This window comes from Streptomyces sp. NPDC127100, assembly GCF_042724095.1.
In the GTDB taxonomy this organism is placed as follows: Bacteria; Actinomycetota; Actinomycetes; order Streptomycetales; family Streptomycetaceae; genus Streptomyces.
Map to the genome: position 1 here is coordinate 1 of NZ_JBHXFL010000048.1, position 54,372 is coordinate 54,372.

At 73.6% G+C, this 54,372-nt stretch carries 53 protein-coding genes and 1 pseudogene; 17 read left to right on the forward strand and 37 right to left on the reverse strand.

Annotation, left to right across the window (positions count from 1 at the left end; all coding sequences use genetic code 11):
* From ACFWJB_RS30265 to ACFWJB_RS30295, 7 genes and pseudogenes are all read right to left on the reverse strand, one after another.
* Positions 1–1,748: pseudogene (locus ACFWJB_RS30265) on the reverse strand (5,6-dimethylbenzimidazole synthase); the annotation flags it as partial.
* Positions 1,749–2,093: 345 nt separating this feature from the next.
* Positions 2,094–3,314 (reverse strand): precorrin-6y C5,15-methyltransferase (decarboxylating) subunit CbiE, encoded by a 1,221-nt coding sequence (gene cbiE, locus ACFWJB_RS30270; protein WP_386926207.1) that lies wholly within the window; start codon positions 3,312–3,314, stop codon positions 2,094–2,096.
* Positions 3,315–3,433: 119 nt separating this feature from the next.
* Entirely contained in the window at positions 3,434–4,072 is a 639-nt protein-coding gene (locus ACFWJB_RS30275) for a GNAT family N-acetyltransferase (protein WP_385468042.1), read from the reverse strand.
* A 133-nt stretch (positions 4,073–4,205) separates the two neighbouring features.
* Positions 4,206–5,030 carry a MetQ/NlpA family ABC transporter substrate-binding protein gene (locus ACFWJB_RS30280; RefSeq protein ID WP_385468046.1) on the reverse strand — a complete coding sequence of 275 codons (825 nt, stop codon included), beginning with the start codon at positions 5,028–5,030 and terminating at the stop codon, positions 4,206–4,208.
* A 67-nt stretch (positions 5,031–5,097) separates the two neighbouring features.
* Positions 5,098–5,835 (reverse strand): methionine ABC transporter permease, encoded by a 738-nt coding sequence (locus ACFWJB_RS30285; RefSeq protein WP_386926210.1) that lies wholly within the window; start codon positions 5,833–5,835, stop codon positions 5,098–5,100.
* On the reverse strand, positions 5,832–6,878 hold the full coding sequence (locus ACFWJB_RS30290) for a methionine ABC transporter ATP-binding protein (protein WP_386926212.1): 1,047 nt from the start codon (positions 6,876–6,878) through the stop codon (positions 5,832–5,834). The genes ACFWJB_RS30285 and ACFWJB_RS30290 overlap by 4 nt, the downstream gene beginning before the upstream one ends.
* A gap of 419 nt (positions 6,879–7,297) precedes the next feature.
* Positions 7,298–7,948 (reverse strand): HAD family hydrolase, encoded by a 651-nt coding sequence (locus ACFWJB_RS30295; RefSeq protein WP_385468055.1) that lies wholly within the window; start codon positions 7,946–7,948, stop codon positions 7,298–7,300.
* 123 nt (positions 7,949–8,071) lie between these two features.
* Between ACFWJB_RS30295 and ACFWJB_RS30300 the strand changes: the two genes are divergently transcribed.
* A complete protein-coding gene (locus ACFWJB_RS30300; RefSeq protein WP_385468058.1) occupies positions 8,072–8,431 on the forward strand; it encodes a hypothetical protein in 360 nt (119 codons plus the stop codon).
* Position 8,432: 1 nt separating this feature from the next.
* Positions 8,433–8,861 (forward strand): hypothetical protein, encoded by a 429-nt coding sequence (locus tag ACFWJB_RS30305; protein WP_385468061.1) that lies wholly within the window; start codon positions 8,433–8,435, stop codon positions 8,859–8,861.
* A 30-nt stretch (positions 8,862–8,891) separates the two neighbouring features.
* Here the strand turns inward: ACFWJB_RS30305 and ACFWJB_RS30310 are convergent, their stop codons facing one another.
* From ACFWJB_RS30310 to ACFWJB_RS30320, 3 genes are all read right to left on the reverse strand, one after another.
* On the reverse strand, positions 8,892–9,389 hold the full coding sequence (locus ACFWJB_RS30310) for a GNAT family N-acetyltransferase (RefSeq protein ID WP_385468063.1): 498 nt from the start codon (positions 9,387–9,389) through the stop codon (positions 8,892–8,894).
* A gap of 57 nt (positions 9,390–9,446) precedes the next feature.
* On the reverse strand, positions 9,447–9,941 hold the full coding sequence (locus tag ACFWJB_RS30315) for a sigma-70 family RNA polymerase sigma factor (RefSeq protein ID WP_385468065.1): 495 nt from the start codon (positions 9,939–9,941) through the stop codon (positions 9,447–9,449).
* 74 nt (positions 9,942–10,015) lie between these two features.
* The gene (locus tag ACFWJB_RS30320) at positions 10,016–11,197 is read right to left on the reverse strand and encodes a glycerophosphodiester phosphodiesterase (RefSeq protein ID WP_385468068.1); all 1,182 of its coding nucleotides are present in this window, start codon (positions 11,195–11,197) and stop codon (positions 10,016–10,018) included.
* A gap of 607 nt (positions 11,198–11,804) precedes the next feature.
* On the opposite strand from ACFWJB_RS30320, the gene ACFWJB_RS30325 reads away from it, so the two are divergent.
* Positions 11,805–12,425: a lysophospholipid acyltransferase family protein gene (locus ACFWJB_RS30325; RefSeq protein WP_385468071.1), complete on the forward strand. Its 621-nt coding sequence runs from the start codon at positions 11,805–11,807 to the stop codon at positions 12,423–12,425.
* A 69-nt stretch (positions 12,426–12,494) separates the two neighbouring features.
* Here the strand turns inward: ACFWJB_RS30325 and ACFWJB_RS30330 are convergent, their stop codons facing one another.
* From ACFWJB_RS30330 to argH, 4 genes are all read right to left on the reverse strand, one after another.
* Positions 12,495–14,027: an MFS transporter gene (locus tag ACFWJB_RS30330; RefSeq protein ID WP_385458360.1), complete on the reverse strand. Its 1,533-nt coding sequence runs from the start codon at positions 14,025–14,027 to the stop codon at positions 12,495–12,497.
* Between the two features lie 3 nt (positions 14,028–14,030).
* Positions 14,031–14,576: a TetR/AcrR family transcriptional regulator gene (locus ACFWJB_RS30335; RefSeq protein ID WP_385458361.1), complete on the reverse strand. Its 546-nt coding sequence runs from the start codon at positions 14,574–14,576 to the stop codon at positions 14,031–14,033.
* Positions 14,577–14,689: 113 nt separating this feature from the next.
* The gene (locus ACFWJB_RS30340) at positions 14,690–15,661 is read right to left on the reverse strand and encodes an aldo/keto reductase (protein WP_386926217.1); all 972 of its coding nucleotides are present in this window, start codon (positions 15,659–15,661) and stop codon (positions 14,690–14,692) included.
* A 168-nt stretch (positions 15,662–15,829) separates the two neighbouring features.
* A complete protein-coding gene (gene argH, locus ACFWJB_RS30345) occupies positions 15,830–17,263 on the reverse strand; it encodes an argininosuccinate lyase (RefSeq protein ID WP_386926219.1) in 1,434 nt (477 codons plus the stop codon).
* Positions 17,264–17,381: 118 nt separating this feature from the next.
* On the opposite strand from argH, the gene ACFWJB_RS30350 reads away from it, so the two are divergent.
* The 5 genes from ACFWJB_RS30350 to ACFWJB_RS30370 all read left to right on the forward strand — a co-directional run bounded on the left by ACFWJB_RS30350 (position 17,382) and on the right by ACFWJB_RS30370 (position 21,395).
* Positions 17,382–17,969 (forward strand): pyridoxamine 5'-phosphate oxidase family protein, encoded by a 588-nt coding sequence (locus ACFWJB_RS30350; protein WP_385458364.1) that lies wholly within the window; start codon positions 17,382–17,384, stop codon positions 17,967–17,969.
* A gap of 3 nt (positions 17,970–17,972) precedes the next feature.
* Positions 17,973–18,668, forward strand: coding sequence for a L,D-transpeptidase (locus ACFWJB_RS30355; protein WP_386926221.1), 696 nt, complete (start codon positions 17,973–17,975; stop codon positions 18,666–18,668).
* A 77-nt stretch (positions 18,669–18,745) separates the two neighbouring features.
* Positions 18,746–20,128, forward strand: coding sequence for a ferric reductase-like transmembrane domain-containing protein (locus ACFWJB_RS30360; RefSeq protein ID WP_386926223.1), 1,383 nt, complete (start codon positions 18,746–18,748; stop codon positions 20,126–20,128).
* A 27-nt stretch (positions 20,129–20,155) separates the two neighbouring features.
* Positions 20,156–20,602 carry an FMN-binding protein gene (locus ACFWJB_RS30365; RefSeq protein WP_386926225.1) on the forward strand — a complete coding sequence of 149 codons (447 nt, stop codon included), beginning with the start codon at positions 20,156–20,158 and terminating at the stop codon, positions 20,600–20,602.
* A 55-nt stretch (positions 20,603–20,657) separates the two neighbouring features.
* On the forward strand, positions 20,658–21,395 hold the full coding sequence (locus ACFWJB_RS30370) for an FAD:protein FMN transferase (protein ID WP_385458420.1): 738 nt from the start codon (positions 20,658–20,660) through the stop codon (positions 21,393–21,395).
* Between the two features lie 294 nt (positions 21,396–21,689).
* Here the strand turns inward: ACFWJB_RS30370 and ACFWJB_RS30375 are convergent, their stop codons facing one another.
* Genes ACFWJB_RS30375 through argC form a run of 5 tightly spaced genes read right to left on the reverse strand, consistent with a single transcriptional unit; the run spans position 21,690 to position 26,514 of the window.
* Complete coding sequence (locus ACFWJB_RS30375) at positions 21,690–22,229, reverse strand: arginine repressor (RefSeq protein ID WP_385458368.1); 540 nt, start codon at positions 22,227–22,229, stop codon at positions 21,690–21,692.
* Positions 22,230–22,236: 7 nt separating this feature from the next.
* Positions 22,237–23,442, reverse strand: coding sequence for an acetylornithine transaminase (locus ACFWJB_RS30380; protein ID WP_385458369.1), 1,206 nt, complete (start codon positions 23,440–23,442; stop codon positions 22,237–22,239).
* The gene (gene argB, locus ACFWJB_RS30385) at positions 23,439–24,341 is read right to left on the reverse strand and encodes an acetylglutamate kinase (RefSeq protein ID WP_385458370.1); all 903 of its coding nucleotides are present in this window, start codon (positions 24,339–24,341) and stop codon (positions 23,439–23,441) included. Before argB ends, ACFWJB_RS30380 begins: the two co-directional genes overlap by 4 nt.
* Positions 24,338–25,489 carry a bifunctional glutamate N-acetyltransferase/amino-acid acetyltransferase ArgJ gene (gene argJ / locus ACFWJB_RS30390; protein ID WP_385458371.1) on the reverse strand — a complete coding sequence of 384 codons (1,152 nt, stop codon included), beginning with the start codon at positions 25,487–25,489 and terminating at the stop codon, positions 24,338–24,340. The genes argB and argJ overlap by 4 nt, the downstream gene beginning before the upstream one ends.
* A complete protein-coding gene (gene argC / locus ACFWJB_RS30395) occupies positions 25,486–26,514 on the reverse strand; it encodes an N-acetyl-gamma-glutamyl-phosphate reductase (protein WP_385458372.1) in 1,029 nt (342 codons plus the stop codon). Before argC ends, argJ begins: the two co-directional genes overlap by 4 nt.
* Before the next feature lie 150 nt (positions 26,515–26,664).
* On the opposite strand from argC, the gene ACFWJB_RS30400 reads away from it, so the two are divergent.
* The gene (locus ACFWJB_RS30400) at positions 26,665–27,285 is read left to right on the forward strand and encodes a hypothetical protein (RefSeq protein ID WP_386926229.1); all 621 of its coding nucleotides are present in this window, start codon (positions 26,665–26,667) and stop codon (positions 27,283–27,285) included.
* A gap of 63 nt (positions 27,286–27,348) precedes the next feature.
* Here ACFWJB_RS30400 and ACFWJB_RS30405 read toward each other — a convergent pair whose 3' ends face one another.
* Entirely contained in the window at positions 27,349–29,823 is a 2,475-nt protein-coding gene (locus ACFWJB_RS30405; protein WP_386926231.1) for an alpha-L-arabinofuranosidase C-terminal domain-containing protein, read from the reverse strand.
* A 134-nt stretch (positions 29,824–29,957) separates the two neighbouring features.
* Here ACFWJB_RS30405 and ACFWJB_RS30410 point away from each other — a divergent pair, with 134 nt between their 5' ends.
* Entirely contained in the window at positions 29,958–30,401 is a 444-nt protein-coding gene (locus ACFWJB_RS30410) for a DUF6314 family protein (RefSeq protein ID WP_385458421.1), read from the forward strand.
* A gap of 36 nt (positions 30,402–30,437) precedes the next feature.
* Here the strand turns inward: ACFWJB_RS30410 and ACFWJB_RS30415 are convergent, their stop codons facing one another.
* The 3 genes from ACFWJB_RS30415 to ACFWJB_RS30425 all read right to left on the reverse strand — a co-directional run bounded on the left by ACFWJB_RS30415 (position 30,438) and on the right by ACFWJB_RS30425 (position 33,030).
* Positions 30,438–31,022 carry a histidine phosphatase family protein gene (locus ACFWJB_RS30415; RefSeq protein ID WP_385458375.1) on the reverse strand — a complete coding sequence of 195 codons (585 nt, stop codon included), beginning with the start codon at positions 31,020–31,022 and terminating at the stop codon, positions 30,438–30,440.
* A gap of 73 nt (positions 31,023–31,095) precedes the next feature.
* Positions 31,096–31,536 (reverse strand): GNAT family N-acetyltransferase, encoded by a 441-nt coding sequence (locus ACFWJB_RS30420; RefSeq protein WP_385458376.1) that lies wholly within the window; start codon positions 31,534–31,536, stop codon positions 31,096–31,098.
* Positions 31,537–31,575: 39 nt separating this feature from the next.
* Positions 31,576–33,030, reverse strand: a complete 1,455-nt coding sequence (locus ACFWJB_RS30425) for a PLP-dependent aminotransferase family protein (protein WP_386926234.1) — start codon at positions 33,028–33,030, stop codon at positions 31,576–31,578.
* Between ACFWJB_RS30425 and ACFWJB_RS30430 the strand changes: the two genes are divergently transcribed.
* Positions 33,029–33,991, forward strand: coding sequence for a DMT family transporter (locus ACFWJB_RS30430; RefSeq protein WP_385458378.1), 963 nt, complete (start codon positions 33,029–33,031; stop codon positions 33,989–33,991). The genes ACFWJB_RS30425 and ACFWJB_RS30430 overlap by 2 nt on opposite strands.
* Before the next feature lie 44 nt (positions 33,992–34,035).
* Positions 34,036–34,230: a DUF1918 domain-containing protein gene (locus ACFWJB_RS30435; RefSeq protein WP_385458379.1), complete on the forward strand. Its 195-nt coding sequence runs from the start codon at positions 34,036–34,038 to the stop codon at positions 34,228–34,230.
* A 1-nt stretch (position 34,231) separates the two neighbouring features.
* Here ACFWJB_RS30435 and ACFWJB_RS30440 read toward each other — a convergent pair whose 3' ends face one another.
* A complete protein-coding gene (locus ACFWJB_RS30440; protein ID WP_385458380.1) occupies positions 34,232–35,491 on the reverse strand; it encodes a glycoside hydrolase family 10 protein in 1,260 nt (419 codons plus the stop codon).
* Between the two features lie 176 nt (positions 35,492–35,667).
* Between ACFWJB_RS30440 and ACFWJB_RS30445 the strand changes: the two genes are divergently transcribed.
* Both ACFWJB_RS30445 and ACFWJB_RS30450 read left to right on the forward strand, forming a co-directional pair.
* Entirely contained in the window at positions 35,668–36,540 is an 873-nt protein-coding gene (locus tag ACFWJB_RS30445; RefSeq protein WP_385458381.1) for a 3-hydroxybutyryl-CoA dehydrogenase, read from the forward strand.
* Positions 36,541–36,734: 194 nt separating this feature from the next.
* Entirely contained in the window at positions 36,735–36,992 is a 258-nt protein-coding gene (locus ACFWJB_RS30450; protein WP_385458382.1) for a hypothetical protein, read from the forward strand.
* 30 nt (positions 36,993–37,022) lie between these two features.
* Here the strand turns inward: ACFWJB_RS30450 and ACFWJB_RS30455 are convergent, their stop codons facing one another.
* The 9 genes from ACFWJB_RS30455 to infC form a co-directional block, all read right to left on the reverse strand.
* Positions 37,023–37,568, reverse strand: coding sequence for an NUDIX hydrolase (locus ACFWJB_RS30455; protein WP_385458383.1), 546 nt, complete (start codon positions 37,566–37,568; stop codon positions 37,023–37,025).
* Positions 37,569–37,686: 118 nt separating this feature from the next.
* A complete protein-coding gene (locus ACFWJB_RS30460) occupies positions 37,687–39,027 on the reverse strand; it encodes a transcriptional regulator (RefSeq protein WP_385458384.1) in 1,341 nt (446 codons plus the stop codon).
* Between the two features lie 490 nt (positions 39,028–39,517).
* Positions 39,518–42,040: a phenylalanine--tRNA ligase subunit beta gene (gene pheT / locus ACFWJB_RS30465; RefSeq protein WP_385458385.1), complete on the reverse strand. Its 2,523-nt coding sequence runs from the start codon at positions 42,038–42,040 to the stop codon at positions 39,518–39,520.
* Positions 42,040–43,161 carry a phenylalanine--tRNA ligase subunit alpha gene (pheS, locus tag ACFWJB_RS30470; RefSeq protein ID WP_385458386.1) on the reverse strand — a complete coding sequence of 374 codons (1,122 nt, stop codon included), beginning with the start codon at positions 43,159–43,161 and terminating at the stop codon, positions 42,040–42,042. The genes pheT and pheS overlap by 1 nt, the downstream gene beginning before the upstream one ends.
* A gap of 162 nt (positions 43,162–43,323) precedes the next feature.
* Positions 43,324–44,463: an ATP-binding protein gene (locus ACFWJB_RS30475; protein ID WP_386926239.1), complete on the reverse strand. Its 1,140-nt coding sequence runs from the start codon at positions 44,461–44,463 to the stop codon at positions 43,324–43,326.
* Between the two features lie 51 nt (positions 44,464–44,514).
* A complete protein-coding gene (locus tag ACFWJB_RS30480; RefSeq protein WP_385458388.1) occupies positions 44,515–45,363 on the reverse strand; it encodes a TrmH family RNA methyltransferase in 849 nt (282 codons plus the stop codon).
* A gap of 181 nt (positions 45,364–45,544) precedes the next feature.
* Positions 45,545–45,928 carry a 50S ribosomal protein L20 gene (gene rplT / locus ACFWJB_RS30485; protein ID WP_004002577.1) on the reverse strand — a complete coding sequence of 128 codons (384 nt, stop codon included), beginning with the start codon at positions 45,926–45,928 and terminating at the stop codon, positions 45,545–45,547.
* Between the two features lie 97 nt (positions 45,929–46,025).
* Positions 46,026–46,220, reverse strand: coding sequence for a 50S ribosomal protein L35 (gene rpmI / locus ACFWJB_RS30490; RefSeq protein WP_003977225.1), 195 nt, complete (start codon positions 46,218–46,220; stop codon positions 46,026–46,028).
* Between the two features lie 111 nt (positions 46,221–46,331).
* Complete coding sequence (infC, locus tag ACFWJB_RS30495; protein ID WP_086026072.1) at positions 46,332–46,985, reverse strand: translation initiation factor IF-3; 654 nt, start codon at positions 46,983–46,985, stop codon at positions 46,332–46,334.
* A gap of 385 nt (positions 46,986–47,370) precedes the next feature.
* Here infC and ACFWJB_RS30500 point away from each other — a divergent pair, with 385 nt between their 5' ends.
* The gene (locus ACFWJB_RS30500) at positions 47,371–47,727 is read left to right on the forward strand and encodes a DUF1844 domain-containing protein (RefSeq protein ID WP_385458389.1); all 357 of its coding nucleotides are present in this window, start codon (positions 47,371–47,373) and stop codon (positions 47,725–47,727) included.
* A gap of 4 nt (positions 47,728–47,731) precedes the next feature.
* Here the strand turns inward: ACFWJB_RS30500 and ACFWJB_RS30505 are convergent, their stop codons facing one another.
* Positions 47,732–48,460, reverse strand: coding sequence for an SseB family protein (locus ACFWJB_RS30505; protein ID WP_385458390.1), 729 nt, complete (start codon positions 48,458–48,460; stop codon positions 47,732–47,734).
* A gap of 117 nt (positions 48,461–48,577) precedes the next feature.
* Between ACFWJB_RS30505 and ACFWJB_RS30510 the strand changes: the two genes are divergently transcribed.
* Complete coding sequence (locus ACFWJB_RS30510) at positions 48,578–49,576, forward strand: hypothetical protein (RefSeq protein ID WP_386926242.1); 999 nt, start codon at positions 48,578–48,580, stop codon at positions 49,574–49,576.
* Here the strand turns inward: ACFWJB_RS30510 and mycP are convergent.
* Positions 49,561–50,742, reverse strand: a complete 1,182-nt coding sequence (gene mycP, locus ACFWJB_RS30515; protein ID WP_385458392.1) for a type VII secretion-associated serine protease mycosin — start codon at positions 50,740–50,742, stop codon at positions 49,561–49,563. The genes ACFWJB_RS30510 and mycP overlap by 16 nt on opposite strands.
* Entirely contained in the window at positions 50,739–51,551 is an 813-nt protein-coding gene (locus ACFWJB_RS30520; RefSeq protein ID WP_385458393.1) for a hypothetical protein, read from the reverse strand. The genes mycP and ACFWJB_RS30520 overlap by 4 nt, the downstream gene beginning before the upstream one ends.
* Positions 51,552–52,457: 906 nt before the next feature.
* On the opposite strand from ACFWJB_RS30520, the gene ACFWJB_RS30525 reads away from it, so the two are divergent.
* Positions 52,458–53,660: an amino acid deaminase/aldolase gene (locus ACFWJB_RS30525; RefSeq protein ID WP_385458394.1), complete on the forward strand. Its 1,203-nt coding sequence runs from the start codon at positions 52,458–52,460 to the stop codon at positions 53,658–53,660.
* Position 53,661: 1 nt separating this feature from the next.
* Here ACFWJB_RS30525 and ACFWJB_RS30530 read toward each other — a convergent pair.
* Positions 53,662–54,372: hypothetical protein (locus ACFWJB_RS30530; protein ID WP_386926244.1), on the reverse strand; the 711-nt coding region annotated here is incomplete at its 5' end.

Consider the following 54,372-nt stretch of genomic DNA (forward strand, 5'->3'; position numbering starts at 1 on the left):
GGGGCGGTGGGCTCGGCCGTCGCGGCCGGCTCCGGGGCGGTGGGCTCGGCCGTCGCGGCCGGCTCCGGGGCGGTGGGCTCGGCCGTCGCGGCCGGCTCCGGGGCGGTGGGCTCGGCCGTCGCGGCCGGGGCGGCCGGCTCGGTCACCGCGATCGGCTCCGGGGCGGCGGGCTCCGCGGTGGGGGCCGGCTCGGCCGGCGGGGTCTGCACCGCGGCCGGGGACGGCTGGGGCGCGGGGCCGCCCACCGGCTCGGCGAGCGGCTCGGCCTCTTCCGCCACGGGCGGCTCGGGGACTTCGGCGTCGGGCTCGGACACGGGCGCCGCGGCGGCCGGTACGTCCTCGGCCGGCGGCAGTATGCCGGTCGTGGGCTCGGGGTCACCGGGCTGCTCGGCACCGGCCTCCGGCGCGGGCACCACGTCGGCGGCCTGGTCGGCCTGCGCCTCGGGCACGGTCACGGCAGCGTCCCCGGGCACCCCGGCGACCGTCGCTGACTCGGGCGCGACCGCCTCGGCGACCGGAGCGGGAGCGGCGACCGCCTCGGGAACCGGTGCCGTCACCGGCGCGGGCGTCTCGGCAGCCGGCGCGGGCGCATCGACGACGGGCGCCGGCTCGGGCACGGCTGCCTCGGCGACCGGCGCGGGCCCGGACACGGGCGCCTCGGCCACCGGTGCTTCCTCACCCGGCCGCGGTACGGGGGCAGGTTCCGGCGCACCGGACTGCCCGGCTTCGGCCTCCGGCGCGGGCACCACGTCGGCAGCCTGGTCGGCCTGCGCCTCCGGCACGCTCACGGCGCCGTCCCCGGGCATCCCGGCGACCGGCACGGACTCGGGCACGACCGCCTCGGTAGCCGGCACGCCGGCCGGTCCGGGCTCGGCACCGGGCATCCGCGCGGGCGGCTGCTGGGCCGCGTCCGCCGCCGGCACGTCACCGGCCACGGGCGCGCCGTCGGTCCCGGGCGCACCCTCCTCCGGAGGCTCGACTCCGCCGTCGGCGGTGACCGCAGCTTCCGTCGCGTGGGCCGCGTCGCCCGGCACGGTGTCGTCGCCGGCCGCGGCCTGTTCGTGCGCCTCGGCCGCGGGCTCTCCGGCCTCCTCGGGCTCCGGAGCGCCGCCGGTCGCCGCCACGGCCTCCGTCGCCACGCGGGTGACGAGCGCCTCGGCCGCGCCCACCGGCTCGGGACGCTGCTCCGCCGCCGGAACAACCGTTTCCCCGGGCGCCGCCCCGGCGCCGGACGGGGCCGGCTGCGCGCCCCAGGGCGCCGCCCCCTGCGGCGGCATCGCGGCGGCCTGGGGGACGTCGAGGTACTCGGGGCCGGCGGTCGGCGGTCCGGCGTGCCGCATCGGCACGCTGGCAGGGCCCCGGTCGGCGAGGGAACGGACGGGGCTCGCGGAGGTGTCGGGGATCGGCGGACCGAGGTGCAGGGGCCGGCGCGGCGGGGACGGCGGGGACGCGGGCTCCGCGACCGGTTCCGGCAGGCGGACGCCACCGAGGTCGACCGAGCCGCTGTCGCGGCCGGACATCTCGTGCGGGCCCGGCTGGTGCACGGTCTCGACGACCGGCTCCGGCGCGGGCGGCGCGACCTCGTTGCCCCAGGCGCTCTGGGCACCCGGCAGCAGCAGGAGGTCCTCGTCCTCGGCGGTGGTCTCGGAGAGGTAGGTGTACGCGCCGGGTGCGGGGACGCCCGGCTGCTCCACCATGCCTGCGTTCTCCGGCAGCCCCTCGCCCGGGATCTGGCCGGTGTCGGTCATGCGTAACCCCTCGCCCATCGGTTAGTGCTTCTACGACCAGCTCACCCGGGACGGCGCACCGACCGCCCGTAGTGAAGAACGAGCGTGCGTGCCCAGCGGCACGAACGACCCGCCGGAAAAGACGACAAAGCCATTGAGTGGCATTGTCGCGGTCGTTCCCCCGTCACGACAGCTTGATCCGCGACGGCCCGCTGTGGACTGCGCCACGTTGCGCGTCCTCGGGTCCTGCCGTACCACACACCCCTCAGAACTGGCGGGTTTTCAGGACATTGGACGACGAAGCGTCCGGTGTCCCAGTGCGGTACAACAATCCGCCAGCCTACCCCGGGCGGTACGACGATCCGATCACGGGGCGCGGTCCGGCAGAACCCCGCTGAGCAGGAACGCGACGCTCCGCTCCGTCTCCGTCCAGGCGCGGGTGTCGAGCCCGACGGACTGCAGCAGGGCGCACTCGACGCGGTAACCGTGCTCCGACAGGTCCCTGCCCACGAGTTCGGCCGCGTCGCGGGTGGCCGCATGGGCGACGATGCGCTGCGGCCGGCGGTCGGCGACCGCGGAGACGACGGCCGCTCCCCCGCCGCCGACGCGGACGACGTCCGGTTCGGGAAGGTTCTCCAGGACGTGCGGGGCGGTTCCGTGCACGGTCTGGAGCTGGACGCCGAAGTGCCGTGCGGTGGCCTCGGTACGGGCGCAGGCGTCCTGGTCGCGGTCGACGGCGATGACGGCGGCGCCGCCGCGCGCGGCCTCGGTGGCGAAGGCCCCGCTGCCGCACCCGATGTCCCACACGAGGTCGCCCGGGCGCGGGCCCAGCCGGGCCAGTTGGGCCGTGCGCAGCATCTCGGCCTCGCCCTCGCCGAGTTCGCCGCCGTACGCACCCGCGGGCAGCGACCAGCCGCGCGGTCCGGTGGCGGGGTCCCGGCCGGCGATCCAGCCGGCCCCGTCGGCCGGGGTGCCCGGGACGGTGACGCCGCCGACGACGATGACCACGTTCGGGTCGCGCCAGGTGTGGTCGGCGGCCTTGTCGGAGGTGACGACGGTGACCTGCTCGCGGGCGGTGCCGAGTTCCTCGCAGATGACGAAGGTGCGGTGGACGCCCTCCATCAGCAGACCGAGTTCGGCGGGACCGGCGCCCGGCGAGGTGAGGACCGCGACCTTGGTGTGAGCCCGGCACACGTTCACCGCGCGTCGCAGCGTACGGGGGTGGGCGACGACCACCTGGGCGTCGTCCCAGGGCATGCCGGCGCGGGCGAAGGCGGCGGCCACGGAGGAGACGGCCGGGTCGACCTCGACCTCCAGGCCGAACTCGGGCGCCCGCAGGGTGCGCACGACGCCGAAGAAGCCGGGGTCGCCGTCGGCGAGCACGACCGCCGTGCCCCGGTGGGCGGCGATGCGGCGGGCGGCGAGGGCGACGCTGCCGAGCCGGATGCGCTCGGCGGCGGGCGGCACCTCGGGAAGCGCGAGGTGGTGGGCGGCGCCGGCCACCAGCGTGGCGGCGCCCAGGGCTGCGCGTGCCGCGGCGGTCAGCGGCGAACCGTCCCAGCCGATCACCGTGACCCGGTCGGCCATCGTCGTCAGTCTCCAGGGGTCTTCGCAGGTCGTGGTCGCGGAATACCGCTCGTGGCGGGCTCCGTGAGGGTACCTGGTGCGGCCTCGGGGCGCGGTGGTGACGTCGCCCGTCCCCCAGGTCAGTTCCAGTCGGTGAAGGAGGTGAAACCGTCGCTGTCGGCCAATTGCTCCGCCGCGCCCTCGATGTCCTCGGGCAGCAGGCTCCACACGATGAAGTCGGTGCGCACGTCGGTCCAGGTGCCGTCCTCGGTGCGCATGCGCGCTATGCAGGCGTTGCGCAGGACGCCCTCGCTGATGCAGCCGATCCTCTGGGCGACCTGCTGGGAGGCGGTGTTGCCGGCCGCGGTGCGCAGCTCGACGCGCTCGAACTTCTGGTCGCCGAAGAGCCACTGGGCGGTGGCGAGCGCCGCCTCGGAGGCGTAGCCCTCGCCGCGGGCCCAGGGGGCGACGATGTACGACAGCTCGGTGGAGCGCACGTGCCAGTTGGTCTTGCTCAGCTGGACGATGCCGACCAGCCGCTGGGTGAGGAACTCGGTGACGGCGAGGTCGAGTCCGCGGCCGGCGGTGCGTTCCGCGGGGGCGTACCCGGTGATCCAGGTGCGGGCGCCCTCTTCGGTGAAGGGCTGCGGGACGTGCGTCCAGGCGGCGACCTGCTCGTCGTTCATCATCGCCGCGAGGGCGGGGACGTCGTCCTCGTCGAGGGGGCGCAGCACCAACCGCTCCGTGCTGATGGAGATGTTGGGGAAGGTGCTCGTCATGCGCCGCTCCGTAACCTGTGTGACCGTCAGGGCCTGCTGAACTGCCCAGCATGCAGCATGAAAGCACTCGGCCGCACCACGGGGTCCGCTCCTCCGCGGAGCGGGCCCCGGGCGCGGCCGGGGGCCCGGGCGGTCAGAAGGAGGGGAGCACGGCGCCGGCGTACTTGTCCTCGATGAACTTCTTCACCTCGGGCGAGGTGAGGAGCTTCGCGAGCTTCTTGACGCGCGGGTCGTTCTCCTGGCCCTCCTTGACGGCGAGCAGGTTGTTGTTGGGGTTGTTCTCGGCGGTCTCCAGGACGAGGGCGTCCTTCGCGGGCTTCAGGTCGGCACCGATGGCGTAGTTGCCGTTGACCACGGCCGCGTCCACGTCGTCCAGGGCGCGCGGGGTCTGGGCCGCCTCGAGCTCCTTGAACTTGAGGTTCTTCGGGTTCCCGGTGATGTCCGAGGGGGTCGCCGAGGTGCCGACGCCGTCCTTCAGGGTGATGATCCCGTTGGCCGCGAGGAGCTGGAGCGCACGGCCCTCGTTGACGGTGTCGTTGGGGACGGCGACGGTCGCACCGCTCTTCAGGTCGTCGGCCTTCTTGACCTTGTGGGAGTAGAGGCCGAGGGGCTCCAGGTGCACGTCGACGACGGGCACGATGTGGGTGCCGCGCTTCTGGTTGAAGTCGTCGAGGTACGGCTTGGTCTGGAAGAAGTTGGCGCCGACCGAGCCGTCCTCCGTCGAGGTGTTCGGCGTGACGTAGTCGGAGACCTCCTTGACCTCGAGGTCGAGGCCCGCCTTCTTCGCCAGGTTGTCCTTGACGAAGTTGAGGATCTCGGCGTGCGGGGTCGGGCTGGCGGCGACGACGAGCGGGCCGGAGGTGTCGGAGGCGGCGTCCTTGTCCGAGCCGCAGGCGGCGAGCCCGAGGGTGAGGGCTCCGGCGAGGACGGCCGTGGTGATCTTGGCGGTGTTACGCACGAAAAGTGCCTTTCCTGAAGGGTGGTACGGCCCCGTCCTGGTGGGACGGGGAGTCTTGGTGCGGGTGTCAGGCGACCTTGCTCACGTCGGCGGCCGCGGGCTCCTTGGCCTTGAGCAGCCGCAGCCTGGGGGCGGCACCCGCGCGTCCGCCGCGGCGGTGCAGGGTGCGGGCCGCGTAGTCGCCGGCGAACTGGATGAGCGAGATGACCACGGCGAGGATCGCGACGGTGATCCACATCATCCCGGTCTCGAACCGCTGGTAGCCGTAGCGGACGGCGAGGTCGCCGAGACCGCCGCCGCCGACGGTGCCGGCCATGGCCGAGTAGCCGATGAGGGCGATGATCGTGGTCGTGGTGCCGGCGATCAGCGAGGGGAGCGCCTCGGGGACCAGGACCTTGCGGACGATGGTCCAGGTGTTGCCGCCCATCGACTGCACGGCCTCGACCAGCCCTCCGTCGACCTCGCGGACGGCCGTTTCGACGAGCCGCGCGAAGAAGGGGATGCCGCCGATGGCGAGCGGCACGATGGCGGCCTCGCTGCCGATGGTCGTGCCGGTGATCCAGCGGGTGAAGCTCATCAGCGCGACCATGAGGATGATGAACGGCATCGAGCGGCCGACGTTGACGATCTGGCCGGTGACCTTGTTGACCACGACGTTCTGGAGCAGGCCGCCCTTGTCGGTGAGGACGAGGAGGATGCCGAGCGGGAGGCCGACGGCCACCGCGATCACGGTGGACCAGCCGACCATGATCAGGGTTTCCCAGGAGGCCTGCTCCAGCAGGGGCTGCATCTCGGACCAGGTCACTTGGCACCTTCCTTCACCAGCAGGGACGGCTCCGCCGGTTCCCGGTCCACCACGTCGATCTGCAGCCCCTGCTCGCGCAGGAAGCCGACGGGCACGACGTTGTCCTCGTAGCGGCCGGGGAGCTCGATGCGCATCCGGCCGATCTGGAGGCCGCCGACGGTGTCGATGGCCGCACCGAGGATCGATATGTCGATGTTGTAGGTGCGGGACAGCTGGGAGATGACGGGCTGGGTGGCGGCCTCGCCGTGGAAGGTGACGTCGAGGACGGTGCGGTCGTCCCCCGAGGCCTCACCGCCGACCGGGAAGAGGGCGGAGGCCAGCTCGGACCCCGGCGTGGCCAGCAGCTCGCCGACGGTGCCGGACTCGACGATGCGGCCCCGGTCCATGAGGGCGGCCGAGTCGCAGACGCTCTTGACGACGTCCATCTCGTGGGTGATGAGGAGAACGGTCAGGCCGAGCTCGCGGTTGAGGTCGCGCAGCAGCTGGAGGATGGAGCGGGTGGTCTCCGGGTCGAGCGCGCTGGTGGCCTCGTCGGACAGCAGCACCTTGGGGTCGCCGGCCAGGGCGCGGGCGATGCCGACGCGCTGCTTCTGGCCGCCGGAGAGCTGCGCGGGATAGGACTTGGCCTTGTCGGCGAGGCCGACCAGGTCGAGCAGCTCCAGCGCCTTGCGGGAACGTTCCTTCCCGGACCTGCCGAGGATCTCCAGTGGCAGCTCGACGTTGTCCTGCACGGTCCGCGTGGACAGCAGGTTGAAGTGCTGGAACACCATGCCGATACGGCTGCGCGCCTGCCGCAGTTCCCGGCCGGCGCGGGGGCCGCGGCCGGCCAGCGCGGTGAGGTCCTGGCCGGCGACGGTGACCGTGCCGGAGGTGGGGCGCTCCAGGAGGTTGACGCAGCGGATGAGCGAGGACTTGCCGGCGCCGGACTGGCCGATGACGCCGAACACCTCTCCCTCGCGGACGTGCAGGTCGACGCCGTCCAGGGCGGTGACCTCGCGGCCGCGTGAGCGGTAGACCTTGGTCAGGCCCGATGTGGTGATCACGTGGGTTTCCGTCACTGTCGAGTGCACGGCGCATGTGTGGGCGCCGGGCACGGGGGCGTTGTTCTCCGGGGGTCTCGCCGGACCTTCGGAACGCGGCACGTTTCTCGCGGTGGCGATGCGCGGTGGAACCGGGGAGAACGTGTGCGCGGGGCGTGGCTCGGCCGCGTGCGCGGGGCGCCGCGGCGGAGACGAGCCGGCACTCGCTTCGGGGCGCGAGGCTCAGGTGGTGCGGGGGCCCTCTAGAAGGCGCACATTCGGCACATACAACGAGCACCGGGCGTCGTCGTCGCCTCGGTCGCAGGGGTGCGGTCGCTCGTGGTGCTCATGCGGATCAGTAAAGCAGACCGGCCGCTGTGAGCGGACACCGCTGTCCGCATGGTGGACAGCGGTGGACGGTGGCCGGACCCGGGCGGCGGGGATCAGTCCCGTACGGCGATCTCGATCCCGCCTTCGGTGACCAGTACGGACAGCGCCGCGAGGTCGTCGACCACCAGGTCGGCGTCGAGTTCGCCGGCCCGGTGGGTTGTGGCCAACGCCACGGTGGTCATGCCGGCGGCCCGGCCGGCCTGGAGTCCGGCGGGGGCGTCCTCGAAGACGACGCAGGCCGCCGGGTCGACACCCAGGGCGCGGGCACCGAGCAGATAGGGCTCGGGGTCGGGCTTGCCGCGCGTGATGTCGTCGGCGGCGACGAGGGTCTTGGGGAGGATGCCGACGGCGTCGAGCCGGGCCTCGGCGAGCCGCCTGGTGGCGGAGGTGACGACGGCCCACCGGTCGGCGGGCAGCGCGTCGAGGAGGTCCCGGGTGCCGGGCAGCAGGTGCACACCGCCGTTCGGCACGTCCTCGACCTCCAGTCGCTCGATCCGTGCGACGGCCTCCGGGACCACATCGGCGGGCAGCAGGTCGGCGGCTATCTCCGCGGCCGGCCGCCCGTGCAGCTCGACCCGCGCGAACTGCTCGGCCGTGATCCCGTGCTCGCCGGCCCACCGCGTCCAGCAGCGGCGCACGGACTCGAGAGAGGAGACGAGGGTTCCGTCGTTGTCGAACAGCAGGGCCTGAGCATGGATCTTCATGCCTTCGACCCTACGGTGCCGCCGCGGCGTCCCCGGCCGGGCGCCGGCCAGGGACGCACGGCCGGGGACGCACGGGCGGGGCCGCGCGCGGCGGGCCTTTTGGGGCGTAATAGGGTCGCTGCCATGCTTGACGTCCTGACGCTGGTGACCGGAGTCGCCGCGCTGCTGCTCGCCGCCTGGTGCGGCTGGGCGGCCTACCGTGACCAGCCGACGAAGGACTGGCACTTCATCGGCATGGCCGCGGTCTCGGCGCTGGCGCTGCTCCAGCTGGTGATCGGGGTCGTGCAGCTGGCCCGGGGCGAGAAGCCGGACCAGGGCACGGTGATCTTCGTGGCGTATCTGCTGGGCGCCTTCGCGTGCGTCCCGGCGGCGGGGTTCATGTCGCTGGCCGAGCGCACCCGCTGGGGTTCGGTGACGGTCGCGGCCGGCGGCGTGGTCCTCGCCGTCCTCGAGGTGCGGCTGTACGACATCTGGGGAGGCTGAGATGGCGGCGACCGAGGAGAAGCCGACCCGCACGCGGCTGATCGGCGGGCCCGGGATCCTGCTGGTGTGGCTGTACGGGGTGATGGTCGTCGGTGCCGTGTCGCGGTCCGCGTACCAGATCGCCACCGATTTCGACCGGGCGCCGCTGGCCTACACGCTGTCGGCCGTCGCCGGTGTCGTCTACGGCTTCATCACGTACACCCTGGTGCGGGGCGGGGAGACGGCCCGCAGGGCGGCGCAGGTGTGCTGCGCCGCCGAGCTGGTGGGTGTGCTGGCGGTGGGTACGTGGACCATGGCCGAGCCGTCGGTGTTCCCGGACGCGACCGTGTGGTCCGACTTCGGCATGGGCTACGTCTTCATCCCGGTACTGCTGCCGCTGTCCGCGCTGTACTGGCTGCGCAGGGGCACGCATCGGGCGCAGGCGGCCTGAGCCCGCCGGGCGGCCGCGGCAACCCGCGGCTCACGCCGTCGTCGCGTACGTCCCCGCCTGCTTCTCCAGGACGATCATCAGGACGCCGTCCGTGCCCTCGGCCGTCCCCACCGTCTCGTAGCCGACCCGCCGGTACAGGCGCAGGTTGCTCTCGCTGCGGTGTCCGGTGTGCAGGCGGAAGCGCGTGGCGCCGTGCTCCCCGGCGAGGGCGGACTCGGCGGCCCGCAGCAGCCGGGCGCCGATGCCGTGGCCCTGGAGGCGGGGATGGACGCACAGCTTGCCGATGGACGCGGCACCGTCCTCGGTCACCCGGCCCCGGACCGAGCCCACGACCTCGTCGCCGAGCCGCGCCACGAAGACGCAGTCGCGGACGACCTCCTCGCGCACGGAGTCGAGGCCCTGGACGAGCGGGTCGATGCGGTAGTTGCCGTACAGCGCCGCCTCGCTCTGGAAGCAGAGGTACTGCAGCCGGAAGATCTGCTCGGCATCCTGCTCGGTCGCCGCCGAGATGGTCACGCTCATGCCCATGTGCGCATGCCTCCCGCTCACCTGATCAGCTGTGGTCCCCCACACCTATCCCCGTCCTCAGTGGGCCGCAACCTCCGGTGTCAGCAATCGCCGAAGACATCCCAGACATCTGGAGCGTTCCGGTCCAAGACTGCCCTGTGAGATACCCAACTCCCGTGCGATCTCCCGGTAGGTGAGGTCCCTCGGGGACAGCAGGGCCTCCATCAGACGGGGGCAGCGGCCGGGCAGCCGGCGCACGGCCTCGCGCAGGGCGTGGTGGCGGGCCGCGGTGAGGGCGAGCTGCTCGGGCCGGCGTTCGGCGGCGTCGGCCGGTTCACCCTCGTACGGGCGCTCGGTGCGGGCCGTGCGGCGGGTGCGGCGGGCCTCGGTGCGGACGGCGCTGCGCAGCCAGCGGTGCGGGTCGGGGGGCGGGCCGTCCGCCTCCAGGCGTTCGAGGAGGCGCAGCCACACCGCCTGTTCCAGGTCCCCGGGCTCGGCACCGGTGGCATGCGCCTCGGCCGAGGCCTCCGCGGTGAGGAGCGGGCGCAGGGAGGTGACCAGGTCGTGCGTCATGTGCAGTGCGACGCGGCCGCCCGGGCGGTGGTTGCCCCGGGCGGCCGGACGCCACTCCAACGGGTTGGTCCCGCTCAGCGGTTGACGAAGTCCTCCCGGGCCAGCACGCCGGTGTCCGGGTTGTCGGTGAAGATCCCGTCGATGCCGGTGGCGAAGTACGTCCGGAAGGCCGCGAAGGCGTCGCCGTAGGCGTCCGGGTCCGAGCCCTTGCGGAAGTCCGCGGGGAGGAAGGGGTTTTCGTTGCGCATGGTGTACGGGTGCAGGATCAGTCCCGCCCGGTGGGCGTCGCGCACCAGGGTGGTGGGCTCCGTGAGGCGGCCGGCCGAGTCCCTCGGGATGATCAGGTCCAGGGTGGGGCCGATGCCCTGGGCGTAGGAGGCGATCTCCTTCAGGCCCGCGGGCGTGACGAGGTCGGCGGTCGTGCGCGGGTCGCCGGTCTCGACGAAGTCCCAGGGCCTGCTCGCCGGGCCGGACAGCAGGACGGCGAGGGGGTTCCCGACGAGCTTGTTCATCCGCTGGATGCTGGTCGGCTCGAAGGACTGGATGACGACGGGCGCGTTCTTCCCGTCCTTGCCGTGCCTGCGCAGCAGCCGGGCGAGGCGCTCCTCGGTGCCGAGGCCCAGCTTGCGGAAGTAGGTGGGGTGCTTGAGCTCGGGGTAGATCCAGACCTGCTTGCCGCGCCTGCGGGACTGCTCGTCCTGCCAGCGGAGGACCTCCTCGAAGGTGGGGATCTCCCAGCGTCCGTCGTAGAGGGTGTTGTGCGGGCGGTTGGCCGGGATGCGCTCGGTGGCACGGAGCGTCTTGAGCTCGGCGAGGGTGAAGTCCTCGGTGAACCAGCCGGTGGTGGAGACGCCGTCGAGCTGCTTGGTGCGCCTGCGGCCGGCGAACTCGGGGTGGTCGGCGACGTCCGTGGTGCCGCCGATCTCCGGTTCGTGGCGGCAGACGAGGTGACCGTCCTTGGTGGGGACCAGGTCACCGGCCTCGACGATGTCGGCGCCCATGTCGAGGGCCAGCTCGTAGGAGCCCAGGGTGTGTTCGGGGCGGTAGCCGCTGGCGCCGCGGTGGCCGATGACCGTCGGGACGGGCAGGCCCTTCAGCCCGCCCTTCCCGCCGTGTCCCGCGCCGGGCCGGGCGTCGGCGGCTCTCGCCGTGCCGGACAGGCCCAGTACGGCTCCGCCCGCCCCCAGCACCGCCGCGCCGAGAAGCGCCCGCCGTCCGGTGCCGCCAGCCCGCTCGTCCGACTCCTGCGTTCCCATGGGACCTCCTGCCGTTGACCGTCAGTGCGGGCCGATCGTAGGGGCGCGTACATGACGAACGGGAGACCGCCTCCGGAACACACGGGTGCCCCGGGATGTCGGGAGCGCGTGGAGGGGCAGGTGGGGCGGGATGTCTGACGTTCCGTCGGCGTGGCAGGGCCGGGCCGGGGTACGCGGTCGGTGGCCGCGCTCGCCGGGGCGGTGCCCGACGGGGCCGGCGGCCACCGAGCAGGGGCCGGCGGTACGGCTGCGACGGCGCGCCTCACGCGGTCCGCACGTCGCACGTGTTTCGATCCGGGCGGTGTCCGCGGCGGCCGTCACGGGCGCGGAGCACGGCGGGAGCGGCGCGCGTGCGCGGGTGGATTCCTCCCCGCGGACGCGAGTTGCCTCACACCTCGCGGTCCGCGCCACGGCCGTCCGACACCGCTGCTCCGCAGGTGAACACGCGTCAACACCGGACACGGCCCGGTGAACCCGACGTGCGCGACCCCCGGGGCCGCGAGTAATGTCCTCACCTGCACATACTCATATCGCATCCCCGACACCGGAGGACCCGTTGTCCCGCTTCGCGCTCATCAAGGCAGTGCTCGGCCCGATCATGCGCCTGATGTTCCGCCCACAGGTGGAGGGTGCGGAGAACATTCCGGGCGAAGGTCCGGTGATCGTGGCCGGGAACCACCTCACCTTCATCGACTCGATGATCCTTCCGCTGGTCTGCGACCGGCAGGTCGTCTTCATCGGCAAGGACTCCTACGTCACCGGCAAGGGGCTCAAGGGCCGGCTGATGGCCTGGTTCTTCACCGGCGTCGGCATGATCCCGGTGGACCGGGACGGCGGCCGGGGCGGTGTCGCGGCGCTGATGACCGGGCGCCGGGTGCTGGAGGAGGGCAGGGTCTTCGGCATCTACCCGGAGGGCACCCGCTCCCCCGACGGCCGCCTCTACCGCGGCCGCACCGGCATCGCCCGCCTCACCCTGATGACCGGCGCCCCCGTCGTCCCGTTCGCCGTGATCGGCACCGACAAGCTCCAGCCGGGCGGCGCGGGCCTGCCCCGGCCCGGCAAGGTCACGGTCCGCTTCGGCGAGCCGATGGAGTTCTCCCGCTACGAGGGCATGGACCGCGACCGCTACGTCCTGCGGGCGGTGACCGACTCCGTGATGACCGAGGTCATGCGGCTGTCCGGTCAGGAGTACGTGGACATGTACGCCAGCAAGGCCAAGGCGGCGTAGCGCCGCGCGGACGCACGCACCGAGGGCGGGCCACCGTGACGGTGGCCCGCCCTCGTCGTGTCGCCACGGCTACGGGTGCTCGGTGCCGTCCTCCAGCCGCTGGCCGCGCAGCAGGAACCAGGCCGCGCCGGCGGCTGCCAGGAGCACCACGGCGCCGGCGCCCGAGGCGAGCGTCAGTCCGTCGACGAAGGACTGGCGGGCGGCGTCCAGCAGTCCCTCGGCCGTGTGCGCGGGCAGCCCGGAGGCGGCCTGCACCGCACCGCCGAGCGACTCGTGGGCGGCGGCCGGGGTGCCCTGCGGGCCGGTGAAGTCCCGGTAGACGCCGGTCACGATCGAGCCGAGCAGGGCGATGCCGAGGGCGGCGCCGAGTTCGTACGCCGTCTCTGAGACGGCCGAGGCGGCGCCCGCCTGCTCGCCCGGCACGCTGGAGAGGATCACGTCGGCGGTGACCGTGAACGAGAACCCGGCACCGACGCCGACCACCAGCAGGGCCGTGCCGAGCAGCGGATAGCCGGTGTGCTGGCCGATCACGGTCAGCGCGGCGAGCGCGAGGCCGACGGCGGCGAGACCGCCGGAGACCACCGCACGCACCGAGAAGCGCCGGGCCGCGCGGCCCGCCATCAGGCCGGCCACCACCGCGCCGATCGCGGCGGGCAGTTCGGCCAGTCCGGCCTCGAACGGGCTCCTGCCCTGTACGAGTTGCAGGTACTGCGACAGGAAGAACACCAGCCCGGACAGGCCGAGGACGGTCAGCAGGTCGGCCAGCACGGCGCCGCTGAAGCCACGGCTGCGGAACAGCCGCACGTCGAGCAGCGGGACCGGCATGGACAGCTGGCGGCGGACGAAGCCGTACAGTGCGGCTGCGCCCAGCAGGCCCGAGGCGAGCGTGGTCCACGCGAAACCGTGCGCGGCGGCCTCCTTGACGGCGTACACGACGCCGACCATGCCGACCAGGGAGAGGACGACGCCGGCCAGGTCCCACGGGCCCGGGTTCGGGTTGCGGGACTCGGGCAGCAGCTTGATGCCGACGAGGACCAGGACGACCATCACGGGCAGGTTGATCAGGAAGACCGAGCCCCACCAGAAGTGCTCCAGCAGGAACCCGCCCACGATGGGCCCGACCGCCGTGCCGGCGGAGGCGGTGGCGCCCCAGATGCCGACGGCGAGGCTGCGTTCGCGGGGGTCGTGGAAGAGGTTGCGGATCAGGGCGAGGGTGGCGGGCATCAGGGTGGCGCCCGCGACGCCGAGCAGGGCCCGGGCGACGATCATGAGCTCGGGGGTGGTGGCGTAGGCGTTGAGGACGGATATCAGGCCGAACGCCGTGGCGCCGGCGAGCAGGATCCGCTTGCGGCCGACGCGGTCGCCGAGGCTGCCCATGGTGACCAGCAGACCGGCGATGACGAATGAGTAGACGTCGCCGATCCACAGCAGCTGGGTGCCGGAGGGCGCGAGGTCCTCACTGATGTAGGGGGTCGCGAGACCGAGGACGGTCGCGTCGACGGCCACCAGCAGTACGGCCAGCACGAGGACGGACAGCGCCAGCCAGCGGCCGGGGCGCTTCACCGCCTCGGCCGACGGTGCCGTCTGCAGGGTGCGGGTCATTTCTCACTCTCTCCGAAGCGCGCCGCCGAGCAGCAGCTCGACGGTCATGCGGGTGAAGTCGTTGCGGGCCACGCGGCCCTCGGTCACCGCCCAGGCGCCGGAGGCCAGCAGGCCGTAGAGCGCCTCGGTGAGCCAGACCGGGGTGAGGTCGATGCGGAACTCGCCGCTCTCCTGGCCCCGGCGGAACAGCTCGGTGAGCCGGGCGTCGATGCGGGCCCAGCCCTCGTTCTGCTGCTCGCCCTCGAACAGCTGGTTCTCGGTGTAGAGGAAGGCGAGCAGGCCGGCGGCGGACTCCAGTTCGCGCACGAGCCGGCGCACCGCCTCGGCCGCGGGACCGTCGTCCGGGCGGGCCCGGTCGAGGGCCGCCTCGCACTCGGCGATACCGAGCGCCTCCAGGGCGCGGACGAGGGCGTCGCGCCCGGCGAAGTGGCGGTGCAGCGTGGCCCGGCTGATCCCGGCCGCCTTCGCGACCTCGTCCATGGTCGCGGTGGCTCTGCGGGTCAGCAGGGCGGCGGCGCTGCGCAGTACCTGTTCTCGATCGACGGCCATGAGACAACCATAGACCACATGCGACATTGATGTCTCAAGGTGGGCATGTGTGACTCACCACCGGGTCGACGGGAAGGCGAGTCGGCGTGGCGGTCACACGGGCGGGGGCCCGGTCAGTGCCAGGGAAGCCGTGCGCGCCGCTCCCAGTAGGCGCGCGGATCCTCGGCGAGGGAGGCGAGGCGTGCCACCTGGTCGTCGTCGAGGTCGACGACGGCGGCGTGCAGGTTCGAGCCGAGCTGTGCCACGGTCGCGGCGCCGGAGAGGACCACGTCGACCCAGGGCTGCCGCAGGATCAGCGCGAGGGCGACCGCGTCGCAGCCCAGGGCCGTCTCCGCGGCCACGGCCCGCAGGGCGTCCGGCGCCTGCGGCCCGGCGAGGCGCCCGTTGGCCATGCCCTCCTTGACGATCACCGTGAGCCCGGCGTCGTGGGCCTCGGCCAGTGCGGGCCCGGCGGAGGTGTCCAGCGCGTTGTACGTGGACTGGACGGTGCGGAAGAGCGGCTCGCCGTCGACGGTCACGGCGAGCGCGGCGCGGATCGTGTCGGCCTGGGCGGGGCCACTGGTGGAGAAGCCGACGGTGACGCCCCGCGCGGCGGCCTCGGCGAGCCCGGCGTGGAGCTTGGCGTCGGTGAGGGCCGGGCTGTCCGGGGTGAGGGAGTGGATCTGGTAGAGGTCGAGCCGGTCGCCGAGGAGCGCGTCGGTCTCGGCGCGCTGGCGCTCGTACGTGGCGACGCCGTGGTCCTTGACCTCGTGCTGCTCGGCGTCGGCGGACCAGTCGGCGGTGTAGGTGTAGCCCCACTTGCTGCCGACGACGACGTCGTCGGCGTCGGGACGCCCCCGCAGCCAGGCGGCGAGGAACTCCTCCGACCGCCCGTAGGAGCGGGCCGCGTCGAAGTAGCGCACGCCCTGCGCGTAGGCGGCGTCGAGGAGGTCGTGGGTCCGTTCGCGCAGCGCCTCGACGCTGCGGTCGTCGCCGAGGTCGCGCGCTCTGCCGAGGTTGATGTAGCCGGGGCGGCCGACGGCGGCGAGACCCAGGCCGATGTGGCAGGTCGGGGTCGTCGCGGCGGCGAGGCGGGCGAAGGGCATCGCGGGCTCCGTTCGGTCGGCTCCGGTACGGCTTCGACCAACGTACCCCCGATGGCCTCCGCCCCCGTGTCCGGACCGGCCGGTGCGTCGGCGGGCGCGGGGCCGCCGGGGCGTGCCGCGCCCGGGCGGCGGAGCCGGCCGTGTCCCGGCTCCGCGCGCCTGCCGGGGTCAGGCCTGCTTCTTCGCCCCGGCCCACGCGTGCTGGGCCGCCACGTCCGCCTTGACCTCGGCGAGCTGCACGGCGACCGCGCTGGGCGCGGTGCCGCCGCGGCCGTCGCGGGAGGCGAGGGCGCCGGGGACGTCGAGCACCGAGCGGACCTCGGGGGTCAGGTGGGTGGAGATCTTCGCGAACTGCTCGTCCGTCAGCTCGTCCAGTTCCTTGCCCTCGGCCTCGGCTGCCTTCACGCACTCGCCGGCCACCTCGTGCGCGACCCGGAACGGCACGCCCTGCCTGACCAGCCACTCGGCGATGTCGGTGGCGAGGGAGAACCCGGCCGGGGCCAGTTCCTCCATCCGCTCGCGGTGCACGGTGAGGGTGGCCATCATGCCGGTGAAGGCCGGCAGCAGGACCTCCAGCTGGTCGATGGAGTCGAAGACCGGCTCCTTGTCCTCCTGGAGGTCGCGGTTGTACGCGAGCGGGAGGGCCTTGAGGGTGGCCATCAGGCCGGTGAGGTTGCCGATGAGACGGCCGGACTTGCCGCGGGCCAGCTCGGCGATGTCCGGGTTCTTCTTCTGCGGCATGATCGACGAGCCGGTGGAGAAGGCGTCGTGCAGGGTCACGAAGGAGAACTCCTTCGTGTTCCAGATGATGATCTCCTCGGCGATGCGGGAGACGTTCACCCCGATCATCGCGGTGATGAAGGCGAACTCGGCGACGAAGTCCCGGGAGGCCGTGCCGTCGATGGAGTTGCCGGCGCTGCCGCGCTCGAAGCCGAGGTCGCGGGCGACCGCCTCCGGGTCGAGGCCGAGGCTGCTGCCCGCGAGCGCGCCCGAGCCGTACGGCGAGACGGCCGTCCGCTCGTCCCACTGGCGCAGCCGCTCCGCGTCCCGGGACAGCGCCTGGACGTGGGCGAGGACGTGGTGGGCGAAGAGCACGGGCTGGGCGTGCTGGAGGTGGGTGCGGCCGGGCATCGCCACGTCCGGGTGAGCCTCGGCGAGGCCGATCAGGGCGTCCTGGAGGTCGGCGATCAGGCCGGCGACGACGCGGGCGTGGTCGCGCAGGTACATCCGGAAGAGGGTGGCGACCTGGTCGTTGCGGGACCGTCCGGCGCGGAGCTTGCCGCCGAGGTCGGGGCCGAGGCGCTCCAGCAGGCCGCGCTCCAGGGCCGTGTGGACGTCCTCGTCGGCGATCGTGCCCGTGAAGGAGCCGTCGGCGACGTCCGCCTCGAGCCGGTCGAGCCCGGCGGTCATCCGGGTCAGCTCGTCCTCGGTGAGGAGACCCGCCCGGTGCAGCACGCGCGCGTGGGCACGCGAACCGGCGATGTCGTAGGGGGCGAGCCGCCAGTCGAAGTGGACGGACGCGGACAGCTTCGCCAGGGCCTCGGCGGGGCCGTCGGCGAAACGGCCGCCCCAGAGCCGTACGTCACCGTTGTTGCTGCTCACTTGTGTCGCTCCTCACCGTGCAATCACTGGCTTGCATGAGTATGCAGAACCCTGCATGATTCGTCAATCTCGCTGGTCCGCGGGACGCGCTCCGCCCCGCGGACCATAATCGTTAGACATGGGAAAGACTTATGAGCGCATAGACGGCCGGCTCCGCACCTTCATCGAGGCGCAGCCCCTCTTCTTCACCGCCACCGCTCCCCTGACCGCCGACGGGACGGTCAACCTCTCGCCCAAGGGACTCACGGGATCCTTCGCCGTGCTCGACGAACTCACCGTGGCCTACCTCGACTTCGCCGGCTCCAACGCCGAGACCATCGCCCACCTCCGGGAGAACGGGCGGATCACCCTCATGTGGTGCGCCTTCCAGGGCCCGCCGAACATCGTCCGGGTGCACGGCCGCGGGGAGCCGGTCTTCCGCGACGACCCGCGCTTCCCGGAGCTGCTGACCCACTTCCCCGACATCGACACCGGCGCGCACGGACTGCGCGCGATCATCGTCGTGACCGCCGAACTCGTCCGCGACACCTGCGGGTACGGCGTCCCCTTCATGGCGTACGAGAACGACCGGGATCTGCACGGCAAGCGGTTCGCGCGGGAGGACGACGCCTCGCTCAGCGCGTACTTCACCAGGAAGGAGCACATCGCGACGAGCCTGGACGGGCTTCCCGGGCTGCCGCTGCCGCTGCCGCCGTCTACGGTCTGAGCCATGCGCCCCGGTGCCCTCGCCGCCCTCCTCGCCCTGTCCGCCCCGGCCCTGGGCGCCGCGCCCGTGCCCCGGCCGCTGCCGGCCCGAATGGCGGACACCGGCGGCGGCACCCAGCTCATCGTCGCGGTCGCCCCTGACACCGCCTCGACCACGGGCACCGTCACCTGGTGGGACCGCCGGGGCGGCCGGTGGGTGAGGACCGGTTCGGCGCCGGCCCGCTTCGGGGCGAAGGGTCTGACGGACGGGGCGACGCGCGTCCAGGGCACGGACACCACCCCGACCGGCCTGTACGACCTGCCGTACGCCTTCGGTGTCCAGGCGGCGCCGGACGGGACGGCGTACCCCTACCGTCCGGTGCGCGAGGACTCGTGGTGGTGCCAGGACAACGCCTCCCTCGCCTACAACCGCTGGACCGAGCCCCGCCCCGCCGACTGCCGCGCCACCGAGGCCGAGCACCTGATCACGTACGGCACGCAGTACGCGCACGCCGTGGTCGTCGGCTTCAACTACGAGCGTCCGGTGCGCGGGCTCGGTGCGGGCATCTTCCTGCACGTGAACGGGCGGGGGGCGACGGCCGGCTGCGTGTCGGTGCCGAACGACGCCATGCGGCGCATCCTCACCTGGGCCGATCCGGCGGCCCGGCCGCACATCGCCATCGGCACGCGGGGCGGTGCCACCGCGGTGACCCGCTACTGAGTGAGCGGCCCGGACTGAACATCCGGGCGGTGCGGCGCGTATCTGTGGGCCAGCGGTCGAGTCCCCACGGAGGAACCGTGACCACCACGCTCGCCGGCGGCCGTGCCGCCCGCCGTCAGACGATGCGGCGCATCCGCCCGCGCCGTTCCCCGGCCGTCCCCCTGCTGCTCGCCGTGTGGGCGGGCGCGGCGGGCGTGTTGTGGCTGTGGTGGCGCAACACGCCCGCCATCACCGACGACACCGGGAGGATCCTCAACGCGGGCCGGATCACCGGGCTGCTCGCCGGGTACCTCATGGCGCTGGTGGTGCTCCAGATGGCCCGGGTGCCCGCGCTGGAGCGGCGGGTGGGCTCCGACCGGGTGGCCCGGTGGCACGCCATGACCGGCCGCTACACGCTCTGCCTGGTCCTCGCGCACGTCGTCCTGGTCATGTGGGGCTACGCGGTGCAGGCCGGCCTGGGCCCCGGCGGCATCGTCCGGCAGACGGTCGACTCCGTGACCAACCTGCCGGACATGGGCAAGGCGGCCGTCGGCACCGCGCTGTTCCTGCTCATCGGGCTGCTGTCCGCCGGCCCCGTACGCCGCCGGATCCCGTACGACGTCTGGTACCACGTGCACCTGCTCACCTACGCGGCGGTGTTCCTGACCTTCTGGCACCAGCTGGCCACCGGCAACGACTTCGCCGTCGAGCCGGTCGCCGGGACCGTCTGGTACGCGCTGTACGGGACGGTGACGGCGCTCGTGCTCTGGTACCGCGTCCTGACCCCCCTGCGCCTCAACCTGCGGCACCGGCTGCGCGTCGAGGCGGTGATCGAGGAGACGCCCGGGATCGTGTCGGTGCTGATCGGCGGGCGCCGGCTGCACCGGATGGGCGCGGAGGCCGGCCAGTTCTTCCGCTGGCGGTTCCTGGCGCCCGGCATGCGGTTCAGCTCCCACCCGTACTCGCTGTCGGCGGCGCCGCGCCCGGACATGCTGCGGATCACCGTGAAGGCGATCGGCGACCACAGCGCCCGGCTGCGCGAGCTGGCCCCCGGCACCCGGGTGTGGGCGGAGGGCCCGTACGGCGCGCTGACCGCCCAGCGCCGCAGCCGCGGCAAGGTCCTGCTGGTCGCCGGCGGGGTCGGGATCACGCCGATGCGGGCCCTGTTCGAGACGCTGCCCGGCGCGTCCGGCGACATCACCCTGCTGTACCGGGCCAACAGCACCCAGGAGCTCGCCCTGTGGGACGAGCTCTCCCGGATCGCCGACGAGCGGGGGGCCCGGCTGATGTACGCGGTCAACAGCCCGGACGGGGAACGGCCGGACATCTCCGCGGAGAGCCTGAGCCGCAAGATCCCGGACGTGGACCGCCACGACGTCTTCCTGTGCGGGCCGCCCGGTTTCGCCCAGTCGGTCTACGAGGCACTGCGCGGCGCGGGTGTCCCCGCCCGCCGTATCCACCACGAGTCGTTCGCGATGTGAGCGACGGACGTCAGGAGCTCAGCGGAGATGAGGAAGAGCCACCCCGTGCGGCGTGCCGTGCTCGCCGGCGCCGCGACCGTGTCCGGGATCGTGCTGCTGCTGTCCCTGAAGCCGGCCTCCGACCCGGGAGCCGCCGCGGCGGCGGGCGGTACCGTGCCGCCGGCCACCGCGCCGTCGCCGCAGGGCGGGCGGGGCGCCGACGCCGGTACGGTCACCGGCGACGTGGCCGACACCCAGTACGGGCCCGTGCAGGTGCGGGTCACCGTCAGCGGCGGCAGGATCATCGCGGCCGAGGCCGTCCGGGCGCCCGGCGGCGGGCGCAGCGGCCAGGTCACCGCCGACGCCGTGCCCCGGCTCAACCGGGCGGCGGTCCTGGCCGGCGACGCCGACATCGACGCCGTCTCCGGAGCGACCTACACCAGCGCCGGATACCGGCGGTCCCTGCAGTCGGCGCTGGACCGGGCCGGTGGCTGACGCGGTGCCGGGACCCGCACAGGCTCCCGCCGCGGTACGCCGGGTGGTGGAGACGATGGGGACCGTCTTCTCCTTCGACGTCCGCGGCGGGGCACCCGCTGCCGTACGCGCCGCGCTGGACGAGGCGGCCGCCGGGCTGCGCCGGGTGGACGAGGTGTTCAGCACCTACCGGGAGGACAGCCAGGTCTCCCGGCTGGCGCGCGGCGAGCTGGCCGTCGGACAGTGTGCGCCCGAGGTCGCCGAGGTGCTGGGGCTGGCGGCGGAGGCGGAGCGGGTGAGCGACGGCTGGTTCAGTCCGTCGTACGGGGGGCGGCTCGACCCGTCCGGGATCGTCAAGGGGTGGGCGGTGGAGCGTGCGGCCCGGCTGGTCGCGGGGGCGGGCGCGAGCGGTGTCAGCGTCAACGGGGGCGGTGACGTGCAGATGCTAGGGGCGCCGGGGGCGCGCAGGCCGTGGCGGGTGGGGGTGGCGGATCCGCTGCGGCCGGGCGGGCTGGCGGCCGTCGTCTCCGCCGCGGGTGCGACGGAGCTGGCCGTCGCGACGTCCGGGACCGCGGAGCGGGGGGCGCACATCGTCGATCCGCGCACCGGGCGCCCCGCGGTGACGGACCTGGTGGCGGTGACGGTGGTGGCGCCCCGGCTGACGTGGGCGGACTGCTGGGCGACGGCGGCGTTCGCGATGGGGTCGCGGGAGGGGGTGCGGTGGCTGGAGTCGCTCGACGGGGTCGAGGCGCTGCTGCTGACCGCGGGCGACGAGGTGCGGTGCACCGGGGGGCTGGCGGGCCGGCTGGGGTGAGCGGAGCCGGCGGGTGCCCGGCGTCCCGGCTCGGGTACCGGCGCTTCACCGGCCCGCGGTCGCGGGGTGCCTCCCTCACTCTCGGCTTCGGGCGAGGCCCTGGGGGAGGCACGACTGCCCGCGGCGGCAGCAGTGCGGGTGGGCGGGCGGAGCGAGTGATCGTGGCCGGGGCGGGCGCGCCCCTCGAGGGGCGCGGGGAACTGCGCGACCAGCCACCGGCCACCCGCACCCTGCGTCCGGCAGCCACCCCCGCGGCGCCGAGACCGGCGTGCCGCGGAGTGAGCCGCGCGGCGCTCAGTGGCCGTTCTGGGCCAGGCGCAGGAGGTGGTCCGCCAGGGCCTTGCCGCCCGTCGGCTCCCTGCTGATCAGCAGCAGCGTGTCGTCGCCCGCGATCGTCCCCAGGATGTCGTGCAGCTCCGCCTGGTCGATCGCCGAGGCGAGGAACTGCGCCGCCCCCGGAGGGGTGCGCAGGACCACGAGGTTCGCGGACGCCTCCGCGGAGATCAGCAGCTCCGCGGAGAGCCGCCGCATCCGCTCCTCCTTCGCCGACTCCCCGAGCGGGGCCCGCGGGGTGCGGAAGCCGCCCTCGCTGGGCACCGCGTAGATGAGGTCGCCGTCGGTGTTGCGGATCTTCACCGCGTTCAGCTCGTCCAGGTCCCGGGAGAGCGTCGCCTGCGTGACGGTCAGCCCGTCGTCGGCGAGCAGCTTCGCGAGCTGGCTCTGCGAGCGCACCGCCTGCCGGTTGAGGATGTCCACGATCCGGCGGTGACGTGCGGTGCGGGTCTGCGGTACGGCAGGCCCGTTGGTCTGCTCGTGCTCCTGCGCCTGGCTCATCGTCGTCTCATTCTCCGGATCGTCCGTCCCCGTCGGCCTCGTGGGCCTGGTCAAGGATGCCGGGCAGCGCCCCGAGGAACGCGTCCACCACGTCGTCGCCGAGGTTCAGCGCCGGCATCAGCCGTACGACATCGGGTGCGGGCGCGTTCACGAGGATCCCGGCGTCCTGAGCCGCCCGCTGCACGGTGGGCGCGAGCGGCTCGGTGAGCACGATACCCAGGAGCAGTCCGGCGCCCCGGACGTGGGCGACCAGCGGGTGGCCGAGGGCCTCGATCCCGTCGCGGAGCTTCTCGCTCTGCCGCTTGACGTTGTCCAGCAGTCCCTCGCCCGCGACGGTGTCGAGGACGGCGAGCCCGGCGGCGCAGGAGACGGGGTTGCCGCCGAAGGTCGTGCCGTGCTGGCCGGGCTTCAGCAGCTCGGAGGCCCGGCCGAAGGCGACGGTGGCGCCCAGCGGCAGCCCCCCGCCGAGTCCCTTGGCGAGCGTGACGATGTCCGGCAGGACGCCCTCGTGGGCCTGGTACTCGAACCAGTGCCCGGTCCGGCCGATGCCGGTCTGCACCTCGTCCAGCACCAGCAGGGCACCGGTGGCCGCGGTGATGGCCCGCGCCGCCTTCAGATAGCCGGGCGGCGGGACGACGACGCCGTTCTCGCCCTGGATCGGCTCGATGATCACGAGGGCGGTGTCCTGGGTGACCGCGGCGGCCAGCGCCTGGGCGTCGCCGTAGGGGACGTGGGTCACGTCACCGGGCAGCGGCCGGAACGGCTCCTGCTTGCCGGGCTGCCCGGTCAGCGCCAGGGCACCCATCGTGCGGCCGTGGAAGCCGCCGTCGGTGGCGACCATGTGCGGCCGCCCGGTGAGCCGGCCGATCTTGAAGGCGCCCTCGTTGGCCTCGGCGCCGGAGTTGCAGAAGTAGACCTTGCCGTCGCGGCCGAAGTGCTGGAGCAGCCGTTCGGCGAGCGCGACGGGCGGCTCGGCGACGAAGAGGTTGGAGACGTGGCCGAGGGAGGCGATCTGCCGGCTCACGGCGTCGACGACCGCCGGGTGGGCGTGGCCGAGGGCGTTGACCGCGATGCCGCCGACGAAGTCGAGGTACTCCGTGCCGTCGGCGTCCCAGAGCCGGGAACCCTCGCCGCGCACCAGGGGCAGGCGGGGCGTGCCGTAGTTGTTCATCAGCGCGCCCTGCCACCGCGCGGTCAGTTCCTCGTTGCTCACGACTCCCCCTGTTCGTCCGGCACGACCATCGTGCCGATGCCCTCGTCGGTGAAGATCTCCAGCAGGATCGAGTGCTGGACCCGGCCGTCGATGACGCGGGCGGTGGTGACGCCGCCCCGCACGGCGTGCAGGCAGCCCTCCATCTTCGGCACCATGCCGGAGGACAGCTCCGGCAGCAGTTTCTCGAGCTGGGACGCGGTGAGGCGGCTGATCACCTCGTCGCTGTTCGGCCAGTCCTCGTAGAGTCCCTCGACGTCCGTGAGGACCATGAGAGTCTCGGCGCCGAGCGCCGCAGCGAGTGCCGCAGCCGCCGTATCAGCATTGACGTTGTAGACATGGTGGTCGTCCTGGCTGCGGGCGATGGAGGAGACGACCGGGATGCGGCCGTCGGCGAGCAGTGCCTCGATCGCGCCCGTGTCGATGTCGGTGATCTCGCCCACCCGCCCGATGTCGACGAACTCGCCGTCTATCTCGGGCTGGTGCTTGGTGGCGGTCAGGGTGTGCGCGTCCTCGCCGGTGATGCCGACGGCGAGCGGTCCGTGCTGGTTGAGCAGCCCGACCAGCTCGCGCTGGACCTGCCCGGCCAGCACCATCCGCACGACGTCCATGGCGTCCTCGGTGGTGACGCGCAGGCCGGCCTTGAACTCGCTGACGATGCCGTGCTTGTCCAGGGCGGCGCTGATCTGGGGGCCGCCGCCGTGCACGACGACGGGCTTGAGGCCGGCGTGGTGCAGGAAGACGACGTCCTGGGCGAACGCGGCCTTCAGGTCCTCGTCGATCATGGCGTTGCCGCCGAACTTGATGACGACCGTCTTGCCGTTGTGCCGGACGAGCCACGGCAGCGCCTCGATGAGGATCTGCGCCTTCGGGAGGGCGGTGTGTTTCCGAGTCGTGCTCATGAGGAGTACGCGCTGTTCTCGTGGACGTAGTCGGCGGTGAGGTCGTTGGTCCAGATGGTCGCGGTGGCGTCGCCGGCGGCCAGGTCGGCGACGACGTGGACCTCCCGGTAGCGCATGTCGACCAGCTCGCGGTCCTCGCCGACGCCGCCGTTCTTGCAGACCCAGACGCCGTTGATGGCGACGTTGAGCCGGTCGGGCTCGAAGGCGGCGGACGTGGTGCCGATGGCGGACAGGACGCGGCCCCAGTTGGGGTCCTCGCCGTGGATGGCGCACTTGAGGAGGTTGTTGCGGGCGATGGTGCGGCCCACCTGGACGGCGTCCTCCTCGGTCGCGGCGTTCACGACCTCGACCCTGATGTCCTTGCTGGCGCCCTCGGCGTCCCGGATGAGCTGCTGGCCGAGGTCGTCGCAGACGGTCCGTACGGCCTCGGCGAACGCGGCGTACCCGGGGGCGACGCCGGAGGCTCCGGAGGCGAGCAGCAGCACGGTGTCGTTGGTGGACATGCAGCCGTCGGAGTCGACCCGGTCGAAGGTGACGCGGGTGGCGTCGCGCAGCGCCCGGTCGAGCACCTCGGCGTCGAGGTCGGCGTCGGTGGTGAGGACGACGAGCATGGTGGCGAGGCCCGGGGCGAGCATTCCGGCGCCCTTGGCCATGCCGCCGACGGTCCAGCCGTCCCGGGTGACGACGGACGTCTTGTGCACGGTGTCGGTGGTCTTGATGGCGATGGCGGCCTTCTCGCCGCCGTGCTCGGAGAGCAGGCCGGCGGCGGTCTCGACGCCGGGGAGCAGCTTGTCCATGGGCAGCAGGACGCCGATGAGGCCGGTGGAGCAGACGGCGACCTCGCCCGCGCCGATGCCCAGCACCTCGGCGGCCTTCTCGGCGGTGGCGTGGGTGTCCTGGAAGCCCTTCGGGCCGGTGCAGGCGTTGGCGCCGCCGGAGTTGAGGACGACGGCGGTCAGCTCACCGCTCCTGAGGACCTGCTCGGACCAGAGGACGGGCGCGGCCTTGACGCGGTTGGAGGTGAAGACGCCCGCGGCGGAGCGCCGGGGGCCGGTGTTGACCACGAGGGCCAGGTCGGGGTTGCCGTTCTCCTTGATCCCGGCGGCGATGCCCGCCGCCGTGAATCCCTTTGCTGCCGTCACACTCACGGCGCAACTCCGATCGTCGTCAGTCCGGTGGTCTCGTCGAGACCCAGGGCGATGTTCATGCTCTGGACGGCACCGCCCGCGGTGCCCTTGGCCAGGTTGTCGATGGCGCCGATGGCGATGACGCGGCCCGCGGCGGCGTCGTACGCGACCTGCACGTGGACGGCGTTCGAGCCGTAGACGGAGGCGGTCGCGGGCCACTGTCCCTCGGGCAGCAGGTGCACGAACGGCTCGTCGGCGAAGGCCTTCTCGTAGGCCGCGCGGACGGATTCGGCGCTCACGCCGTCCTTCGCCCGCGCGCTGCACGTGGCGAGGATGCCGCGGGGCATCGGCGCGAGGGTCGGGGTGAAGGAGACGGAGACCGGCTCACCGGCGACCGCACCGAGGTTCTGGATCATCTCGGGGGTGTGCCGGTGGACGCCGCCGACGCCGTAGGGCGACATGGAGCCCATGACCTCGCTGCCCAGCAGGTGGGGCTTGGCCGCCTTGCCCGCGCCGGAGGTGCCGGAGGCGGCGACGACGACGGCCTCGGGCTCGGCGAGGCCGGCGGCGTAGGCCGGGAAGAGGGCCAGCGACACGGCGGTCGGGTAGCAACCGGGCACCGCGATGCGCTTGGACCCCTCCAGCGCGGCGCGGCAACCCGGCAGTTCGGGGAGGCCGTAGGGCCAGGTGCCGGCGTGCGGGGAGCCATAGAACCGCTCCCAGTCACCGGCGTCCTTCAGCCGGAAGTCGGCGCCCATGTCCACGACCAGCACGTCCGGCCCGAGCTGCTCGGCGACGGCGGCGGACTGCCCGTGCGGCAGCGCGAGGAACACGACGTCGTGCCCGGCGAGCACCTCGGGCGTGGTCGCCTCCAGGACGCGGCCGGCCAGCGGCAGCAGGTGCGGCTGCAGCGCGCCGAGCCGCTGTCCGGCGTTGGAGTTGCCGGTCAGGGCGCCGATCTCGATCTCGGGGTGCGCGAGGAGCAGACGCAGCAGCTCTCCGCCCGCGTACCCACTCGCTCCGGCCACCGCCGCACGTACCGCCATGGAAAACCCTCCTCTGTATGGCATGACTATACGTTTCGTTGCACGTTTATGCAACGCGGTCGGCGGGCCGTGGGAGCGGGGCCGGAGTGGCTGCACGAGCGCCCGCCCCGCACGCCGTGGGCTGCGTGGCCATCCGGAAGGATGAGCGCCATGACTCCGATCACCGGCATGGATCTGACGGGCTTCACCGAGCGCGAGGCGGGAGTGTGGACCGACGGGTGGGGGACGGTGCTGTCGGTGCACTTCTTCCCGCTCGTGCCGGACCTCCCGGCCCCGCTGGACGCGCCCGGCGCACTGCGCGCCGGTCTCGCGCACGGCGTCGCGGGCGCGGGCGGTGGGCTGATAGAGGCGCTGGACGGCGAGGTGGACGGGGTGCCCGCCGTGCGGCAGCTGATCAAGGTGCCGCGGCCGAACGGGCACGGGCAGGTGTTCCTCGGTTCGTGGACGGTGCCGCGGGCCGCGTGCAGCACGGTCCTGAAGGTGCAGGCGGCGGAGGGGCCGACGACCGGGGTGCGGGAGGCGACGGTGATGGCGCGGGTGGGACCGGCCGACTACTTCCGGCCCCACCCCTACGCGCCCGGGGTGACCGGCGGGCTGCCGTACCACGTGGCCGACGACGCGTCGTGGGACGCGCACTTCCCCGGCCACCCGCTCACCCTGGTCCGGGCCGCGCTGGACCGGATCACCCCGACGGTCACGCTGGACGAGCGCTTCAAGGCCCTGCCGCCGTTCGCCGGGCCGGCGGCGCCCGGAGGCGGCGGGCCGCGGTGACCGCGCGGCCCCCGTGGGGAGACCGCGCGGCCCGGTGCCGCGCCCCCACCGCCGCGTGATCCGCTACCGCTGCTTGATCCGCAGGAACGTCACCGAGTTGGCCGGGAACGTGTACGTGAACTTCCCCGCCACTCCGGAGAAGGTCGACGTCACGGGGGTGACCGGTGCGTCCGTCTCGGTGTTCACCGCGTCCTGGTCGGCCGCCAGCGTGGTGCCGCGGGCCCGGGACGCGACCTTGGCGCCGCCGAGGTCGACGGCCGTGCGGGCCGCCGTGTCCTGGGCGTTGACGACCTTGAGGATCAGTTCCCCGGTCCGCGCGTCCTTCGTGACGATCTGGCGGAACGGCTCGGCCGGCTTGTCGTCGGTGAAACCGCCCCACTCCCGGCCGTCCAGGTAGAGGGTGACCTGGCGGCCCCGGACCTTGATGTCGATGTCGTAGGCGCGGCCCGTCTCGATCGACCCGGCCTTCGACACGAGCGTCGACTTGCCGCCGTCCGAGGCCTGTTCGACGGCGGACTGGGTGTTGTTCCAGCCGCCCAGGTTCCACCAGTAGTAGTTGCCGGTGTCCTTGACGCCGAAGGCGACGAGGAAGCCCTCCTTGCCGGACTTCTTGGTGGCCTTCACGTGCAGGTCGTAGTTCTGCCAGCCCGGGTCGCCCGCCGTGACGAGGGTGTTCTCGGCGGCGGCGTCGGTCTGGACGTACTGACCGTCCTGGACGGTCCAGTTCCCGGCGCCGCTGTGCGTCCACCGCGAGGCGTCACCGGAGAAGTCGTCGGACAGCAGGGTCCGCCCGTCGGCCGAGGTCACCTTCACGTCGTCGTAGGCCGCGCTGGTCGCCCAGGTGGACAGGCCGACGGCGCCCGTGACGGGGCCGCTGACGGCCGGCGTGCCGGTGGCCGTGGAGGGGACGACGCGGTCGCCGGTGTTGTTCATGAACAGCTTCTGGACCTCGTAGTTGACCGAGTTCCAGGAGGCGCGGTTGTTGAACCAGACAAGGTCCGGGCGCCACTGCACGTAGTCCTCGTTGGCGAGCAGCGGGGCGTAGGAGGCGAGCTTGACGACGTCGGCGTTGCGTTCCAGGCCGGTCATGAACGCGGCTTCGGCGAGGGCGTTCTTCCAGGCGTTGCCCTGGGAGGCGTACTCGCCGAGGAAGACCTTCGGGCCGCCGCGGTCGTAGGAGTCGTAGCGGTCGTTGTTCTGCAGGAACCACTGCGGGCTGTTGTAGTAGTGCTCGTCGACCATGTCGACGCCGGCGTCCCGGTTGAGCTTCCAGGCGGTGTCGAAGGTGGTGCCGGAGTCGTCGGGCCCGGAGTTGGAGATCACCGTGACCTCCGGGTGCTTCGCCTCGACGGCGGCGCGGAACTTCTGGAAGCGGGCGAAGAACTCGGCCGGGAGGTTCTCCTCGTTGCCGACCTCGAGGTGGGTGAGGTGGAACGGCTTCGGGTGGCCCATCTCGGCGCGCTTCCTGCCCCAGGTGGAGGTCACGGGCCCGTTGGCGAACTCGATGAGGTCCAGGGTGTCCTGGACGTGCCGCTTCAGCAGCGCCTCGTCGTCGACGGCCCTGTTCTGGCCGCAGCCGGTGACCAGGGCGGGGACGACGGGCAGCGGCATGGCGCCGATGTCCTCGGCGAAGCGGAAGTACTCGTAGTAGCCGAGGCCGTAGCTCTGGTTGTAGCCCCAGAAGTTGGCGTTGGTGGCGCGCTCCTCGACCGGTCCGACGGTGTCCTTCCACTGGTAGGAGCGCTTGCGCTGCCAGCCGGAGGCGGCGCTGTAGTCCTCCATGGAGCCGGTGTTGACCAGGCAGCCGCCGGGGAAGCGCAGGAAGCCCGGGTGCAGGGCCTCGATCTTCTCCGCGAGGTCCTTGCGCAGGCCGTTGGGCTGTCCCTTGTACGTGTCCCGGGGGAAGAGGGACACCATGTCGAGGGCGGCGGGCGATGTGGTGGCGACGGCGAGCCGGCCGCGGTTGCTGGTGCGGTCCGCGGTGAAGGTGGCGGTGTACTTGCGCCACGCCCCCCGGGCGGTCACCTGCCGCACCTTGGCGAGCGTGCCCGCGCTGTCCCGCAGGGAGACGGTGAGGGTGGTGCCGCTCCCGGCGCGGGCCCACACCGAGAAGTCGTACTTCCTGCCCGCCTCGACGCGGATGCCGGTGTTGTAGCCGGCGTTCGTGACCGACGCACCGGCGGCCAGGGAGAGGTAGTTGCGGTTGCGCTCGTTCAGCCGGCCGGCGTCGTCCACCACCTCGGCCGCGCCGTCGGCCGTCCATGCGGTGAGCGGTGTGTACGAGCCGTTGTCGGCGGTGGAGTACTCGAAGGAGCGGTTCTGGACCAGCTCGGCGTAGAGACCTCCGTCGGCGGCGCGGTTGATGTCCTCGAAGAAGACGCCGTACATCGTGTCGTCGATCGCGGGGCCGGTGGCTGCCGGGTCGACGGTGATCGTGTAGTCGGCGGCGGCCTCCGCGCGGGCGGGGGACGGCAGCAGGGCCGTGGCGATCAGGAGGGCGGTGGCGCCGAGACCGAGTCTCAGGCGGGTGCGTGACATGGATACTCCGCGACTCTCACTAGGTTTGTTCGAGATATCGGACATTGGTCAGCACTTCGAACGGCAACATAGGGAGGGGGCGCATGCGCGTCAATGGGTCGCGCAGCAATGCGTGGGACGGAGAGCGGCACGTGATGGGCGAGTTCTGGCCAGTACCGGACGTACTGGCGTACCTGGCGGGGCGGTGGCGCACGGAGCGGTCGGTGCGGGACCACGCGAGCGGCGAGTCCGGCCGCTTCGAGGGGACGACCGTGTTCGAGCCGCGCGAGGGCGGCGGTCTGCGCGGTCACGAGTCCGGTGCCTTCACGTGGCGCGGCGTGACCCGCCCCGCCGAGCGGACGCTGCGTTACGAGCCGGGCGGCGCCCCGGGCACGGCGGACGTGCGCTTCGCGGACGGCCGGCCCTTCCACGACCTGGACCTGACGTCGGGTCGCCATACGGCCGGCCATCCCTGCGCGGCCGACCACTACCGCGGCGAGTTCACCGTCCGGGACCCGGACCACTGGCGCACGGTGTGGCGCGTGGGCGGCCCGGCCAAGGACCTGCTGCTGGTCACGGACTACACGCGCGAGGGGTAGGGCCCGCCGCCCCGGGGGCCCCGGCGCCCGGGCGCGTCAGGGACGGGCCGGTGTCCCGTCGAAGCGGAGGTTCCAGTGGCCCGCGCGGCCGGTGAGCGTGGTCGTCGACAGCGGGCGCACGTCCAGGTTCCAGTACGTCATGGGCGGCGCCTTCAGCGCGTACACCAGGGCCGCCCGGATCACGGAGGACTCGGCCACCGCGACGATCCGGTCGCCGTCCTCCCCGGGCCGGGTGTCGAGCCATCCGCCGACGCGGGTGATGAGGGCGAACAGCGACTCACCGCCGTGCGGGGCGGAGCGCGGGTCGGCGAGCCAGGCGTCCACGGCGGCCGGCTCCCGGGCCATCGCCTCACCGAGCGTCAGCCCGCTCCAGCGGCCCATGTCGCATTCCCGCAGGGCGAGTTGGGCCAGCGGGGCGTAGCCGAGGGCGTCGCCGGTGGCGCGGCTGCGGGGCGTGGGCGAGCAGTAGCGCAGCTCGGCGGCCGCGAGCGGCAGCAGTTCCGGCGCGGCACGCAGCGCCTCGTCCCAGCCGGCCCGGTCCAGCGGCCGGTCGTCCCCGAAGCGATCCGCGAACAGGGGTGCGCTGCGCGCAGCCGCGACGAACGTGACCCGAAGCGCCATGCGGTGATGGTGGGCCGCGGAAGGGGGCCGGTCAAGAGGGGTTACCCGCGGGACACCCGGTACGCGCCACGGCTCACCGGCCGAAGGCGAACGCCATCCACTGGTCGGGCCGGTCCAGGGCGGTGAAACCGAGCTTCTCGTAGACCCCGTGCGCGTCGTGGGTGGCGAGCAGGATGCGGCGCAGCCCGTACGGCCTCAGGTGCTCGCGCACGGCGCCGACGAGGGCGGTGCCGAGGGCCTTGCCGCGCACCGCGGGGTCGACGTACACGTCGCACAGCCAGGCGAAGGTCGCGAGGTCGGTGATGACGCGGGCGTACGCCACCTGCTCCCCGGAGAGCGCCTCGTACACGCCGAAGTTGAGCGAGCCGGAGATGGCCCGGTCCTGCTTGTCGCGGGCCCGCCCGAGCGCCCAGTACGCGTCGGTGGACAGCCACCGGTGGACGCGTTCCGCGTCGATCCGGTCCGGGTCGGTGGAGATCTCGTAGCCCTCGGGCAGGCGTGGCGTTTCGGTCATGCCGGGATGGTCGCAGCGCGGGCGGGTGGCGTCGACCGGTTATCCGCGCGTCCCGGCCTGCTCGCGGACCTCGGCCCAGGCCGTGCTCAGCCGCCGCACCCCCTCCGCGATCTCGCCGGTTCCGGCCACCGCGGCGAAGCTCAGCCGCAGGTGGGGCGCCGGGGGTTCGGCGCTGAAGTACGGGCGGCCCGGCGTGACCGCGACGCCCGCGCGCAGGGCGGCCGCGGTCAGGGCCGCCTCCCCCGTGCCGTCGGGCAGGCGCGGCCACAGGTGGTAGCCGCCGGACGGCACGTGGGCCAGGGAGAACTCGGGCAGGTTCAGGCGCAGCGCGGACGTCATCGCGTCGCGGCGGACCCTCAACTCGGCGGAGACCGCGCGCAGATGGCGCGGCCAGGCGGGCGAGCCGACGAGTTCGAGCGCCGCCTCCTGAAGGGGGCGGGGCACGAAGAAGGTGTCGACGACCTGGATGGCCCGCAGCCGCTCCAGCACGGGGCCGCGCGCGGCCAGGGCACTCACCCGGAAGCTCGGCGAGGTGGCCTTGGTGAGCGAGCAGACGTGCACGACGACGCCGTCCGGGTCGTCGGCGGCCAGGGGACGCGGCAGGGGCCCCGCGTCCTCGTGCACGAGCCGCCGCACGAAGTCGTCCTCGACGACGAAGGCGCCGGCCTCGCGGGCGATGCGCAGCACCTCACCGCGCCGTTCGGGGGCGAGTACGGCACCGGTCGGGTTCTGGAAGAGGGGCTGGCAGACGAGGACGCGGGCCCCGGTCGCCCGGAAGGCGTCGGCGAGCAGGGCCGGCTTCACGCCGTCCGCGTCGACGGGCACCGGCACCGGGCGCAGGCCGGCGGCCCGCGCGATGGCCAGCATGCCGGGGTACGTCGGCGACTCCACGAGGACGGGCGCGCCGGGCGGCGCGAGGGCGCGCAGGGCGGTGGTCAGGGCCGACTGCCCGCCGGCGGTGACGAGCACCTCGGCGGCCGTGACCGCGCCGCCGATGCTGCGGGCGAACCACTCCCGCAGTTCCGGCAGTCCCTCCATCGGCGGCCGGCCCCAGGCGCCGGGCCGGCGGCCGGCCCGGGACAGTGCCGCCGCCATGGCCCGTTCCGGCTGGAGCGAGGGGTGCAGGTAGCCGCCGTTGAACTCGACGACGCCGGGCGGCGGAGCGGCCAGCGAGACCAGGACGCCGGAGGCGTCCACCGAGCGCGGCACGAGGTCGGCGGCGCCGTCGGCGCTGAGCGCGACCTCCTGCCAGGAGGTGTCGCCGGCCGGAGCGGTGCCGGGCCGCGACGGCGCCCGGAAGGCCCCGGCGCCGGGCCGGGTCACCACCAGGCCCTCGGCGGCCAGTTGCGCCAGGGCGCGGGAGACGGTCACCGGGCTGACCCGGAAACGGTCGACGAGGGCACGGCTGGACGGGAGCTTTCCACCGGGTGAGTAGCGGTCGAGCTCCCGTCGCAGCTGGTTCGCCAGTTCAACGACGCTGCTACGCTCTTGCATGAGAGTACAGAGTAGCGCTACTGGTCCGACGGGGATAGCGGTCGACGATCCGGCCACCGGCTCCGGCGCACATTCCTCCGGCACCCTGCTGGCCGCGCTCGGCGTCGTCGCCTTCTCGCTGACGTTCCCCGCCACCGCCTGGGGGCTGGAGGGCTTCGGCCCCTGGTCCCTGGTCTCCGTGCGCAGCGTCCTCGCCGCGCTGATCGCCGGGGGGTGTCTGCTCGCGGTGGGTGTCCCGCCGGGCGAGCGGGGCCGGGCGGGGCGGCGGGTCCCGCTGCCCGAGCGGCGGCACTGGCCCGGCCTCGCCGTGGTCGCCGCGGGAGTGGTCCTCGGCTTCCCCCTGCTGACCACCCTCGCGCTGCGGACCTCGACCACCGCGCACGCGGCCGTCGTGGTCGGCCTGCTCCCCCTGACCACCGCGCTGCTGTCCGCGCTGCGCATCGGCACCCGCCCCTCGCGCACCTTCTGGATCGCGGCGCTGGTGGGCGCGGCGGCGGTGGTGGCGTTCACCGTGCAGCAGAGCGGGGGCGCCCTGACGACGGCCGACGCCTACCTCTTCGCCGCGCTGCTGGTGTGCGCGGCCGGGTACACCGAGGGCGGCCGGCTGGCCCGGGTGATGCCGGGCTGGCAGGTCATCGGCTGGGCCCTGGTGCTGTCCCTGCCGCTCACCGTGCCCGCCACCGCACTGGCCCTCGCGTACGAACCCGTGCGTCTCACGGCGCACAGCGTGACCGGGCTGCTGTGGGTGGCGGCGGGCTCGCAGTTCCTCGGACTGGTCGTCTGGTACCGGGGCATGGCGGCCATCGGGGTGCCGAAGGCCAGCCAGTTGCAGCTCGCCCAGCCGCTGCTCACACTGGTGTGGTCGGTACTTCTCCTGGGCGAGCACCTGACGGTGGCCGCCCCGCTGACGGCGGCCGCCGTGCTGGTGTGCATCGCGGTCACGCAGCGGTCCCGGGGCTGAGCAGCGGCAGACACGTGCGGCAGACGCGTGAGGAGGCCTCACAGATGCACGCGACGAAGGGCGACCAGCTGGTGCAGCACGGCCGGGTGGTCGGTGAGCACGACAAGGTCGCCGAGATTGTGGAAGTGATGGGCAAGGAAGGCTCCCCGCCGTACCGGGTCCGGTTCGAGGACGGGCACGAGGCGGTGTGCTCGCCCGGCCCCGACTCCGAGATCCGGCACAGGGAGATGCGGATGTGAGTCAGCGCGGGGTGTCCGCGGGCCGCCGGTAGTGGTCGGCGGCCACCCGCGCCATCGCACCGATCCTGTCCTCGGCCACTTCCTTCGCGGCGAAGAAGACATGCCCGCGCACCTCCGGGTGGTCCGCGGCCAGGGCGAGGTGCCGGGACAGCTCCTCCCGGTCCTGCCAGGCGGCGGGCTGCGCCGGGTCGCCGGCCTTGTACAGGGCCTCCCCCACGTACAGCCGCGTCCGGCTGCCCCGGGCGACGTCCGCCCACCACGACAGCAGTTCCGCGTAGTCGGCGGCGGGCAGGCCGATGTTCCAGTACAGCTGCGGGACGACGTAGTCGATCCAGCCCTCGCGCACCCAGGTGCGGGTGTCCGCGTACAGGTCGTCGTAGGTCTGGACACCGGCGCCGGTCCGCGAGCCTCGCTCGTCGGTGGCCGCGTTGCGCCACACCCCGAAGGGGCTGACGCCGAAGCGTGCGGCGGGCCGGGCCTTTCTGACGCGGGCCGCCGTCTCGCGCACCAGCCGGTCGATGTTGTCCCGCCGCCAGGCCGCCCTGGTGGCGAAGCCGCCGCCGTGGGCGCGGTACGCCGCGTCGTCGTCGAAGGTCCGGCCCGCCACCGGGTACGGGTAGAAGTAGTCGTCGAAGTGGACGCCGTCCACGGCGTACTTCTCCACCGCGTCGATCATCGCGTCCTGCACGAAGGCGCGGACCTCGGGCAGCCCCGGGTTGTAGTGGAGCTTCCCGCCGTACGGCACCACCCAGCCGGGGTTCCGGCGGGCGGGGTGCGCGGGGACGAGGCGGGACGGGTCGTCGTGCAGGGCGACGCGGTAGGGGTTGAACCAGGCGTGCAGTTCCAGGCCGCGGGCGTGGGCCTCCTCCACGGCCGTGCCCAACGGGTCCCAGCCCGGGTCCCGGCCCTGGCTGCCGGAGAGGTACTGAGACCACGGCTCGTACGCCGACGGCCACAGCGCGTCGGCGGTGGGCCGCACCTGGAAGATCACCGTGTTGAGGCCGTGGCGGACCGCCGCGTCAAGGAGTCCGACGAGTTCGGCGCGCTGCTCGGACGCCCGCAGACCGGCCCGGGTCGGCCAGTCGCGGTTGTTCACCGTGGCCAGCCACATGCCCCGCATCTCCGTGACGGCGCGGCGCCGGCCACCGGGCCGCCCCGGGGGCGCCGGCGGCACGGGCGCCGCCGACCCCGCGGGTGCGGGCGCCAGGGTGAGCGCCGACAGCGCGGCCACCGCGAAGGTCCGACGCGAGACACGGCCCATGAAAGACCTCCAGAACGCAGTGGATCCGCACCGTCACGGATCGTGCACGGGACCTCAGCATGCCCGACCCGGGCGACGGATCCGCGGCACTCCGGGGGTAACGTGCACGATCGGAGCAGGCGCAGGGGGACCCCCGGCGGACCTGCCTCAGCCGTGGAGTCAGCGAAAGGGACGATGTGATCGGCATCTCGGGAGATATCGCACGCGTCGGCGTGGTGGGCTGCGGCCAGATGGGGGCGGGCATCGCCGAGGTGTGCGCCCGCGCCGGCTTGGAGGTGAAGGTCGCCGAGACCACCGGCGATGCCCTGGAGATCGGCCGGACCCGGCTGTTCACCTCCCTCACCAAGGCCGCGGAGCGCGGCAAGATCACCGACGAGGAGCTCGAGGCGACCCAGGCGCGCCTGAGCTTCACCACCGACCTGGGCGAGTTCGCCGACCGTGACCTCGTGATCGAGGCGGTCGTCGAGAACGAGCAGGTCAAGACCGAGATCTTCCAGGTGCTCGACCAGGTCATGACCCGGCCGGACGCGATCCTGGCCTCCAACACCTCCTCGATCCCGCTGGTGAGGCTGGCGGTCGCCACCTCGCGGCCGGACCACGTCATCGGCATCCACTTCTTCAACCCGGCCCCGGTGCAGCAGCTCGTCGAGCTGATCCCGGCGCTCACCACCTCCGAGGGCACGCTCAGCCGGGCGCAGCTCTTCACGGAGAAGGTGCTGGGCAAGCACTCCATCCGCGCCCAGGACCGCTCCGGCTTCGTGGTCAACGCGCTGCTGATCCCGTACCTGCTCTCCGCGATCCGGATGTTCGAGTCGGGCATCGCCAGCCGCGAGGACATCGACAACGGCATGGAGATGGGCTGCGCCCACCCGATGGGCCCGCTCAAGCTGTCCGACCTGATCGGCCTGGACACGGTCGCCTCGGTCGCCCACTCGATGTACGAGGAGTACAAGGAGCCGCTGTACGCCGCTCCCCCGCTGCTCCAGCGCATGGTGGACGCGGGCCGGCTCGGCCGCAAGAGCGGCTCGGGCTTCTACACCTACGGCTGACGCTGAGTGACCGCTTCGCGGGCCCGGCACCCGACGCGGTGCCGGGCCCGCGGCGTTCGCACCCCGTGTGCGCGCCGGGCTCGCATATGCCGTCCGCACACTCTCCCCACGCGCCCACCAGGCGAGTTGACTCATCATGTGCATTGCAAGGGATGTGATTCGACCCCCGTTTCGACCACGAAAGGAGCGGTTTCGTGACCGCCGATCCCGAGCATCCCGCCGTCCCTGGAGAACTCGCAGAGTTACGGCGCCGCCTCGATGTCGCCTACGCCCGCGTGGAGGGCGGGCTGGCGCTGCTCAGCCACCGCACCGAGGAGACCGCCAAGGACCTGGACGAGCTGAGCACCCGGCTCGTCACGCTGGAGCACGCCCGCTGGCCCCTGCCTGCGATCACCGCGGTCACGGCCGTGGGCGCGCTCGTGGTGGCCCTCTGGCAGGCGTTCGGCCGCTGAGCGGCGCGGCGGGACGCGGACGGCGCCGGATCACGTCACGGCGTCCTGCCCGAGCCGCAGGTGGTGCAGCAGGAGTAACGCGGCCGCCATGTTGGCGGCCGGGACCTCCCCGCGGGCGACCAGATCGGGGACGAGCTTGAGCGGCACCCACTCCCGGCGGTCCGACTCGAAGTCGTCCACGGGGTGTCCGACGTACTCGCCCTCGTCGGCCCAGTAGATGTGGTGCCGGGCGTCGGTGAGTCCGTTGGACGGCTCCACGCTCATGAGGTGGCGCAGCGGTCCCGGCCGCCAGCCGGTCTCCTCCTCCAGCTCCCTCGCCGCCGCCACCGCGACGTCCTCGCCGTCCTCGACGACGCCGGCCGCGAGTTCCCAGCCCCAGCTGTCGGTGATGAAGCGGTGCCGCCACAGCAGGAGGACCTCGTTCGCCTCGTTGACCACCGTGGCGACCGCCACCGGGCGCATCCGTATGAGGAAGTGGTCGAGGTGCCGGCCGTCCGGTAGCTCGACATCGGCGAGGTTGACGCTGAACCAGCGGTTTGCGTACACATTCTGTTCGTTCTGTTTCGTCCACTGCACGGTTCTGCCACCTTTCTTGAGTAGGTGGCAATATCGCAGCCGGAGTGGTCCGGCAGCAGGCGCACGACGGCCGCTCACGGCGCAGTGGCGGGCGCGGCGCCCGTGGAGGGCGGGCGGGCTAGAGCGGTACGCGCAGTGCCCCGTCGATGAGTTCGGCGGCCTCGGCCGTGCCCGCGCAGCCGCTGCGCACCAGGTGCTCGCGCACCGCGCGCAGTCTGTCGCGCAGGCGCTGGGACTCCATTCCGCGGGCCTGTTCGGCCATCTGCACGGCGGTGGCGACCGCCTTCTCGGCGTTTCCCCGGCGCAGTTCGACGGTGCTGAGCATGGCGAGCCGGTGCACGCGGCCCCGGTCGTGCGCCGGGTTGTCGACGGCCTCCGCGGCGTGCTCCCCGGCGGCCGCCAGCTCGCCGAGACTGAGCAGCGCCTCCGCCACCTGGACGTTGACGAGGCCGGGCTGGACATAGCCGGTCTCGTCGGGTTCGTGGCCGCGCCGGATGCGTTCGGCGGCCTGCTCGGCGCGCCGGATGCAGGACAGTGCGCCGGTGCCGTCGCCGAGGTGGGCGTACGCCTTGGCCTGCATCGCGTACAGGTCGGAGGCGAGCGCCGGGGTGATGTGCCGGCCGGCGGTGCGCAGCGCGGCCTCGGCGAAGGCGACGGCCTGGCGGTACTCCCGCATGAACAGCGCCTGGTTGACCAGCAGCGCGATGACGTACGCGCCGAGCCCCCGGTCGCCGCTGGCCTTGGCGAGGCGGAGCGCCTGGTGGAAGTACCGCTGGGCGAGCCCGTGCGCGTCGGAGTCGTACGCGCAGATGCCGGCGACCGCGACCAGGCCGCCGGTGGCACGGTGGAGCTGACGGCCGGTGGCGTCGGTGTAGCCGCCGCGCAGCAGCGGAGCGGCCTCCGCGTTGAGGAAGCCGACGATCCGGGCGCGCGTCGCGACGCCGCCGGCCTTTCGGTACAGCTGCTCGTAGTGGGCGCGGGCCGAGCGCAGCATCTCCAGGTCCGCCGCGGTGACCCGGTGCCGGCCGCCGCGGGAGACGTCCACGTCCTCGGGCGGGTTCTCCCACTCCCACACCGGCATCACGGCGGGCGTGCCGGTGAGCGCGGGCGCGTCGAGGAGGTGCGGGCGCTGCTGCTGGTCGGAGCGCCACAGGGCGGTCGCCCGCTCCACGAACCCGGACAGCGAGCCGGTGTGCGGCGCGGCCGGCTCGCCGGGCACGCCGAGGCCGATGTCGTCGAGGGTGACGGGGCGGTGCAGCCGGGTGGCGAGGACCTCGCAGATCAGGTCGGGCACCTGGCCGCGCGGCCGCTGGCCCTTCAGCCACCGGGCGACGGCGGTGTGCTCGTATCTCAGCGAGAGCCCGCGTGCCCGCCCCGCCTGGTTGACGTGCGCGGCCAGTCCCGCGTGCGAGACGCCCGCCTCGTCCAGGATCGCGTCGAGCAGAGTGTTGGGCTGCATGGTGCCCCCCGGGTGATTCGGTGCCGACAGCGTAGTGTGCCGGTCCTCACACGGGGTGTGAACGGAGTACGCGCATCCGCACCGTGTGCGCGCTGTCGCGGAGAGTGCCGGGCCGGTTGACTGAACTGCCTCGAAAGAGGCCGGCCGGGCCGCCGGCTCCCCCTCGTACAGTGCGGCGGCCCGGCCGGCGCCGTCCGCCCGGCCGCCTGCCCGACACTCCGTGGCGGGGCGGACGGCTCCGCCGGCCCAGCGGTGCGACTGGCTCCGCCGGTTACGTGCGGGTCCGCGGTGCGTCGTCGTCCCCGGGCGCGTCGGGGTTGCTCGTGCGGTTCCCCGCGCCCCTCACCGGCAGGACCGCAACCCCCCTCGAAGGGCCCGCGCCTCCCGATGGGCGTCGCGCCGACGGACTCGAGGGGCGCGGGGAACTGCGCGACCGGCCACCGTCAGCCGCCGGCCGGCAGAAGCCCCCGCCCCTCGGGCGCACCGTCGGCTAACCGCGCAGCACCGCTCCGACCCGCTCGCCCGCGAGGGCGACCGCCGCGTCGCGGGCCGCGGAGGCCTCGTCGACCGTCAGCGTCCGGTCCCCGGCGCGGAAGCGCAGCGCGTACGCCAGGGACTTGCGGCCCTCGCCGAGCTGCTCCGCGTTGTCGTAGACGTCGAACAGCCGGATGGACTCCAGCAGTTCGCCCGCGCCCTCGCGCAGCGCGGCCTCGACGTCCGCCGCCGGGACGAAGGCGTCGACGACCAGGGCGACGTCCTGCGTGGCGACCGGGAAGGTGGAGATGGCCGGCGCCTGCGGGGTGTCGTCGCCGACCCGCTCGAGGGTGTCGAGGTCCAGCTCCATCGCGCAGGCCCGCGCGGGCAGGCCCAGGGCCTTGACGACCCGCGGGTGCAGCTCGCCGGCGTGGCCGATGACCCGCTCCTCACCGTCGACGGTGACGAACAGCTCGGCGCAGCGGCCCGGGTGCCAGGGACCGTACTGGCCCTTGCGGATACCCAGTTCGGCACCGGCCTCGCGGGCGACGAGCCGGGCGGCCTCGACCGCGTCGGCCCAGTCGGCCGGGCGGCCCCTGCCCCACCAGCCGGCCTGCTCGCGGCCGCCCGCGAGGACGACGGCGACGTGCCGGGGCTGGTCGGGCAGCGCGGCGTCCAGCGCGGCGAGGTCCTCCTCGCTGGGACGCCGGTCGACGGGCAGGTCGACGGCGACACGCCGCTCGTCGCGCGGGTGGAAGACCAGGCCGGTCTCGAACAGCGCGAGGTCGTGGCTGCCCCGGCCGTCGTTGCGGCGCAGCGCGCCGAGCAGGCCCGGCAGCAGCGAGGTCCGCAGCGCGGGCTCCTCGTCGCTGAGCGGGTTGACCAGCTTGACCACGCGGCGGTCCGGGTCGTCGGCGTCCAGGCCGAGCTGGTCGAAGACCTGCTCGCTGACGAACGGGTAGTTCGGCGCCTCGACGTACCCGGCGCCGGCCAGGGCACGGCCGACGCGGCGGTGCAGGCGCTGCCGGGCGGTGAGGCCGCGGCCCGCCGGGGGGCGGGGCAGCGTGGAGGGCAGGTTCTCGTAGCCCTCCAGCCGGATGACCTCTTCGGCCAGGTCGTTGGGGTCGGTGAGGTCGGGCCGCCAGGACGGGACGGTGACGATCAGTTCGTCCTGCCCGTAGACGTCGCAGCCGACCTCCTGGAGGCGGCGTACGACGGTCTCCCGGCCGTACGTCACACCCGCCACCTTGTCCGGGTGGTCGGCGGCCATGGAGACGGTGTGCGGCGCGGACGGGGCGCTGATCTCGGTGACGCCGGCCTCGGCGGTGCCACCCGCGAGGAGCACGAGCAGGTCGACGGTGCGCTGGGCGGCGGCGGCCGCGGCCTGCGGGTCGACACCGCGCTCGAAGCGGCGGGACGCCTCGGAGGACAGCTTGTGGCGGCGGGCGGTGCGCGCGACGGACACCTGGTCGAAGTGGGCGGCCTCGATGACCACGTCACTCGTCGCGTTGCCGCCGTTCTCGGCGGCACCGTGGTCGGCGATCTCCGTGTTGGCGCCTCCCATGACGCCCGCGAGGCCGATCGGGCCGCGGTCGTCGGTGATGACCAGGTCCTCGGCGTGCAGCTTCCGCTCGACGCCGTCGAGGGTGACGATCTTCTCGCCCTCGCCGGCCCGGCGCACGCCGATGGTGCCCTGGACCAGGCCGCGGTCGTAGGCGTGCAGGGGCTGGCCGAGCTCCATCATCACGTAGTTGGTGACGTCGACGGCGAGCGAGATCGGGCGCATGCCGACCTTCTGCAGGCGCCGCTGGAGCCAGATCGGGGAGCGTGCCTCGGGGCTGAGGCCGGTGACCGTGCGGGCGGTGAAGCGGTCGCAGCCCGTGGGGTCGGCGATCTTCACGGGGTAGCCGTAGGCGTTCGGGCCGGGCACGTCGAGCAGGGCCGGGTCGCGCAGCGGCAGGCCGTAGGCGATGGCGGTCTCGCGGGCGACGCCGCGGATGGACAGACAGTCGCCGCGGTTGGCGGTGACGGCGATGTCCAGGACCTCGTCGACCAGTTCCAGCAGCTCGATCGCGTCCTTGCCGACCTCGGTCTCCGGCGGCAGCACGATGATGCCGTGCGTGCCGTCGTCGCCCATGCCCAGCTCGTCGCTGGAGCAGATCATGCCGTGGGACGTCTTGCCGTACGTCTTGCGCGCGGAGATCGAGAAGCCGCCCGGCAGGGTGGCGCCGGGGAGGACCACGACGACCTTGTCGCCGACGGCGAAGTTGCGGGCGCCGCAGACGATCTCCTGGGGCTCACCGGTGCCGTTGGCCTGCCCGACGTCCACCGTGCAGAAGCGGATCGGCTTCTTGAAGCCCTCCAGCTCCTCGATGGTCAGCACCCGGCCGACGACGAGGGGGCCCTTGAGGTCGGCGCCCAGGTGCTCGACGGTCTCGACCTCGAGGCCGGCCGAAATCAGCTTGGCCTGCACGTCGCGGCCGGTCTCGGTGGCCGGCAGGTCGACGTACTCCCGCAGCCAGGAAAGCGGGACCCGCATCAGATCTCCATCCCGAACGGCCGGGTGAACCGGACGTCACCCTCGACCATGTCTCGCATGTCCTCGACGTTGTGGCGGAACATCAGCATCCGCTCGATGCCGAACCCGAAGGCGAAGCCGCTGTACTTCTCGGGATCGACGCCGCAGGCGACGAGCACCCGCGGGTTGACCATGCCGCAGCCGCCCAGCTCGATCCAGCCTTCGCTGGAGCAGGTGCGGCAGGGCCGGTCGGGGTTGCCGACGGACTCGCCCCTGCAGACGTAGCAGAGCATGTCCATCTCGGCGCTCGGCTCGGTGAAGGGGAAGAAGTTCGGCCGCAGCCGGGTCTTCATCTCCGCGCCGAACAGCGACTGGACCATGTGGTCCAGGGTGCCCTTGAGGTCCGCCATGGTCAGGCCCTCGTCGATGGCGAGCAGCTCGACCTGGTGGAAGACGGGCGTGTGCGTGGCGTCCAGCTCGTCGGTGCGGTACACGCGGCCGGGGCAGATCACGTAGACCGGCAGCTCGCGGCCGAGCGCGGAGCGGATCTGCACGGGCGAGGTGTGGGTGCGCAGCACGACGCCGGACTCGGTGCCGCCCTCGGGGCCCTCGACGAAGAAGGTGTCGGCCTCGCCGCGGGCCGGGTGGTCCGGGCCGATGTTCAGCGCGTCGAAGTTGAACCACTCGGCCTCGGCCTCGGGGCCCTCGGCGACCTCGTAGCCCATGGCCACGAAGATGTCCTCGATGCGCTCGGAGAGGGTGGTGAGCGGGTGGCGGGCGCCGGCCGGCACGCGGTCGTGGGGCAGCGTGACGTCCACGGCCTCCTCGACCAGCACGCGGGCGTCGCGCTCGGCCTCCAGCTCCTCCTGGCGGGCGGCGAGGGCCTTGTTCACGGCGCCGCGGGCCATGCCGACGCGCTTGCCGGCGTCTGCCTTGGCGTGCGGGGGCAGGGCGCCGATCTCGCGGTTGGCCAGCGACAGCGGGGAGGTGCCGCCGGTGTGGGCGACCTTGGCCTCCTGGAGCGCGTCGAGGGAGTCCGCGGCGGCGAAGGCGGCGAGCGCCTCGTCCCGCATGCGCTCGATCTCTTCCGGTTTCAACGCCTCGACCTCGACTGGGTCGTACGACTTATTCGGTGCCGACATCTCTTCCCGTGCTTCCGATTGGCTGGCTGATGGTCCCCGTCACCGGCTCGTGGACGAAGCGTCTCGCTCTGGGCGTCTCCGTCTGCGGGACACAAAGGTGCCAAACGCCGAGTCTAACGGGGTGGAGAAAGGCGGATGCGCCCGTGGGGGTCCCGGACCGTCTCAGGTGAGATACGCGGGAGCCGCCACGGGCAGCGTAAATCGGAACTCGGCGCCGCCGCCGGGGGCGCGGCCGACCGTGATGGTGCCGCCGTGGGCCTCGACGATGCCCTTGACGATGTACAGCCCGAGGCCCGTCCCGCCGCGCTTGCTGCCCCGCCAGAAGCGGGTGAAGACGCGGTTCATGGACTCCTCCGGGATGCCGGGCCCCTCGTCGCTCACCGTGACCGACGTGCCGGCGTCCTCCTCTTCGCGCGGGGACGCCGCGGGCGTGATGTCGATGGTGACGGTTCCCTCGCCGTGACGCACGGCATTTTCGATGAGGTTGCTGAGCACCTGGTCGATCTTGTCGGGGTCGGCCCACAGGGCGGGCAGCGGCCGGCCGAGGCGGAGCAGGAAGCGGTCGGCCGGCTGCCCGGCGGCGACGTAGGCCTGGATGTGGCGGCCGACGGCGGCTCCGATGTCGACGGGCTGGCGGCGCACCTCGAGCCGTCCGGAGTCGATCCGGGAGATGTCCAGCAGCTCGGCGATGAGCCGGGTGACGCGGTCGGCGTCGGCGTCGACGGTCTCCAGCATCAGCCGCTTCTGGTCGTCGGTGAACCGCTCCCACTTGGCCAGCAGCGTCGCCGTGAAGCCCTTGACGGAGGTGAGCGGTGAGCGCAGTTCGTGGGCGACGGTGGCGATCAGCTCGGCGTGGCTGCGCTCGGTGCGGCGGCGGGCCTCGGTGTCGCGCAGGGTGACGACGACGCGGTGGACGGAGCCGGTGCGCCCGGTGCGGACGTAGCGGGCGCAGACGAGGACCTCGCGGCCGCCGGGGAGCAGCAGGTTGCGCTCGGGCTGGCCGACGCGGATGGCGAGCCCGCCGTAGGGGTCGGTGAGCTGCCACCAGCGCCGCCCGTCGAGGTCCTCGAGGGGCAGGGCCTCGTCGAGGGGCTGTCCGAGGGCGTGGGCGGCGGGGACGGCGGTGATGCGGGACGCGGCCGCGTTGAAGCAGATCACCCGTCCGTGCTCGTCCGCGACGACGAGGCCGTCGGGCAGCTCGTCGGGGCCGATGCCGAGGTCGGCGAGGTCCCCGGGCCGGCGCGGCGCGGGAGGGCGGCCCGTCCGGCGTGCCCCCGGTGCGCTGCTCGTGCCGACGCTCATCCCCGTGCCCCACCTCTCACCTGGTCTGGGGTCCCCGCGCTGGTCACCCTACTAGGTGGTGGTGACGGAGCGGCACCCTCCGGCGGCGCGCTGTGCACGCGCCGACGCGTAGAGACATACGGCCGCGGCGGTGGCGAGGTTCAGGCTCTCGGCCTTCCCGTGGATCGGGACGCGGACGACGGCGTCGGCCAGTGCCCGGGTCTCCTCCGGCAGTCCCCAGGCCTCGTTGCCGAAGACCCAGGCGGTGGGCCCGCCCATGGTGCCGGCGTCCAGCTCGGCGTCCAGGTCGTCCTCGCCCGCGCCGTCGGCGGCCAGCACGCGTACGCCGGCGTCGCGCAGCGCGGCCACGGCCCGTTCCACGGGGACGCCGACGGCGACCGGCAGGTGGAACAGGGAGCCGACGGACGCGCGTACCGCCTTGGGGTTGTACAGGTCGACGGAGGCGTCGGTGAGGACGACGGCCTCGGCGCCGGCGGCGTCGGCGCAGCGCAGCACGGTGCCGGCGTTGCCGGGGTCCCGGACGTGCGCGAGGACGGCGACGAGCTTCGGACGGGCGGCGAGGATGTCGTCGAAGGGGGTGTCCACGAAGCGGCAGACCCCGACCAGGCCCTGCGGGGTGACGGTGGTGGAGATGTCCTCGATCACCGCGTCGGCGGCGAGGTGGACCCGCGCGCCGGCGTCACGGGCGGCTCCGACGATGTCGGCGTACCGTTCGGCGGCCTCGACGGTGGCGAAGACCTCGACGAGGGTGTCCCCGTAAGCGGCCGCCTCCCGCACGGCCTGCGGCCCCTCGGCCAGGAACAGCCGCTCCTTGCCCCGGAAGTTCCGCCTGGCCAGCCGCCGCGCGGCAAGGACACGGGGGGACCGGGGAGAGATCAGCTCTGGGCTGACGGGACGCACTCCTGCTCACCTTCACATCTGAATCGACGCGGACTGCAACGCGCCCCTCCAGGGGCGCGGGGAACTGCGCGACAAGCCACGACGCACCCGCAGCCGAAGGAACACGGAGGGGCGGCAACAACAGGACCCGCAGGCGCAAAACCTGCGGGTCCAGTCACGTCGGCTCACAGCCGGCGCAGCGTCACGCGGCCTTCGGCGCGTTGACGTCGCTCGGCAGCGCCTTCTGGGCGACCTCGACCAGCGCGGCGAACGCACCGGCGTCGTTGACGGCCAGCTCGGCGAGGATCTTGCGGTCCACCTCGACGTTGGCGGCCTTCAGACCCTGGATGAAGCGGTTGTACGTGATGCCGTTGGCGCGGGCAGCGGCGTTGATGCGCTGGATCCACAGCTGGCGGAAGTCACCCTTGCGCTTCTTGCGGTCGTTGTAGTTGTAGACCAGCGAGTGGGTGACCTGCTCCTTGGCCTTGCGGTACAGGCGCGAACGCTGACCGCGGTAGCCGGAGGCCTGCTCGAGGATCGCCCGGCGCTTCTTGTGGGCGTTGACTGCCCGCTTGACGCGTGCCACTTGTTAACTCCTTGTAGCGGGGCCGTGGTTGTCCTCACACGGCCCGGTATCGATGGGGTCCCGGTCCTGCCGTACGGCGCTCAGTGGCGCCCGTACGTCACTTGCCGAGAAGCTTCTTGATCTTCGCGGCGTCGCCCGGGGCCATCTCGGCGTTGCCGGTGAGGCGGCGCGTCACGCGGGACGACTTGTGCTCGAGCAGGTGGCGCTTGCCGGCGCGCTCACGGAGCACCTTGCCGGAGCCGGTGATCTTGAAGCGCTTGCTGGCACCGCTGTGCGACTTGTTCTTCGGCATAGCGCCGTTATCTCCTCGTCGGTGGCGCTCCTGTGCCCGGTCGTGAGAACCGGGCACGGTGGAGCGTCGCTCTTGTTTCGGTTACGTCCTGGGGACTGGCGTCCCCCGGGGTCACGCCTCGGCGGAAGCCTCGGCCGGAGCCTCGGCGTTCACGGCGTCGGCGTCCGCGGCGTTCTGCGACTTGCCGGGGTTGGCCTTCGCCTCCGCCTTGCGGGCTTCCTGCGCCTGGCGAGCCTCGGCCATCGCCTCGGTCTTCTTCTTGTGCGGACCGAGGACCATGATCATGTTGCGGCCGTCCTGCTTCGGGTTCGACTCCACGAAGCCGAGGTCCTGGACGTCCTCCGCGAGACGCTGCAGCAGTCGGTAGCCGAGCTCCGGCCGGGACTGCTCGCGACCACGGAACATGATCGTGATCTTGACCTTGTCGCCCTGCTTGAGGAACCGGACGACGTGACCCTTCTTGGTGTCATAGTCGTGCGGGTCGATCTTCGGCCGGAGCTTCATCTCCTTGATGACCGTGTGCGCCTGGTTCTTGCGCGCCTCACGGGCCTTCATGGCCGACTCGTACTTGAACTTCCCGTAGTCCATGAGCTTGCACACGGGCGGACGGGCGTTCGCCGCGACCTCTACGAGGTCGAGGTCGTACTCCTGCGCAAGCTCCAGGGCCTTGGCAAGCGGGACAATCCCGACCTGCTCGCCGCTGGGACCGACAAGTCGCACCTCGGGAACGCGAATCCGGTCGTTGATGCGGGGCTCGGCGCTGATGGATCCTCCTCGGTAGCACCACGCGACGGTCTGGCGGACAGCCGCGTAACGTCTGTGTTCGTTAGACCTAACCGCGCCGGCGCACAAAAAATGCCCCGGACGATCACAGGCGGGGCTCCTCGAACTACCGGAGCACCGTCGCGATGGCCGCGGGGCGCGCTTTTCGGGCCGGTCGCCGTCGTGAGGACGGGACCGCCTGACCGGTGACCCGCCGTCCCGGGGGACGGTCAGGTGGGAGTTCGAAAGCCTCCACTTGTGGGCCGGGCCCGCCGCCGTGAGGCGTACGTGTCCGACCGGTCGTTACACAAGGTTAGCAGCTCGGCAGGGGAAGGGCTAACCGAGACCGAGTGGGGCCCCGCCCGCCGCTGCGCCTATCGTGAGCTGCATGAGTGAGACCCCTCCTGAGACGCCCGACTTCGACGCCATGACCCGCGACATCGCGGAGGTCCCCGCGGTCGAGGTGATCGTGACGGTCGCCGTCAACCTGATGAGCGCCGCCGCCGTGAAGCTCGGACTGACCGAGGAGGGCGACGCCCACAAGGACCTGGACGAGGCGCGCAAGCTGGTGCACGCGCTGGCCGGTCTGCTGGACGCGAGCGCGACCGAGATCAGCTCGTTCCACGCGGCGCCGCTGCGCGACGGGCTGAAGTCGCTCCAGCTGGCGTTCCGCGAGGCCTCGCTGGTGCCGGACGAGCCGGGCCAGGGCCCGGGCGAGAAGTACACCGGAGCCGTCTACGGCTGAGCCGTCACCGCACGTACAAGGGCTCGCCCGGAGGCGTCGCCCCGGCCGGCAGCAGTGCCAGGTCGAGGCCGCGCACCAGGCGGGCCCTCAGTGTCTCGTCGGCGGCCAGCCGCCCGGCGACGGCGCGGGCGGCCTCGGCCGGGGCCGCGGCGGGGTCCAGCACCAGGGCCAGGGTGCCGTCGGCCTGTCCCGGCCCGAGGTGCGCGCGGAGCACGGCGGGCTCGGCGGCCACGGCACGGCGTACGGCCTCGACGACCGCCGGGTCGGCCAGCGGATCGGTCGTCGTGCGTCCCTCGGCCACGGCCAGCAGGGCCGCCCCGCTCAGCTCGAAGGGCACCGGCCCGGCCATGTCCAGCACGACCGTGTCCGCCTTCTCGTGGGCGGCGGCCTGGAGGGCCTGGTGCAGGGGTACGGCGACGGGGCGCGCCGCGGGGTCCCAGCGGGCGAGCGAGTCGGTGGAGGTGAAGGCGGGCAGGGCGGTGCGGTTCCCGGCCCTCAGGGTCGGCACGGCCATGTCGCTGGTCTTCTCACGGCGCAGTCCGTTCTCGTCCTCCTCGACCTCGCCGAGGACGGCCACGACGGGCACGAGCAGCCGGGCGCCCTTGAGCGCCTCCAGCACGGGTGCGAGGGCGGTGCGGTCCCCGGCCCAGGCGGCGAGCGCCGCGCTCAGCCGGGGGTCGGCGGAGCCGTCGTCGTCGGAGAAGCCGGGGTCGGGAATGTTCTTGTTCGCCACGGTCCCCGACCCTATCGGGGGGCGGCCGGCCGTCCTCACCGGCCTCTCAGGGATCTCTGAGCCGCGTTTCACCTCCGTCCCACGGTCCGCACAGCCGGCGCCCCGAGCATCGCGGGCATGGAGTCCACCCGAGCCCGGCGGCGCCGTCGTGCGCGCCCGCCCCGGCGCCGCGCCCTGTTGTCCGCCGCCCTGGCCACGGTCGCGGTGGTGGGCGCCACGGCGGCCGGGACGGTGTACGTGACGGCGCGGGCGCACCCCGGCGCGGGGGCCGTATCGTCGGCCGCCTCGGCGACCGCGGACGGGGAGGCACCGGTGGACAGCGCCATGGAGGCGGCCGTGGACCGCGACGCCCTGCTCGCGAGGGCGATCGAGGCGGTGCCCGTGGCGGACGGCACCGAGGTGTCGGTGGCGGTGCTCGACCTCGAGTCCGGCGAGAGCGCCGCGTACGGTACGGCGGCCTTCGACACCGCGAGCATCGTCAAGGTCGACATCCTGGCGGCGCTGCTGCTGGACGCGCAGGACGCGGGCCGGGCGCTGACCGCCGGGGAGCAGGCGTACGCCGTCGACATGATCGGGAACAGCGACAACGACGCGGCCTCGGCACTGTGGCGGACGATCGGGGCGGCGCAGGGGCTCGACGCCGCGAACGAGCGCCTCGGTCTCACCGCGACCGAGGGCGGCGACGGACCGCTGTGGGGGCTGACGCGGACGACGGCCGCCGACCAGCTCGTACTGCTGCGGCAGGTCTTCGGGGCGGGGGACTCCCCGCTGAGCGGGGCCTCGCGGACGTACCTGCGCGAGCTGATGGGCGGGATCGCCGCGGATCAGCGATGGGGTGTGTCGGCGGCGGCCGACGGCGGCGACGGCTCGTGGGCGCTGAAGAACGGCTGGCTGCGGCGCAGCACCACGGGGCTGTGGGTGGTCAACAGCATCGGGCGGGTGACGGCCGGCGGCCACGACCGCCTGGTGGCGGTGCTCTCGCGGGGCAGCGCGACCCTGGCGGCGGGCGTCTCGCTGACCGAGGCGGCGGCGCGGGCCGCGGTGTCGGTGTTCGCCGGCGCGGACGGGGAACCGGCGGCCGGGGGCGGCGCGGCCGCGGATCAGAAGTCGTCGTAGCGTTCGCGGCGGCCGCGCCACAGGACGACGGACGCGACGATCAGCACGCCGCCCGCGCCGCCGGCCAGCGGGGCCGCCCAGGCCGAGGTGTCGTCGTGCGAGGCGGGGGCGTCCGGCCCCGGGCCGAAGTACTTCTCGCCGTAGGCCGCCGGGGCGAGTGCGCCCGGCTTCAGACGTCCGGCGGCCTCGATCGCGGCGGCGGGGTCGACGAAGCCGAAGCCCCGGGAGTCGTCCCGCCCGTCGGCGGGCGCGTTCCGGGCCGTGTCCTCCAGGAGCCTCTTGACCTGGGCGGGAGTGAGGTCCGGGTGGGCGGCCTTCACGAGGGCGGCGGCGCCGGAGACGAACGCGGAGGCGGCGCTGGTGCCCCAGCCCTCGTAGTAGCGGTGGTCCGGGTCGGCGATGATCACGTCGACGCCGGGGGCGGCGACCGTGGCGTACCAGCGGCGGGTGGAGAAGGAGGCGCGGGTGCCGAAGCGGTCGACGGCGGTCGCGGCGACGACGCCCGGGTAGGCGGCCGGGTAGGAGATGTGGTCGCCCTTCTCGCCGCCGTTGCCGGCGGAGGCGACGACGACCACACCCTTCTTCAGGGCGTACTGGATGGCCTCGTCCTCGGCGGGTTCGGGATGGGCTGAGGCGGAGTCGTCGCCGAGGGAGAGGTTGATGATGTCGGCGCCGTGGTCGGCGGCCCAGCGGATGCCCTCGGCGAGCGCGTTGCCGCGGGTCTTGCGGGCCTTGGCGCGGGAGGGGTCGCCGTCCTCCAGGATCACGCGGACGGGGAGGATCCTGGCCTCCGGCGCGATGCCCATGACACCCTCGGCGTTGCCGGGTCCGTGGCCGTGGCCGGCGATGATCCCGGCCATGGCGGTGCCGTGCCGGGCCCAGGAGCGGTCGCCCTCGCTCGCGCCGAAGCCGACCAGATCGTTGCCGGTGAGGACGTTGCCGGCCAGGTCGGGGTGGTCGGCCTCGACGCCGGTGTCCAGGACGGCGACGGTGACGCCGGCGCCCTTGGTGGTGCGCCACGCCTGGTCGGTGTGCAGGGCGTCGAGGGCCCACTGCTTGGCGCGGATGCCGTCGGCGTGCGCGCCGGGCGCCGGGACGAGGACGAGGGCGGCGGCGAGGAGGAGGCTCAGGGCGCCGCCGGCCCGGCGGGCGGTGGGGGTGTTCACGAGGGCTGCTCCGTGGCGGGGCCGACGTTCTTGCGCAGGGCGCGCTCGACGCGGTCGGCGAGGCCCTGCGCCTCGTGCCCGAGGCCGGCCTGGGCGGGGGTGGAGGTGGCGCCGGACTCCGTGGCCTCCTCGGCGGGTTCGGGCCGGTCGACGACGCGGCCGTCGGCCCAGCCGGAGACGGCGTAGACGACGACGGGGGCGTCGGTGAGGACGGAGACGGTCCAGGAGGCGCGTCCGTCCGCGCCGAAGCCGGCGGCGACGGTGTCCTCGGCAGCGTACGGCAGTGGCACGAGGTCGGCGCGCCGGTCCAGGCCCTCCTTGTCGAACCGGCTCGCCAGCGCGGTCATGGCGGCGGCGTCCGCCTTGGTGAAGAGCAGGCCGACGGTGGTGACGTAGCTCCGGGTGGCGTCGGTGTAGGTGGCGCGCAGCAGGCGCGCGCAGCCGGCCGGGGCGAGGGCCTTGGCCAGCAGCGGGTCGAAGGCGCCGGCGCAGCCGCTGTCGGGGGCCACGGCGACGCGGGTCCAGGTGCGGTCGGCGCCGCCGGGGCCGGCGCCCTGCCCCTGCACGGTGGGCGGGAAGAGCTGGTCGACGGGCACGCTGTGCCACAGGTCCCCGGCCGCGGTGAAGGCGCTGCGCGCCTCGGCCTCCCCGGAGTCCCCGGCGAGCCAGCTTCCGGTGACGGCGCCGGTGACGAGGCCGGCGCCGAGCACCAGGCAGACGGCCGCGGCGACGGCCTGGGGCCGCAGGCGTCCGCCGAGCGGGCGCGGCCGGGCGTGCTCGTCGTACCCCTCGGGCGCGGCGAACGACACGCGGGGCCGGGTGCCGCCCCACGACGGGGCCGGAGCGGGGGTGTGCGGCGGTCCGGGGTCCGCCGGGATCGGGCGCAGGCGGGTGGTCGTCTCCGACGGGGTCTCGGCGCAGGCGGCGCCCGGGCGGGGTCGCGGCCGTGCGTCGCGCCCTCGCGGAGTTTCGACCGCCGCACGGCCGACGGACGGCGGGGCGTCCGGGAAGCGGGCGGTGGCCCGCGGCGGCGGAGGCGTGTCCGTGTCGCGCGGCCCGCGTGGGCGTGGCATCGCGCCCTCGGCCGGGGCGGGCCCCGGGGACGCCGGCACGCCGGTGCGGGACACCGGCTCACCACCGGACGCCCCGCCGTCCGGCCGCGACGGCGCCCCCGGGCGGCGGGCAGTGCCGGCGGGCGGCGGTGAGGTGGAGCGGCCTGGGGCCGTGGAGCCGGCCGCGTCCGGGGTCCGCGGCGTGCCCGGACCCTGCGGCGGCCCCGCGGGCGGCGGCGGGGTGGGGCCTGCGGCGTCGGTGGGCGGTGCGGTGGTGGGACGCGGGGGCTGGGTGGGCCGGGAGCCGTCGGGCGGGGTCGCGTTGCCGCGGGGTGGGTGCGGGGGGCGTGGGGGGAGGGCGGCGCGGCGTGCTTCCGTGCTCATGCACCCCCCGTTTCCTCGGGCCCGGGCCGGCCGTCCGGCGCGGGCCGGCGTTCCCTGCCCGGGCCCGGAGCGGACTGGCCGTCCCGGGCACGCATACCCGCACGGGCCAACCGCCATCCCGGCGCGGGCCCCCGGGCCCTGCTGCCCGGACCGTCCGGCCGTGCGTGCGCGTCACTCTACGGCGTGTCCCGGCCCGACGGGGAACCAGTCCGCAGGCCCGTGGCATTGGCCCGGAACGTCCCCCTACCCTGCGGTAATCCCGTCTGGCAGGCTTCGTTCATGACTGCGCGCGCCGCCGACCGGGCCCGTTACGACCGGGCCACCGCCCATCTGGACGCCCCCGTGGCGATCGTGGACCTGGAGGCTTTCGACGCCAATGCGGACGATCTGGTCCGCCGGGCCGGCGGCAAGCCGATCCGGGTCGCCAGCAAGTCCGTACGCTGCCGTGCCCTGCTCGAACGCGCCCTCGCCCGGGACGGCTTCGCGGGGGTCATGTCCTACACGCTGGCCGAGTCCCTGTGGCTGGCGCGCTCCGGGTTCGAGGACGTGCTGCTGGCCTATCCGTCCGCGGACCGCGCCGGGTACGCGGAGCTGACCGCCGATCCGAAGCTCGCCTCGGCCGTGACCGTGATGACCGACGACCCGGCACAGCTGCGGCTCATCGACGAGGCGCGGGACGGCGGCCGCGAAGTGGTGCGGGTCTGCCTGGAGTTGGACACCTCGCTGCGGCTGTTCGGCGGACGGGTGCGCGTGGGGGCGCGGCGGTCCCCGCTGCACTCCCCCGCGCAGGTCGCCGACCTGGCCCGGGTGGTGGCCCGGCGGCCGGGTTTCCGGGTCGTCGGCGTCATGGCGTACGAGGGACATGTCGCCGGGGTCGGGGACGCGGTGGCGGGACGGCCGCTGCGGTCGCGGGCGGTGCGGCTGATGCAGGCCGCCGCGCGCCGCGAACTCGCCGAGCGGCGCGCCGCGGTGGTGCGGGCGGTACGAGCCGTGGTGCCGGATCTGGAGTTCGTCAACGGCGGCGGCACGGGCAGCGTGCAGCACACCGCCGCGGAGGACGCGGTCACCGAGATCGCCGCCGGATCGGGGCTGTACGTACCGCGGCTGTTCGACAACTACACGTCGTTCAGCGGGCGTCCGGCGGCCCTGTTCGCCCAGCCCGTGGTGCGGCGCCCTGGCGTCGGGGCGGTGACCGTGCTCGGCGGCGGCTATCCGGCGTCCGGCGCGGCCGGGGTCGACCGGCTTCCGGTGCCGTATCTGCCCGAGGGGCTGCGCTACGACCCGCAGGAGGGCGCCGGCGAGGTGCAGACGCCGCTGCTGGGCTCCCCCGCGGACGACCTGCTGATCGGCGACAAGGTGTGGTTCCGGCACGCCAAGGCCGGTGAGCTGTGCGAGCGGTTCGACACGCTGCACCTGGTGGAGGGGGACGCGGTGACGGCGACGGTGCCGACGTACCGGGGCGAGGGGCGCACCTACCTGTAGGTCAGGCCGAGGGGCCGATGCTGCTGCCGACGCCGCCGCCCGTGCCCGCGTCGCCGACGGGCCGGATGCCCTTGGTGATCCGGTCCATGTCGGCGAGCGGCGGCCCGTCCTCGCCGGCGTCGAAGACGTAGCGGACGAGGATCGGGGACTCGGTGCCGACGGTGGACGGGAACACCAGCGACTGCACGTAGCCGCCGGGACCCTTGGCCGTCGTCACCCGCCAGCGCACGTAGTACCCGGCGCGTCCGGCGACCGCGACCGGCCCCGAGGCGACGACCTGGTGGGACTCGACGCCCCCGAAGGGGCTGCCGCCGACCGTGTCGTGGTCGTAGGCGTCGTCCGCCGCGTCCTCGATGTCCTGCTCGGCGAGGACCTTCGGGGAGCTCTCGGCGTTCGCGGTGACCGTGCGGGAGACGACCAGGCCGTGCCGGCACACGCCGCCGTCGCCGGGGCAGTCGTAGGTGCCGTCCGTGGTCATCACGGCGTCGTCCTCGGGGACGTACCGCGGGCGCACCCAGCCGGCCGGCAGCGGGAAGGTGATGCCGTTGAGCTGGTCCTCGACCACGGCGGGGTCGTCGGCGGAGGGCTCGGAGGTCTTCGGCGAGGCGGTCGGCGGCCCGGTCGGCGGTGCGGGGTCCGTGGGGGTCGCCGCGGTCGGCGGGGTCCCGGCCCGGGTACCCGTGTCGTCGTCCTCGCCGAGGAGGACGGCGCC

Bases quoted from the DNA above. Each gene is read 5' to 3' on its own strand.
- cbiE (WP_386926207.1), bottom strand. From the start codon at position 3,314: ATGGCCGACCGGGTCACGGTGATCGGCTGGGACGGTTCGCCGCTGACC.
- ACFWJB_RS30275 (WP_385468042.1), bottom strand. From the start codon at position 4,072: ATGACGAGCACCTTCCCCAACATCTCCATCAGCACGGAGCGGTTGGTG.
- ACFWJB_RS30295 (WP_385468055.1), bottom strand. From the start codon at position 7,948: ATGAAGATCCATGCTCAGGCCCTGCTGTTCGACAACGACGGAACCCTC.
- ACFWJB_RS30300 (WP_385468058.1), top strand. From the start codon at position 8,072: ATGCTTGACGTCCTGACGCTGGTGACCGGAGTCGCCGCGCTGCTGCTC.
- ACFWJB_RS30305 (WP_385468061.1), top strand. From the start codon at position 8,433: ATGGCGGCGACCGAGGAGAAGCCGACCCGCACGCGGCTGATCGGCGGG.
- ACFWJB_RS30310 (WP_385468063.1), bottom strand. From the start codon at position 9,389: ATGGGCATGAGCGTGACCATCTCGGCGGCGACCGAGCAGGATGCCGAG.
- ACFWJB_RS30315 (WP_385468065.1), bottom strand. From the start codon at position 9,941: ATGACGCACGACCTGGTCACCTCCCTGCGCCCGCTCCTCACCGCGGAG.
- ACFWJB_RS30320 (WP_385468068.1), bottom strand. From the start codon at position 11,197: ATGGGAACGCAGGAGTCGGACGAGCGGGCTGGCGGCACCGGACGGCGG.
- ACFWJB_RS30325 (WP_385468071.1), top strand. From the start codon at position 11,805: ATGTTCCGCCCACAGGTGGAGGGTGCGGAGAACATTCCGGGCGAAGGT.
- ACFWJB_RS30330 (WP_385458360.1), bottom strand. From the start codon at position 14,027: ATGACCCGCACCCTGCAGACGGCACCGTCGGCCGAGGCGGTGAAGCGC.
- ACFWJB_RS30335 (WP_385458361.1), bottom strand. From the start codon at position 14,576: ATGGCCGTCGATCGAGAACAGGTACTGCGCAGCGCCGCCGCCCTGCTG.
- ACFWJB_RS30340 (WP_386926217.1), bottom strand. From the start codon at position 15,661: ATGCCCTTCGCCCGCCTCGCCGCCGCGACGACCCCGACCTGCCACATC.
- ACFWJB_RS30350 (WP_385458364.1), top strand. From the start codon at position 17,382: ATGGGAAAGACTTATGAGCGCATAGACGGCCGGCTCCGCACCTTCATC.
- ACFWJB_RS30355 (WP_386926221.1), top strand. From the start codon at position 17,973: ATGCGCCCCGGTGCCCTCGCCGCCCTCCTCGCCCTGTCCGCCCCGGCC.
- ACFWJB_RS30365 (WP_386926225.1), top strand. From the start codon at position 20,156: ATGAGGAAGAGCCACCCCGTGCGGCGTGCCGTGCTCGCCGGCGCCGCG.
- ACFWJB_RS30370 (WP_385458420.1), top strand. From the start codon at position 20,658: ATGGGGACCGTCTTCTCCTTCGACGTCCGCGGCGGGGCACCCGCTGCC.
- ACFWJB_RS30375 (WP_385458368.1), bottom strand. From the start codon at position 22,229: ATGAGCCAGGCGCAGGAGCACGAGCAGACCAACGGGCCTGCCGTACCG.
- argB (WP_385458370.1), bottom strand. From the start codon at position 24,341: ATGAGCACGACTCGGAAACACACCGCCCTCCCGAAGGCGCAGATCCTC.
- argC (WP_385458372.1), bottom strand. From the start codon at position 26,514: ATGGCGGTACGTGCGGCGGTGGCCGGAGCGAGTGGGTACGCGGGCGGA.
- ACFWJB_RS30400 (WP_386926229.1), top strand. From the start codon at position 26,665: ATGACTCCGATCACCGGCATGGATCTGACGGGCTTCACCGAGCGCGAG.
- ACFWJB_RS30405 (WP_386926231.1), bottom strand. From the start codon at position 29,823: ATGTCACGCACCCGCCTGAGACTCGGTCTCGGCGCCACCGCCCTCCTG.
- ACFWJB_RS30410 (WP_385458421.1), top strand. From the start codon at position 29,958: ATGGGCGAGTTCTGGCCAGTACCGGACGTACTGGCGTACCTGGCGGGG.
- ACFWJB_RS30415 (WP_385458375.1), bottom strand. From the start codon at position 31,022: ATGGCGCTTCGGGTCACGTTCGTCGCGGCTGCGCGCAGCGCACCCCTG.
- ACFWJB_RS30420 (WP_385458376.1), bottom strand. From the start codon at position 31,536: ATGACCGAAACGCCACGCCTGCCCGAGGGCTACGAGATCTCCACCGAC.
- ACFWJB_RS30430 (WP_385458378.1), top strand. From the start codon at position 33,029: ATGAGAGTACAGAGTAGCGCTACTGGTCCGACGGGGATAGCGGTCGAC.
- ACFWJB_RS30425 (WP_386926234.1), bottom strand. From the start codon at position 33,030: ATGCAAGAGCGTAGCAGCGTCGTTGAACTGGCGAACCAGCTGCGACGG.
- ACFWJB_RS30435 (WP_385458379.1), top strand. From the start codon at position 34,036: ATGCACGCGACGAAGGGCGACCAGCTGGTGCAGCACGGCCGGGTGGTC.
- ACFWJB_RS30440 (WP_385458380.1), bottom strand. From the start codon at position 35,491: ATGGGCCGTGTCTCGCGTCGGACCTTCGCGGTGGCCGCGCTGTCGGCG.
- ACFWJB_RS30460 (WP_385458384.1), bottom strand. From the start codon at position 39,027: ATGCAGCCCAACACTCTGCTCGACGCGATCCTGGACGAGGCGGGCGTC.
- pheT (WP_385458385.1), bottom strand. From the start codon at position 42,040: ATGCGGGTCCCGCTTTCCTGGCTGCGGGAGTACGTCGACCTGCCGGCC.
- pheS (WP_385458386.1), bottom strand. From the start codon at position 43,161: ATGTCGGCACCGAATAAGTCGTACGACCCAGTCGAGGTCGAGGCGTTG.
- ACFWJB_RS30475 (WP_386926239.1), bottom strand. From the start codon at position 44,463: ATGAGCGTCGGCACGAGCAGCGCACCGGGGGCACGCCGGACGGGCCGC.
- rpmI (WP_003977225.1), bottom strand. From the start codon at position 46,220: ATGCCGAAGAACAAGTCGCACAGCGGTGCCAGCAAGCGCTTCAAGATC.
- ACFWJB_RS30500 (WP_385458389.1), top strand. From the start codon at position 47,371: ATGAGTGAGACCCCTCCTGAGACGCCCGACTTCGACGCCATGACCCGC.
- ACFWJB_RS30510 (WP_386926242.1), top strand. From the start codon at position 48,578: ATGGAGTCCACCCGAGCCCGGCGGCGCCGTCGTGCGCGCCCGCCCCGG.
- ACFWJB_RS30525 (WP_385458394.1), top strand. From the start codon at position 52,458: ATGACTGCGCGCGCCGCCGACCGGGCCCGTTACGACCGGGCCACCGCC.